This is a genomic window from Vibrio sp. R78045, from assembly GCF_042466085.1.
Lineage (GTDB): Bacteria > Pseudomonadota > Gammaproteobacteria > Enterobacterales > Vibrionaceae > Vibrio > Vibrio cyclitrophicus.
Genome location: NZ_JAXHBS010000018.1, coordinates 1,268,774 through 1,326,444, shown reverse-complemented (window position 1 = coordinate 1,326,444; position 57,671 = coordinate 1,268,774). Strand labels below are relative to the sequence as shown.

Here is a 57,671-nt window from a genome sequence, read left to right as displayed (position 1 = left end):
TAACTTCGGTAATCTAACGGCTGGCCTATTGGCTAAAGCTCTTGGTTTGCCAGTGAAGCGCTTCATTGCAGCGACCAATGAAAATGATACGGTTCCTCGCTACCTTGAAACGGGGAAATGGGATCCAAAACCAACGGTTGCGACAACATCAAACGCGATGGACGTTAGCCAACCAAACAACTGGCCTCGTATCGAAGAGCTTTGCCAACTGAAAGGTTGGGGTTTAGATACACTAGGGAAAGGTAAGGTCTCTGACGAGCAGAGCGCTGAGTCAGTGCGCGACTTAAAAGCACAAGGTTACCTTTGTGAACCACATGGTGCGATTGCTTACCGCCTACTGGAAGAGCAACTGCAAGAAAACGAAACTGGCTTGTTCCTGTGTACTGCGCACCCTGCGAAGTTCAAAGAAGTGGTTGATGATATTTTAGGTACAGATATTGAGTTACCTGGTCCACTGGCTAAGCACGCGGCGATGGAATTGTTGTCTGAAGATCTAGACAATGATTTTGAAGCTCTGAAAACGGTACTACGCCGAGTTCAACCGTAACGTACATATGTATTGTTGAACAAATAAAAACGGCGCTCAATGAGCGCCGTTTTTATATTCTAATTCAAGCTCTAAAAAATTATAGAGACTCAGTGAACGTACGTGCGATAACGTCACGTTGCTGTTCAGTAGTTAGAGAGTTGAAACGTACAGCGTAACCCGATACACGGATAGTTAGTTGTGGGTAGTTCTCTGGGTGAGCAACTGCATCTTCTAACGTTTCACGCTTAAGAACGTTAACGTTTAGGTGTTGGCCACCTTCGATGCGTGGCGCTGCTTCGATTGCAACTTCACGGCTTTCGTACTCGCCTAGGTCTGCAGCTGAGATAACTTGGTCAGCTTCGAAACCTGAAGTAGCAACAACACAACGAGCTTCATTCTTCTCGCTATCTAGTAGCCAGATTGAGTTTAGTAGGTCATCGTTCGCTGCTTTAGTAATTTGGATACCTTGGATCATAACTATCTCCTAGTCCACTGAATGTGGTTTGATTATGGTGTTAACTTTCGATTTTTATTGAGCTGGGTAATATATACCTAATATTAGTAAGGTTAACATTGATTTAAGTCAAAAAACAACCAAAAACCATATTTTTACAAAGGTAATTATATTGAGGTAAATCAATAAAACCTTTGAAAACAAAGTAATTACAAAATATTTTAAAGTATAAAAAATATTTAACAGCTACATGTGTAGTAATTTTACTACATTTGTTGTGTTTTTATTGAACTACAACTGATACGACCCTTTATTTATTAAGCATTCTGAAAGTGTAAAGTGATTTAATGACAAACAATAATTCAGCCTCAAAGCCTCAAACAAATATCAAGTTTATTGGTGCTCATGTGTCTGCAGCGGGCGGTGTTGATCAAGCGCCAATGCGCGCTCGTGAGATTGGCGCCAATGCTTTTGCATTGTTTACTAAGAACCAGAGACAATGGGCGGCAAAGCCGCTAGAAGCCAAAACCATCAGCGCCTTTAAAGCCAACTGCAAAATGTTAGGCTTTACTGCTGAACATATTCTTCCTCATGATTCTTACCTTATTAACTTAGGGGCACCAGAAGAAGAGAAGCTAGAAAAGTCACGTGCGGCTTTTATCGATGAAATGGAGCGTTGTAATCAACTTGGTTTAACGCTTTTGAATTTTCATCCAGGGAGTCATTTAAAGAAGATCTCTGAAACCGCATGCTTGGCCAAGATCGCTGAGTCGATTAATTTGGCTCACCAAGCGGTGCCTGATGTGATTGCGGTGATCGAGAATACGTCTGGGCAAGGCTCTAATCTTGGTTGGAAGTTTGAGCACCTAGCAGAGATCATCGATCAAGTAGACGATAAGTCACGCGTCGGTGTGTGTTTAGATACTTGCCATACCTTTACTGCCGGTTATGACCTAAGAACAAAAGAAGCGTGTGAGCATACTTTTGCTGAGTTCGACCGTATCGTGGGCATGCACTATCTAAGAGCAATGCACATCAATGATTCAAAAGCTGAGTTCGCAAGCCGAGTAGATAGACATCATTCTTTAGGAAAAGGTGAGATTGGCTGGGACTGTTTTGAATATATTGCCTCGGATTCTCGTTTTAATGGTATCCCTCTTATCTTGGAAACCATTGATTCGACAATATGGAATGAGGAAATTCAACAACTTAGAATGTTTCATCACTCAGCAACGGCTATGAGTGAAGAAATGTAATATATAGAGGCGGAAATTAATTTCCTTCTATTTCTAATAATTGGCACCTTTCTTTCATAGTCTTAAAGTGAATATGTAGTTCACGAAGTCTTATAGGAGGTGCTTTTATGTATTCAATAGCCCAAACTCAAACTGTTTCTGTCGCAAGTCGTTTACCGACACCAAACCGTCATGTACATAACCATGGTCATCATCGTACACAGCAGAAAAGTGGTTAATAGAGATAAACACAACTTGAACTGATTATTATGATTCATCAACAAGTGAACCCTACACATCATGTTTATTGATAGCTGTATGAGGTATAACTAGATCCTTATTTAGGATAGTTAGCCGATACAGCTATTTTTTTGTGTAGCGAAAGGTCGGCAACCTCTAGAAACCTTGATGATTGGGAAGTAATACGATGAGCGCACCAAAGACATGGGAATCCATCATTAATGATGAACGTGAGAAAGAGTATTTCCAAAATGTTCTCACTTTTGTCGAACAGCAACGTAATAGTGGGAAAACTGTCTACCCTCCACAAGATCAGGTGTTCAGTGCCTTTGATATGACACCTTTTGAGTCGGTGCGAGTGGTTATCTTAGGTCAAGACCCTTATCACGGTGCCAATCAAGCGCATGGCTTAGCTTTTTCTGTACTGCCAGGTGTAAAAATTCCACCTTCGCTACGTAATATGTACAAAGAGCTTGCACAAGATATAAAGGGTTTTGAGGCTCCTAGTCATGGTTTTCTTGAATCTTGGGCATCGCAAGGGGTGTTAATGTTGAATACAGTCCTAACGGTAGAAGAGGCGAAAGCACACTCACATGCAAAGTGTGGTTGGGAGAGCTTTACTGATGCGATCATCGCTGAGTTGAATCAGCGTTCTGAACCTATCATCTTCTTGCTTTGGGGAGCGCATGCTCAAAAGAAAGGCCAAGTGATTGATGCCAAAAAACATCATGTGTTGGTTGCACCTCACCCATCGCCATTATCTGCACGTCGTGGTTTCTTCGGTTGTCAGCATTTCTCAACAACTAATCAGCTGCTTTCTTCTATTGATCAACAACCTATCGATTGGCGGCTACCAACAGAATTATAGATTGATGGTTTTCTGAGCAGGGTCAAACCATAAATAAGCATCTTCGTATACACTTGTAAATAGTAGGTGTAATGGAGTGCAATACTATGATGATTGAAAGGATAAGACGAGAGCATGGCTATATGGCTCGTTTGCTCGCGATTCTCAATAATAAGTTAGAGTGTCTAAAACAAGAGCGTGAAATAAACTACAGCCTGATCGCTGAGGTGGTTCATTATTTGATGAATCATTCGGAAAAGGTGCATCATCCTAAAGAAGATGTAATTTATCGGTATTACCTTAAGCAATATGGAAGTGACCAAGTGATTGAAGACTTGGAGCTAGAGCATCAATTGCTTTCGGAAAAAACCGCCGACTTTTTGGGGTTAGTCGATATGATCCTCCAAGATGCGGTAGTTCCTCAGCAAGTGTTTATTGAACAGCTTGAAGCTTTTGTAAAGGCGCAGAGAAAGCACATGGAATATGAAGAGAAGCATGTATTGCCAATGATTATTGAGGAATTTACTGTGAAAGATTGGCAAGAGGTTGAATCGCAATGGCTTCAACCTGAAAACGACCCTGTCTTTGGAGAGACGATTGCTGATCAATACCGCCAGCTTGCAGCTCGTGTACGACAAAATGAACAAGAGTGCGTTTAGTCTATCAGTACAGCTAATATGAGTTTTGAAGCACCTCTATGTTGAGGTGTCTTCTGTATTAGTCGCTTGATACTTGTTGACTCTTTATCTTCGGTCATAGGCGTTCAAAACGATGCTTTGAATTGGCGAGTAATCATATTTAGGACGGTACAAATAGAATAAAAAAGCACCTTTATAGGTGCCTTTTAGTTTTTATTCTATTGTCGTGCTGATTAAAGCTTTATATCGTCGAGGCTGAAGTCGAGACCTAGGTTCATCTCTCTCAACTCTTTTTCAAGCTGTCTACGGTCGTTGATTGCTTCGATTTCACGCCATTTACGCTTGAGTGGTTTGGAGCGTGTTTTTTGAGTTGCACGAGGTATTTCTAGTTCTGATATTTCATCAAATTGAAAGCTATCCATAAGCCATATCTCCTTCCGTGGGACTCGTTCTTACGAACCATTAAATATCATATTTAAGTCTACAATAACCTTGATTTATTTCTCATTTGTTTCAAATCCATGAAGCTTTTGTTCTATTTTTTTATGCATGCTCACACATTGTGGTGATTTTTGTGTACAAAAAATGAGCAAACAAACATGAGTAAACGATTAAATTAGTGGTTATTGAATGTTAATTCATTGTGCGAAAGGGATAGCATTCTGATAGTGGTGCATTCAGTTGCACACTGCGCTGCGCGGTATGGGAATCTCATTGTTCTAGAAAAATGCACATATCTTCACTATACCTTGTAAAGCCTAGGCTGACGGTATTTATATAACATGGCGTCCTTGTTTTGTTGGAGGACTGATTTTTGTTGATATTATGTCCCGGTAATGTGACTTTTATTGGGCTTAATTGTTGAGAATTGTGTTAACAAAAGGTGTGTTATTAGTGAAATGTCATTTAAATATAAACTCTATTGCATATTGATTTTTAGGCCGTCTCGCTGCATTATCCGCCCGTCAAAAAATACACTGATACGTAAAATGGATGCATGAAGCGACATTTACAATCTAGATCGCAGCAAATAAATATAAAACTAATGCCGACACAACTATTGACACTGGCATAGGTGATCTAGAGGAAGGCTCGGAAGCAAGATCAGTGCTTAAACTCAATTACGAGGTTCACGTGACAGACTTAATCAATTTGATGAACGATCTCCTTTGGGGATCTATCTTAGTTTACTTACTCGTTGGTGTGGGTATCTACTTCACTGTACGACTAGGCTTCATTCAATTCCGCCATTTCGGCCACATGTTCTCTGTTCTCAGAAACAGCCGTAAAGCAGACAGTGCTGGTATCTCTTCTTTCCAAGCTCTTTGTACTAGTCTTGCTGCTCGTGTCGGTACAGGTAACATGGCAGGTGTTGCTGTAGCACTAACCGCCGGTGGCCCTGGTGCTATCTTCTGGATGTGGCTAATCGCCATGCTAGGTATGGCAACATCATTTGCTGAAAGCACTCTAGCACAGCTATACAAAACGCGTGATAACGACGGTAACTACCGTGGCGGCCCTGCATACTACATGGAGAAAGGCCTAGGTATGCGTTGGATGGGGGTTCTATTCTCTATCTTCCTAATCATCGCATTTGGTCTAGTATTCAACGCGGTTCAAGCAAACGCAATTGCAAGCGCAATGAATACGGCATTCGACTTTGAGCGCGGCTACGTTGGTGTTGGTATCGTAATTATCTCTGCATTCGTTATCTTCGGTGGTATCCGTAAGATCGCTCGTACTGCAGAAATCATTGTTCCAATCATGGCACTGGCTTATTTAGCTATCGCTATCTACGTAATGCTAATGAACATTGAGAAAGTGCCTGAAGTTCTGGCTCTTATCTTCAAGAGTGCTTTTGGTCTGCAAGAAGCAGCCGCGGGTGGCCTAGGTTACGCGATCGCACAAGCAATGATTAACGGCATCAAACGTGGTTTGTTCTCGAACGAAGCGGGTATGGGTTCTGCGCCAAACGCAGCAGCTTCTGCTACGCCTTACCCACCGCATCCAGCATCGCAAGGTTACGTGCAAATGCTAGGCGTATTCATGGACACAATTGTTATCTGTTCAGCAACAGTAGCAATCATCCTAATGTCTGGTGAGTATGTACCACATGGTGAAGTAACGGGTATCGAACTCACGCAACGTGCACTAACGGCACAAGTGGGCGAATGGGGCGGCATCTTTGTAGCGGTAGCGATTTTCTTCTTCGCTTTCACTTCAATCATTGCAAACTACTCGTACGCTGAAACGAACCTTATCTTCCTTGAGCACAACAACAAGAAAGGCCTAGTGCTATTCCGTATCGTTGTTCTAGGTATGGTTATGTTCGGTTCTCTAGCGACATTGCCAACAGTATGGGCACTGGCTGACGTATCGATGGGCCTAATGGCGATTGTAAACTTGGCGGCGATTATCCTGCTATCGGGTATCGTGATTAAGCTAGCGAAAGACTACAACCGTCAACTAGACGCAGGTAAAGTACCAACATTTGATTCGAATGACTTCCCAGAGCTTAAGTCTCAGCTGGAAGACGGTATTTGGGACAACAACAAGAAGTAATCTTGTTGGAGCGATAAACAGCTCATCCTAAAGTGATTAGAAAGGCTAAGGTTTCGACCTTAGCCTTTTTCTTTGCCTGTCATTTGCCTAATTCTGTCTATCAAAGCTCATTCTCCCTATCGAAGTAATAGGAAGAGTCATAAAGACAAGTTGATGTTTTTTCTATACTCTAGCAGCATCCAGTTAGATAACCGATTAGGGTAAAGTTATGTTAGTTGTCGTTTCTCCAGCCAAAACACTTGATTACGAATCACCATTAGCGACTGAACGCTTTAGTCAGCCTGAGTTTGTTGAACACTCTGCTGAGCTGATTGAAGAGTGCCGTAAGCTGACGCCAGTAGATGTTTCTGCACTGATGAAAGTCAGCGATAAAATCGCAGGGTTGAACGTAGCGCGCTTTGAGCAGTGGAGCGAGACTTTTACCCAAGACAACGCACGCCAAGCAATCCTAGCCTTTAAGGGCGATGTCTACACTGGCCTAGACGCTGAGACTTTATCGGATGAAGATTTTGACTACGCACAAAACCACCTGCGCATGCTTTCTGGGTTATATGGTTTGCTTAAGCCGTTAGATTTGATGCAGCCATACCGCCTAGAGATGGGGACACGCTTGGCGAATGCTCGTGGTACTAACTTGTATCAGTTCTGGGGTAACATCATCACAGACAAGCTCAATGAAGCGTTGAATGCTCAGGGTGATAATGTGCTGATCAATCTAGCGTCGAACGAATACTTTAAAGCCGTGAAGCCAAAGAACCTTGACGGCCAAGTGATTACCCCAGTATTTAAAGATTGTAAGAACGGTCAATACAAGGTGATCAGTTTCTACGCGAAGAAAGCGCGCGGCATGATGGCTCGCTACATTATCGAGAACAAAATTGATTCGGTAGAAGCGCTAACTCAATTTGATACGGCGGGTTACTATTTCGTTGAAGAAGAGTCGAATGCGAAAGAGCTTGTTTTCAAGCGTGAAGAGCAAAACTAGCAGCCCTTGGCTAACGAGTTAGTCTCGGCTTTAGCCTGTAATTAAAATTAGAGACGAATTATTTAGCCAGATAACAGGCCAGACAAAGAAAAGCCCCATGCTGCGAACTGCATGGGGCTTTTTTATGGAATCGTTGAAGCAGTTAGATTATTTCTTCTTTGCTGCTTTCTTTTTCTTCGCGATTTTTTTCTTCTTCGCGATTTTTTGTTTCTCTACCGCTTTCTTGTCTTCTTTCTTCGGTTTCTTCTTCTTAGTCACGGCCGCTTTCTTATGTGTTGGACGCATACCTTCGATAAAGCGCTCTTTGATCGGTTCTTCAGTGTAACGAGCTACACGCTCAATCATCAGCTGGTCGTGCGCTTCAATGATAGAAACCGCGTTACCTTTTTTACCAGCACGAGCAGTACGGCCAATACGGTGCAGGTAGACATCAGCAGTACGTGGCATGTCGTAGTTGATTACGTGGCTTACGTCTGGAAGGTCGATACCACGTGCAGCAACGTCAGTCGCGAGAAGTACGTTTACCGAACCGTCACGAAAACGAGCAATCGCATTGTTACGGCGATCTTGAGGCATTTCACCTTGGATCCATGCACATGGGATTTGCGCGCTTTCAAGTTGAGCTCGTAGATCACCTAGGCGATCACGAGTTTTCAAGAAGATGATGCTGCGCTCAGCTTGTTCAGTGATGATATGTTTTAGGATATCAAGTTTGTGTTTAGCTGAATCGGCACGGTGATACCACTGAGTGATCTTCTTACGCTCACGAAGCGATGATTTAGCATCGATCTCCGCTGGGTTTTTAAGTAGATCTTCAGTGAAGCCCTCAATACCTTTACCTTCTAGTGTTGCTGAGAACAGTAAAGTTTGTTTACGCCAGCGACACTCTGCTGACAAACGGTCAACGACAGGACCAAAGCCCATGTCTAGCATGCGGTCTGCTTCATCCAGAACTAACCATTCAATCGCACGACAATCGAAACGCTCACCTTCAATGTATTCCATTAAACGACCAGGTGTTGCGACTACGATATCTTGAGTTGTACTTAAGATATCTGCGTGCTCTTGGTACATCACACCGCCCGTGATCGTGAAGATGTTCAGGCTGGTGTATTTAGCAAGTTCACGTGCTTGTTCGGTGATCTGCATTGCCAGCTCGCGCGTTGGCGTTAGGATAAGCATACGTGCAGGGCCAGATTTCTTACGTGGGAAATCCAGTAGGTATTGCAGTGCTGGCAATACAAATGATGCTGTTTTACCAGTACCTGTTGGCGCAGAAGCCAAAACGTCTCTTCCATCTAACGCTTGTGGGATTGCTTCAGCTTGTATCTGTGTTGGGCGTTCGTAGCCCATTTCGTCAATTGCTTTAAGCAGCTCTTGGTTTAGATCGAGTTCTGCAAAGGTTCTGATCACTGTTGTTTCTCCACAAGCAATAAATGTTTCTGCCTCAAAAAGCAGACGATAAAAAAGAGTAGTCGGACATTATAGAAGCATTAGTGATTAGGATCACATGGTATTTGCTACATCTTGAGATAAAAATCTTTAGTAAGGGCAATAAATGCCTCGCTATAACCATTATTGTTGTGGATCGTGAGCGATTCACACTGCAAATCTTGCTCGCAAGCAGGATCTTTAGATAACTCAAACAAAATTCGGCTAGCGGGTTTTTTATTTGTTGTTTTCACATCAAGGCGTTTTGCTAGATACCAACCACATTGCTGGGCAAGCTTGATGAAACCTTCTCCTTCTGGAGTCGGCAGTATGAAGCTTGCGGTTGCATTTTCTGTGGTAAGTTCGAAACAACGCAGGGCAAGCTGAAGGTGCTCCAAGCTTCCTGTATGTCTGGCCGTTGCTCTTTGGCTTTGCTGCGCCTGTTCACCAGAGTTGAAGTAGGGTGGGTTACAGATAATCGCATCAAATCTTTGTGAAAAATCCGCCGTTAACACACTGCCATGATGAAGAGAGATGCGATCTTGCCACTGCGACTGCTCAATGTTGATTGTCGCCGCATCAATCGCGTGCAGATCAATATCGATCGCAAAGATAGAGGCATCTTCATAGCGTTGTGCCGTCATCAAGGCTAATAAGCCAGTTCCTGTCCCTATGTCGAGTACCGATGATTTCGGTGCAAGGTTAGTCCACGCTCCAAGTAGTACGCCATCGGTGCTAACGGGCATGCCGCTTTGTCCACCGTAAATAGAGAATTTTTTAAAATTGAAGCTTTTGGTTTCTATTGTTTTGTCTTTCATGAATGTTCTGAGTATCGAGAATTTTTAAGTGATTAGCTCTAATGTTAATTAGTTGTATGAATCAATGTTCTGTTTGGAAAGCTATTGTTGTGAATTGTGGTTAGTTTATAATTGCGTCTATTTTTCTGTATCCAGTGGAATCCACTGCTTTTGGTTCTCATATGCAAATTTATATGGTGTTTTTTTGTGGTGACTTGCAGCTAGCCAAGTGTTTCGTCATTATGCGCGACTATTTTATAGATTGATTGGCAGCTTTGAGCTGTAACATTCATGTAAGCACAACATAAACTCATAAATATAATTAAGGATTATCTGTGAAACAGAGTCTAAAACTAACAGATATAATGGCATTGGGCTTTATGCTTTTTGCGTTTTTCTTAGGTGCGGGTAACATCATCTTCCCACCTCTTGCTGGTCAATTAGCTGGTGACCATTTCCTTCCAGCGATGTTTGGTTTCTTGCTGACCGCCGTTGGTCTGCCATTAATCACTATCGTTGCTGTGGCTGTGGCTGGTGGCTCTTGGGGTCATCTAACCAAAGATCTTCCTAAGCGAGCAGCTACCATTATGGCTGTGCTGATCTTTATTATCATTGGTCCTGCATTTGCTGCACCGCGTACCGGTCTTGTTGCTTATGAGATGGCGGTGAAACCGTTCTTCATCGATGCCTCTCAAGCTCACCTTACGTTCTTTTCGATTGCATTTTTTGTTGTAGCGATGTTCTTCTCATGGTCTCAAGGTAAGCTAATCGACGTTATTGGTAAGGTGCTTACACCTGTACTATTCGTTGGTTTAGTTGTATTGGCGATTGCTGTGTTTGTTAACCCTCAAGGCGACATTTTTGCGGCACACGGAGAATATATCACTCAGCCACTAACCAAAGGTTTCCTTGAAGGTTACAACACCATGGATACTTTTGCTTCTTTGATGTTCGGCATGCTGATTGTTGATGCGATTCGCAGCAAAGGAATTACTGATCGCGCGGCAACGACTAAGTATTTAATCAGCGCAGGTTGTATTGCTGCAGCTGGTCTAGCGTTTGTTTACATCTCTTTGTTCTTCTTAGGCGCAACGAGTGCAACAGTAGCTGCAGGTGCTGACAATGGCGGTGCTATCCTAAGCCTTTACGTTCAATCACTATTTGGCCCATCTGGTCAGCTAGTACTTTCAGTGATCGTATTGCTAGCATGTCTAACAACGGCAATCGGCCTTGTTTCAGCATGTTCTGATTATTTCAGCTCGCTAACACCTCTGTCTTACAAGACTTGGGTAATCATCAATGGTGTAGCTTGTGCAACCGTTGCGAACGTTGGCCTTTCTCAGCTGATTTCTCTATCTGTTCCAGTACTGTTTGCACTGTACCCTGTAGCAATCGCATTGGTAGCACTGACGTTCTTGCGCAGCCGCTTCCCTAATCCAAAAGCGGCTTACCGTGTGGTTGTTTTAGTGTCACTGATGTTTGCTCTTATTGATGGCGCTAAAGTTGCGGGTATCGATGTATCTGCACTTAACATGCTTCCGCTATTTGAGTTCGGTATGGGTTGGTTATTGCCAACGACTGCAGCAATCATCTGTATGTTCTTTGTTGGTAAAGCAACAGAGCAAGAGATGGCTGAAGAGACTGTTTAATCTTCCGTTAAGATTAAATCGTTAGCCCGTATTCAATATAAAGTTGAATAGAAAAGGCCTCATTACTTTGCAGTGATGAGGCCTTTTTGTATCTAATCGATCATGTTTTTTCGGCTTAGGGTTAGAAACTCGCGCTTAATTCTTAACGCTTAGCTTTAAGAAAACTGAACTTAAAGCTTTTCGCTGTACTCGACGAGTACTTGTTCAACCCAAGTTGCGATGCGTTCGTCGCTGAGTTCGTACTGTGAATCTTCATCCAGAGCTAAGCCGACGAACTGAGATTTGTCTTCCGTTAACGCTTTAGATGCTTCAAACTCGTAGCTGTCATCGTTTGGCCAGAAGCCGACAAATTCAGCGCCTGCGGTTTTCAGTTCATCATGCAATAGTCCCATCGCATCTAAGAACCATTCACCGTAGCCCTCTTGATCACCTAGACCAAACAGAGCCACAACCTTGCCTTTCATTGGCGTGGTTGCGATGTCTTCCCACAGCTCATTCCAATCTTCTTGAATTTCACCGAAATCCCAAGTAGAAATCCCTAGCAACAAAAGGTCGTAGTCCGCCATCAATGAAAGAGGGGTTTCTTTCACGTTATGGATATCAACTAGGTCTTCACCAATTATGCCGCGAATTTTTTCTGCTGCCATTTCTGTGTAGCAGGTGGTTGAGCCGTAAAATAATCCAATTTTCATAGCAAACGTTCGATTTTAATTTCAGATGGCGAATTCTAACCATAAATCGACTTCGATTGCAGCGATTATCCGCTCAAGTCGTAATTTTTATGGCATTCATATTTGCTCTGGCATACTCTCAAAACAGTTTCCAATATTGTGAGTAACACTATGCAGTCGCCTCAAGGGCAGAGCGCAGACCACGGTCTCGTTGAGCAGTTTTTAGATGCTATGTGGATGGAGCGAGGATTATCTGAAAATACCCTCGTCTCGTATCGTACTGATTTATCCAAGTTATTAGCGTGGATGGAAAAGAACAATTATCGCCTCGACTTCATTAGCCTTTCTGGTTTACAGGATTATCAAGGCTGGTTAGCTGACGCTGATTTTAAGCAGACTTCTCGTGCTCGCATGCTGTCGGCAATTCGTCGCTTATTTCAATATTTACACCGCGAGAAAATTCGAGGAGATGATCCCAGTGCCTTGTTGATCAGCCCTAAGTTGCCGCAACGCTTACCGAAAGATTTGAGCGAAGAACAGGTTGATGCCTTGCTTGAAGCGCCTGATCCGAACGATCCTATTGAGCTTCGTGATAAGGCGATGCTTGAATTACTCTATGCGACGGGTTTACGTGTTACGGAACTGGTCAGCTTAACCATGGAAAACATCAGCTTAAGACAAGGCGTAGTACGTGTTATCGGTAAAGGCGGTAAAGAACGCTTGGTTCCCATGGGCGAAAATGCCGTGGATTGGATAGAGACTTTTATTGAACAAGGTCGCCCACAACTACTCGGCGACAATAGCTCTGATGTGGTTTTTCCGAGCAAGCGTGCCAAGCAAATGACCCGTCAGACGTTTTGGTATCGTATTAAGCACTATTCAGTTGTGGCTGGTATTGATACTGAATTACTGTCACCACACGTATTAAGACACGCTTTTGCCACGCATTTACTGAACTATGGCGCAGATCTCAGGGTCGTACAGATGTTGCTGGGGCATAGTGACTTATCGACAACCCAAATTTATACTCACGTGGCGACCGAGAGGCTGAAGCAAATTCACGCTCAGCATCATCCACGTGCTTAAATCCATTTATTTTTAAGGTGAACTTAATGAGCGTATTACGCCGTCTTCCTCTATTAGCGTTTCCTCTTATGATTACTGCATGTAATGCATCAGAAGCGAAAGTAGAACCAACATCAACAGCCGTAGAAGTTGCTTCAGCTCAAGCTATTGATACCGCTGCGTTAACTAAGCGCTTTGAAAAAATCGGTATTAAAGTCGATAAGATCGTTCCTTCAGATATTGATGGCCTGCTGGAGGTTCAAACGAACAGCGGCATTATCTTTTCTTCTCCAGAAGGTGATCATTTTATCGCGGGTACTCTTTACTCTTTGGACGACAACGGCAAGTTCAGTGATGTGTTGGCTGAGCGTCAAGCGCCGTTGAATGCTGAAAAAGTCGCGGCAATGTCAGATACGGTTATCGAATATAAAGCCGATAATGAAAAGTACTTTGTGACTGTATTTACTGACATTACGTGTGGTTACTGTGTTCGTCTGCATAGCCAAATGCAAGGCTATAACGACTTAGGAATTACTGTTCGCTACATGGCTTACCCGCGCCAAGGCGCAACTGGACAAGTTGCCGACCAAATGGCGGCAATTTGGGCTTCTGACGATCCAAAAGAAGCCATGCACGATGCGAAAGTCAATCGTCAAATGCCAGCTTCTGGTAAAAACCTAGCAGAGCAAAAGCAGATCATCGCTAAGCAATACCAATTAGGCCGTGAGCTTGGTATTAATGGCACTCCAGCTATCGTGCTAGCAAGTGGTGAATTGGTGAGTGGTTACTTACCACCAGCACAACTGCTTCAACGTTTAGAGCAGTAATCTTCATTTCTGTATTACCAACATATTCCCCATGTTTTTGATTTAAGGAGTGGCCTGATTGATATCGGGCCCATTTTTATATGATAGAGATCCAACGCCGTCCTGAGGTCGATACTTCAGTTTTACCTGCTCATTTACCTGACTTGTTAAAGCGCATCTATGTGAGTCGCGGAATCAACAGTGCCGACCAATTAGAGACAGCAGCGAAAGGCCTACACTCTTATCAAAAACTGGGTGGTATCGATGCTGCGGTTGAATTATTGTTCAAAGCCATTCAGCAGCAAAAACGCATTATTATCGTTGGTGATTTTGATGCTGATGGTGCGACCAGTTCTGCTTTGTCGGTATTGGCACTGCGCATGCTGGGTAGTTCGAATGTTGATTATCTGGTACCAAACCGTTTTGAAGATGGCTATGGTTTGAGTCCTGAAGTTGTCGTGCAGGCTATCGAACTTGGCGCTGAGGTCATCATGACGGTCGACAACGGTGTCTCTTCGATTGAAGGGGTTCGTTTTGCTAAAGAGAAAGGATTAGAAGTTTTAGTTACTGACCATCATTTACCGGGTCATGAGTTGCCCATCGTCGATGCGATGGTCAATCCGAACCTTGAAAGCTGCGCTTTTCCATCAAAGGCTTTAGCGGGGGTTGGTGTCGCCTTTTATTTGATGATGGCGCTTTGTGTTCATATGCGTAAGTTGAATTGGTTTGCAGAACGCGGCATGACAGAACCTAAGTTGATGGAACTGATTGACCTTGTGGCTCTGGGCACCGTTGCCGATGTAGTCCCGCTTGATGAAAACAACCGAATTTTGGTACATCAAGGGTTGCAGCGTATTCGTGCAGGTAAAGCTCGTCCGGGTATTCAAGCTTTGATTGAAATTGCCAAGCGAGACGCTAAGCGTTTAGTCGCATCTGATTTTGGCTTTGCACTTGGTCCTCGCATTAATGCGGCCGGCAGACTGGACGATATGTCTTTTGGTGTTGAGTTGCTAATGAGTAACAACATCCATGCTGCACGTCGAATGGCGAGTGAGCTGGATGGTTTGAACCAAACACGTAAAGAGATCGAAGAGGGTATGAAGCAAGAAGCGATGGCTTTTTGTGAGCGCCTTGAGTTTGGTAAAGACGATCTGCCTTCGGGTTTAGCGTTGTTCCAGCGTGATTGGCATCAAGGTGTGATTGGTATCTTGGCTTCGCGCATCAAAGATAAATACCATCGTCCAGTGATTGCTTTCGCTGATGGTGGGGAAGGGAGCATAAAGGGCTCTTGTCGTTCGATTCCGGGTTTACATATGCGTGATGCGTTGGACCGAATCGACACTCAAAACCCAGGTTTGATTCTTAAGTTTGGCGGTCACGCAATGGCGGCAGGCTTAACGATTATGGAAAAGGACTTTGATCGCTTCAGTAAGCTGTTTAACGATGTCGTGAAGAATGAGCTTGGAGAAACAGCACTGAAGGGCATTATCTTGTCTGATGGTGAGTTGTTACCTGAAGAGTTCTCAATGCACACCGCCGAAACGCTTCGTTCAGGTGGTCCGTGGGGACAAGCTTTCCCTGAGCCAATCTTCGATGGTGAATTTAAAGTACTGCATCAAAAGTTGGTGGGTGAAAAACATCTTAAGTTGATGTTGGAGCCGCTCTACAAAGGTCACCCGACCAATGTGATGATTGATGGTATCGCCTTTAATGTGGACCTACGCCGCTGGCCTGATGCTTCGGTGAAAACTGTGCACCTTGCATTTAAGCTCGATATTAACGAGTTTCGTGGCAACCAATCTTTGCAGCTGATGATTGATTACATCGAGGCCAAATAGTTCTTTTTAGACTCAACAATTCTCATCATATAGCGCCAAATTCAACAAGCTTTGTTCAAAAACAGAGCTTGTTCTCTTTCCTTCCCTTACAAATTTTACGTGTTTTTTCTGCCTGTCAATTTTATATCCCATTAAGTTATTGAATCTTGGTTCACCGCTCTAAAAAATTCTGTATCTCCGTCACACTTTTGAGTACAATTCTTCGGTTAAATTCTACTCATAAATGATGAGCTAAAATGTTTGAAATCAATCCTATAAAAAACCGTCTGCAGGATGTGTCTGAGCGCACAAATATCCTGAGGGGGTATCTTTGACTATGACGCTAAGAAAGAGCGTCTAGAAGAAGTAAACGCAGAATTAGAACAACCGGATGTATGGAACGAACCTGAGCGTGCTCAAGCGCTAGGTAAAGAACGTTCTGCATTGGAAGCGGTAGTAGAAACAATCGACCAACTTGACCAAGGCGTTGAGGATGTTGATGGCCTATTAGAGCTTGCGGTTGAAGAAGAAGATCAAGAAACGTTCGATGAGATTGAACCAGAACTCTCCGAGCTTGAAGCTAAGCTAGAGAAGCTGGAATTCCGTCGTATGTTCTCTGGTGATCACGATGCATCAGATTGCTACATCGATTTACAGTCAGGCTCGGGCGGTACAGAAGCTCAAGACTGGACTTCAATGATGTTGCGTATGTACTTACGTTGGGCTGATTCGAAAGGCTTCAAGACTGAAGTTATCGAAGTGTCTGATGGTGATGTTGCTGGCCTTAAAGGTGCAACGGTACGTATCTCTGGTGAGTACGCTTACGGTTGGTTACGTACAGAGACTGGTGTTCACCGTCTAGTTCGTAAGTCACCATTTGATTCAAGTGGTCGTCGTCATACTTCATTTGCCTCTGCGTTTATCTATCCTGAGATTGATGACAACATTACGATCGACATTAATCCTTCTGACTTACGTATTGATGTATACCGTGCCTCTGGCGCTGGTGGTCAGCACGTAAACACCACGGAATCAGCGGTACGTATTACTCACGTTCCGACTAACACCGTGGTTCAGTGTCAGAATGACCGTTCGCAGCATAAGAACAAAGATCAAGCGATGAAGCAGCTACGTGCTAAGCTTTTTGAACTTGAGATTCAAAAACAAAATGCTGAAAAACAAGCGAGCGAAGAAACGAAATCAGACATCGGTTGGGGCAGTCAGATCCGCTCTTACGTACTGGATGATTCTCGTATCAAAGATTTACGCACCGGCATCGAAAACCGTAACACTCAAGCGGTTCTTGACGGTGACTTAGACAAGTTTATTGAAGCTAGCCTGAAATCAGGTCTGTAAGCTTTATCAACTATTAAGCTTTACCAATAATATTGGTAAAAATGCCTATATTTGAAAAAATATAGCTGTCCAAATTATAAAAGCAGGGTACATCTCTAATGACTGATGCTGTTCAAAACGAAAACGCACAAGAAGCTTCTTCACCTGAAGAGAACAAACTAATCGCTGAGCGCCGCAGCAAGCTGGATCACATCCGCCAAAACTGCAAAGCTAACGGTCACCCAAATGACTTCCGTCGTGAGCACCTAGCTGGCGACCTTCAAGCGGAATTCGGTGAGAAGACTAAGGAAGAGCTCGAAGAGCTTAACCACATCGTTGCGATCGCTGGTCGTATTATGGCGAAGCGTGGTCCATTCCTTGCGATTCAAGAAACTTCTGGTCGTATCCAAGCATACGCAGCGAAAGACGTTCAAAAAGTACTAAAAGAGAAGTACCAAGGCCTAGATATCGGTGACATCATCGGTGTTAAAGGTGCGCTTCACAAATCAGGTAAAGGCGACCTTTACGTGAACATGGAAGAGTTTGAATTGCTAACGAAAGCACTTCGTCCTCTGCCAGAGAAGTTCCACGGTCTAACTGACCAAGAGATGCGTTACCGTCAGCGTTACGTTGACCTAATCGTGAACGAAGACTCTCGTAACACATTCATCGTGCGTTCTAAGCTTGTGTCTTCAATCCGTAACTTCATGAGCTCAAAAGGCTACCTAGAAGTTGAAACGCCAATGATGCACGTGATCCCAGGCGGTGCAACAGCACGTCCATTCATCACTCATCACAACGCACTAGACATCGACATGTACCTACGCGTTGCACCTGAGCTTTACCTTAAGCGTCTAGTAGTTGGTGGTTTTGACCGTGTATTCGAGATCAACCGTAACTTCCGTAACGAAGGTCTTTCTCCACGTCACAACCCAGAATTCACAATGATGGAATTCTACCAAGCGTACTCTGACTACAAAGATCTAATGGATCTAACGGAAGAGATGCTAAGCACAGCTGCAATGGACGTTCTTGGTTCTACTTCTATGCCTTACGGTGAGGAAACAGTTGAGTTCGGTGGCACTTACGCTCGCATGAGCATGTTCGATGCAATCAAACACTACACTCCTGAAAATGCAAACATTCAAGCTTTGACTGAAGATGATCTTCAGAACAGAGAATTGATGGTTAAAATTGCAGAAGAAGTAGGTCTGTACGTTGAGAAGTTTTGGACGTGTGGTCAGCTTCTTGAAGAGATCTTTGGTGAAACGGCTGAGCCTCAGCTAATTCAACCAACGTTCATCACTGGCTACCCAGCGGACATCTCTCCTCTAGCACGTCGTAGCGATGACAACCCATTCTTCACAGACCGTTTTGAGTTCTTCATCGGTGGCCGTGAAGTCGCGAACGGTTTCTCTGAGCTTAACGATGCACAAGATCAAGACGAACGTTTCAAAGCGCAAGTTAACGCGAAAGACGCGGGTGATGATGAAGCTATGTACTACGATGCAGACTACATTACAGCACTAGAGCACGGCCTACCGCCAACAGCGGGTCAAGGTATAGGTATCGACCGTCTAGCGATGCTATTTACAAACACGCACACAATTCGTGATGTGATTTTGTTCCCGGCAATGCGCCCACAAGCGTAATTTTCGCTTACGGTTTGTAACAAACGCGTTAATTGAAAAGCCACCTTCGGGTGGCTTTTCTGCTTTTATGACTTTAAAACCTTGCTTGCACCGCACTCTTGATTCGAAAAATCACTATTTCTGACATAGTCTTACTATTGAGACGAAAAATCTAAGATAGTCTCATTATTATACGCCTCGGCGCTGAATACGATCTCGTGGCATTTTGTAGAGTTATCAGCATTAAACTCGTATTAGTCTGATTTAAATAAAAATAGAATAAGGAAGAAGGATGGGAACTCAATTTAAGATGGATTCCTTACCAGGTTCTCTTATCGTGGTTGGTGGTGCGTACGAACCCTGGTTATCAGTGTTAGAACAAGTGGGTTGGCAGTGTACCCAGTGTGCAGATCTACGAAAAGCCGATGCCTTGATTGCTGACATTGGTCCATGTATCGGTATTGTTGATCTTAGCCATGATGAGTTTAGTCTTAACGGTATTGCTAACCTCGTAAGCAATAACAAGCAGGTGCGATGGCTCGCCTTTATTCGTGAATCTCAATTGAGCTCTGATACGATCTGCCAATTTATCGTTAACTTCTGTATCGACTTTTTCACGGCACCAATCCCTGATGCTCAGCTACTGAGTACTATTGGTCACCAGTTGGGTATGCTCAAGCTTGAGCAGAAAGTATGGCCAAACTACGGCATTAACAACAATATGGGCCTATTGGGTGACTCTGTGGCTGTGAAGCGCTTGAGAGACCAAGTAAAGCGCATTGGGCCTACTGATGTCAGTATCTTAATTTACGGAGAGAGTGGGGCAGGTAAAGAGACGATCGCACGTTCTATTCATCAAAACTCTTCGCGAGCACAGAATCCATTTCTAACGGTTAATTGCCGTGCCTTGTCTGAAATGAGAATAGAAGCTGAAGTGTTTGGTATTTCAACACAGCAAACTTCGGCACCGTGTATATTAGAAGAAGCAGACGGCGGAACTATCTTACTCAATGATGTGTTGGCGATGCCCCGTAATCAACAATTGAATCTACTTCGCTTTTTACAAGAAGGCAAAATTGAAACTGCGGCAGGGCCAAAATCTATCGATGTACGTATTCTGGCGGCGAACTCTTCTGATATCGAAAAAGCATTGATTGAAGGTGACTTCAATGAAGAATTGTATCATTACATTAATGTGTTGCGTATTCATGTTCCGAGTCTGAAAGAGCGTGTGAGCGATATTTCTGTGTTAGCGAATCATTTCTTACGTGAGTACTCGAAAGAGTTTAATGCTCAGGCTAAGAGTTTCTCAGAGGATGCTATTCGTTCAATGAATCGCTACCACTGGCCAGGCAACGTTCGTGAGCTGATGAATCAGATAAAGCGTGTTGTTCTGATGTCGGATGCCGTGATCATAGAAGATCACCAACTTGATTTACCAAAACAGAATGATGAACGTCGCAGTTTGAAAAGCATTCGTGAGCGTTCAGAGCGCGATGCATTGTTGATTGTATTGGAATCTTACGGTGGACAGGTCTCGTTGGCTGCTAAGGAGCTCGGAGTATCACGAGCAACGATGTACCGTTTATTGAATAAACACAGCCTTATTTCTGAGGGCGTTATTTAGAATTCTTTGCTAAGTGATTCAATCTGTTAGTGTAAATTTAAGAGCGACGCATCATGCGTGGCTCTTTTTGTTGTTAGTCGCTGTGTTCACATTCGAACAATTGAGAGATGCCCCCTAGGTCACTAAGAGATATGTTCTGTGATTTTATATAATAATAGTGAATATCTTATATATAAATGAATATGCAACTGATATTCCAGGTGAATGCATTGTTTTAAAAATGTGAGCCAATTAGCGGTTGAATAATATACTCACTTGGTTAGACTTTAACCGTGAAAGCAGCGTTTTAACAAAGACTTGTCTGCTTTCACTACCCCATTTCTTTTTGGATTTTTTAGTTAGCTTGGAGGCGCAAATGAAACATTTCGATTTTATACAGCATATTTGCGCTTCGTTTGATCCGTGTTCTGACATGGTGACTGTTATGTCACAAACATCAGCCATGGCCGATCGAAACACCCAAGATAAACCTAACTAATAGATCCGTATCCTTATTTGGCTGCGGAAAAATAGCAGCTAAGTGAGAAACCCTCATACGATCTAACACGCTATTTTTCCTCAGTTTATTCAACAACTGGAGAGTTATTATGCGTCACTCAGTATATTTAAAATTAGCAACAGTCCTTATCCGTGCAGACCTTCGTCGTGAAGAGCGTGAATGGCAACGAAAAGTTCGTCGCAGTTCATATGATCTACCATGGAACAATACTCACTTACTAAGAGATATTGGTCTTGAAGCCGATGGTCGACCTATTGGTTTTTCTGAACCCGAAGTTGTTACGATTGAACGTCGAGTACGTCACCTTCGTCGTGTCTTAAGTGCGCGAATACCGACGTAATCTGCGGGGTTGATAGCACCTTTCAACCCCTAGGATAAATCACAGTGATAGTTATGGCGTCGAAAGTGCAAACTTTTGAATTAGAACTGGCCAAAAAAGAGAAGCACTTGCTTCTCTTTTTTGCTTTTTTAAGTCGTTACCTAGTAAAGGAAAAGAGTTCTACTACTCTTTAAAGAGCAGGGGAGGACGGTTATGCAAAAGCATCAATTAGACATGTGGTTACATGGAGAGCACAAAGACTCTTATCAAACACCCAAAGTGTACGTTATTGGTTGTTCTGATATCTCAGAGTATCTATTGGCGGTGGAGTACAAACACAAGCTAGAACCTGTAAAGCAAGACGGCGAGCCGCTTCACTTTGGATCCTTGGATCAAGTGAAAGAGGAGTTACTCCGGCTCGGCTTTGAAAAGGCTTACCTTCGCTTGCACAACGCGTATGATGAGTTTGGTAATGAACCTAGCCAGAGTTACTGCGATATTGAATTAGCGCTTAAACCTCATTAGAGGGAATTTACAGCGTACTTATAATCAGTATGTTCGACTTTCGTTCTCGACAGTTATGCATAGTGTGCAGTCAGCAGTTTATGGGTGAACTGGGTTCTTAAGTAAAAACCACGAGGTTTGGTTTTTATGGGTTTACCGCTTGCACCGTAAGCTTCCGTTAACACACGACTGTTTGCGGCCTTAGGGCGTAAATGGAGTGCTTCACCGTGCCTTGCTGTTATCTGTTCAACATTGCCTAAAACAATCAACTCCATCAGCTCTTCCCAATCTCTTTTTAGAAGTTCATCTTCTTCTTGGCTTGGCGTCCATAATAAAGGTGAACCAACATGCCTTTCTGCCAACGGGATTTCTCTTTCTCCTTCAACTGGGATCCACAGCACTTTAGACAGTTTATTTCTAACGTGGCTAGTTTCCCATGTTATGCCTTGTACGCCCATCAGTGGCGCAACACAAACAAACGTTGTTTCGAGTGGCTTTCCAGAATAACCAATCGGAATGCTTTTAAGTTCGATGCCCAGCTTTGCAAAATCCTGTTCTGGCTTACTGCCAGCGGGTGCACCTAAATGCCATTCTAACAGCTGCCCAACCCAACCTTTATCACGCTTAAGGTCGCTTGGCATCACCATCTCGGCTTCATCGGAGAGCTCTTTGAAGGTCATCCCTGCAATAGTATACGCTCTGTCTAATAGCTCTTGTTGTGTTTGTGGTTCTGGTTTCATAATAAAAAGCATAATCAAAAAAACGATTTTACCAGAAGTTATCACCATATGACGACTGGTTAAGAAATGATCTCCTTACTTAAAAAGGGATCAAACTCGTGGTTATCCACAGGACATAAAGGTAATTAATTGAAATATTAATTTAGTGTATAAATAAACAGGGGTTTGTGGTGGATAAAATGCTTGCTAAATAGGGGGCAAAATGAATCTTTCAGTTGCTAGTGTGGATAAACACCTGAGTGGTTGATCTTTAACCACGTTCGATTTTTGAAAGATCTTTTGCTTTCTAAATGTTTTTAAAATTATGATTATGATTTTAATTTGTTGATTTTTAATGGTTTAAAATGTTGATAATTGATTTGTTGTTTAAGGTGTTGATGAATCTATGGATTAAAAAAAACGATTGCGGGGAATTCTTCACATAGTTATTCACAGAAAAGGTGAATAAATGTGGTCTATGTCTCACTATTGTGTGGGTAACTAGAATTTGAGCAAAACTTATCCATATTCGTAGTTAATATTCATAAATATAGCGCTTATCACGTCACTAAGTTTGCTCCGATTGGGGATATGTGGAAAAATCAGAGTAATTAAAAATTTAGATAGAGGTTGGCCAGTGATAGATGGCGATGGTTACCGATTAAATGTTGGTATTGTAATCTGTAACAACCATGGTCAGGTCTTCTGGGCTAAACGATACGGGCAACATTCATGGCAATTCCCTCAAGGGGGAATAGATGAAGGTGAAACTCCGGAACAGGCAATGTACCGTGAGTTGTATGAAGAGGTTGGCCTTACTAAAAAGGATGTAAAGATCGTCGCGACAAGTCGTCATTGGTTACGCTATAAGCTACCCAAACGACTGGTTCGGTGGGATTCTAAACCTGTCTGTATTGGACAAAAACAGAAGTGGTTCCTTTTACGCTTAGATTGCGATGAATCGCAGATCAATATGCAGCGTGGAAGTACACCTGAATTTGATGGTTGGCGTTGGGTGAGTTACTGGTACCCTGTTCGACAAGTTGTTTCTTTTAAGCGAGATGTGTACCGTCGAGCGATGAAAGAATTCGCATCTTTGGCAATGCCGTTTAAAGAGCGAAAAACAAAAGGAAAACGCAAATTGCGTAGAGGTTAAGCATGCTCAGTCAACTAAGGGAAATAGTTGAACACGTATCAAGAGTTGAAGATGTGTCGACGGCTCTTGATATTTTAGTTAAAGAGACATGCAGTGCGATGCAGACGGAATGTTGCACCGTGTATTTGGCAAATAATGATATGCAGCGCCTTGAGTTGATGGCAACTCAAGGCCTGATCTTCAAAGGCAATAGTATTCACATTGGTTTTGACGAAGGCCTGGTTGGCCTTGTTAAAAGAAGCGCTGAACCTATCAACCTTGCACAAGCGTCTGCTCACCCTGCTTATAAATTTTTTCCGGAGTTGGGAGAAAAGGTTTATCACTCTTTTCTCGGTACTCCGATTATCCATCGCAAGCAAGTGCTTGGTGTTTTGGTTATTCAACAGAAATCTCCTCGTTTATTCAGTGAAATGGAAGAGTCTTTCCTTGTCACTCTTTCAGCACAACTTGCGGTTATTGTGGCGCATGCCCAAACCCAAGGTCATTGGTTATTAGAACAACAAAAGTTGCCGGCGACGAAAGGTATCGCAGCGTCATCAGGTGTAGCGATTGGTGATTTGTGGTGGGACAACACGCAACCTGAATTAACCGATGTTTATCCGGCTTCGACGCTTAATGTTGAAAGAGAGCATGAGTTGCTGGCGGTTGCTGTCGAAAATGCTCTGAATGACTTTAAGCGCATGCGCAAGCGTTTGGACAGCGAAATAAACAAAGATGCGTTGGCGATCTTTGACCTGTTTACTCACTTACTCAACGATCCCATGTTGCGTAAGGATCTGAAAAGCCAAATTCAGAAGGGCGATAAAGCTGATTGGGCACTAAGACAAGTTGTTGAAAGTTACTCTAATCGCTTTGCTCGTATGTCTGATGTCTATCTTCGCGAGAGAGCACAAGACATTCGAGAGCTCGGACAAAGGCTGCTGTATTTCCTTCATAACTCTGAGCATGAACTCCGCACGTTAGACAAGCCCATTATTCTGGTGGTACGTGAACTAACGGCCTCTGTTTTGGCGTCTATTCCAAAAGAAAAATTGTTGGCGGTCATTTCCTTGGAAGGGGCGGCGAACTCTCACGCAGCGATCTTATCTCGTGCGCTTGGCATTCCTTCGGTGATGGGGGTCAATTTCAATCTTGCCCAAGCTAATGGTAAGCAAGCGATTGTCGATGGGTATAGCGGTGAGATTTTTATTGAGCCGAGTCATAACTTACTTAGTGAATACCAAGGGCTGATTCTAGAAGAAAGTGAACTCTCTTCTATGGTCAACCGAGAATTATATTTACCAGCAAGAACGCAAGATGATCAGCAAATAGAGATCTTGCTCAATGCTGGTTTGAGTGCGGATACTAATATAGCGATTAACCAAGGGGTTGACGGCGTAGGCTTGTATCGAACGGAAATTTCTTTCTTGTTACAGCAGAGATTCCCGTCAGAAGACGAACAGTTCAAGCAGTACCGTTCTGTATTATCGAGCTATCCCGAGAAGCAAGTGGTGATGCGTACGTTGGATATTGGTGGTGATAAGGCATTACCTTATTTCCCGATTGAAGAGGACAATCCGTTTCTTGGCTGGCGTGGTATTCGTTTTACACTCGATCACCCAGATATCTTTATTATTCAACTACGCGCCATGTTGCGTGCGAGCTGTGATAGTCAGAATTTAAGTATCCTATTACCAATGATTTCGGGTGCTCAAGAGCTGGATGATGCGGTTCAGCTTATAGAACAGGCTTACGATGAAGTACACGAGCTTGATAATAGAGTACGCATGCCTCGCATTGGTATCATGATCGAAGTGCCATCAATGCTGTATTTGCTGCCGTTAATCGCAGACAAGGTCGATTTTGTTTCTGTGGGTACCAATGACTTAACCCAATATTTATTGGCGGTTGATCGGAACAATTCCCGCGTATCTGATGTCTATGAATCCATGCACCCTGCGGTGATCATGGCATTAAAACAAATTCATGATACATGTAAGCAATATCAATTACCTGTGTGTATTTGTGGCGAGCTAGCTGGTGATCCTATGGGCGCATTACTGTTGATTGGGCTAGGGTACGAAACGTTAAGTATGAATACCTCAAATGTCGCTAGAACCAAATACTTGATTCGCCAATCTAACCTGAGTGAATTACAGGATTTAGCAAATAAGGCACTTTCAAAACCGTATGGTCGTGACATCTATAGTATGATGCTCAACTATTTCGAAGAGCGTGAATTTACAGGCTTCATTCGAGCAGGTAAAAAATAGGATTTGACGTGTCATATGAACTAATAGGCTTGTTAGCAGGTCTTGGTGCTGTTGTTGGTGTTTTAGCGGGTTTGCTGGGCATTGGCGGTGGCTTGCTGGTGGTGCCTGCCTTATTGTTTTTGCTTCCTAAAGCGGGCATCCCTCAAGAGTTTGCGATGCAGATGGCATTGGCGACTTCGTTATCAACCATTATTGTTACGTCAGGATCGTCTGCGATTAACCACTTAAAGTTGGGTAACGTAGAGATATTTGTCGTTAAATGGTTGATGCCAGGTGTGGTCGTGGGTGGTTTTCTCGGTTCTTTTGTCGCCGACATCATTCCAGCTCAATATCTACCGAAAGTCTTTGGTGTGATTGTATTGGTATTGGCATTACAAATGCTGTTATCGATTCGTTCTACGAGTCAGAAAGCGATGCCAGGCTCTGCAAAAACGATGTTATGTGGTGGCGGTATTGGCTTAGTCTCAAGCTTGGCTGGTATTGGTGGTGGATCTTTATCTGTGCCTTTTCTTAACCATCATGGTGTAGAAATGCGCAAGGCCGTGGGTTCCTCTTCGGTGTGCGGCTTTGTTATTGCTATTTCAGGAATGCTCGGGTTTATTTGGCATGGTTCGTCTGTAGATGATCTTCCAGCGTTTAGTTTGGGCTATGTTTACCTACCAGCTTTGGTCGCAATATCTTGTACTTCAGTTCTAACTACTCGAGTTGGTGCGAAACTGGCGACGCAATTGCCAACTCCCGTGCTAAAGAAATTCTTTGCAATATTTTTAATGTTTATAGCAGCTACAATGCTGCTGTAGTGTCTTTTTTGTCAGCTGCTGAGCTGACCGTTATTCAATTTAGATAGAGAGCCACGTATGTCTCAGGGTTTTATCGAATTCCCAAATATCGATCCTGTTCTTATCGAACTAGGACCAATTTCAGTTCGCTGGTATGGCTTAATGTACCTTGTTGGCTTTATGTTTGCTCTTTGGCTAGCAAATCGCCGAGCTGATCAACCAGACAGTGGTTGGACCCGAGAGCAAGTATCAGATTTGTTATTTGCAGGCTTTCTAGGTGTAGTACTTGGCGGTCGTATTGGCTACGTACTTTTCTATAACTTTGACCTTTTCCTAGCAGACCCTCTTTACCTCTTTAAGGTATGGACGGGTGGTATGTCTTTCCACGGTGGTTTGCTTGGTGTTATCACTGCGATGTTCTGGTATGCGAAAAAGAACGGTCGAACCTTCTTTGGTGTAGCTGACATGATCGCGCCATTGGTTCCATTTGGTTTGGGCATGGGGCGTTTAGGTAACTTCATGAACAGCGAGCTTTGGGGCCGTGTGACTGATGTGCCATGGGCAATCGTATTCCCTAATGGTGGTCCACTTCCTCGTCACCCATCTCAACTTTACGAGATGGCGCTTGAAGGTATTGTGCTGTTCTTCATCTTGAACTGGTTTATCAAAAAGCCGCGTCCTCTTGGTTCTGTGTCAGGGTTATTCCTCTCAGGATATGGTACATTCCGCTTCTTAGTAGAATACGTACGTGAACCTGATGCTCATCTAGGTTTGTTCGGTGGATTTATCTCTATGGGACAAATTTTGTCACTGCCAATGGTTATCATCGGTGTGCTGATGATGGTGTGGGCATACAAGCGTGGTCACTACAAAGATGAATTACCACAACAAACGAAGTAAGGAACTGGTGTGAAACAGTATTTAGACCTCTGTCAGCGTATCGTTGATGACGGTACTTGGATTGAAAATGAACGCACTGGCAAGCGCTGCCTAACTGTGATCAATGCTGACCTTGAATATGATGTTGGTAATAACCAATTCCCACTGGTAACAACGCGTAAAAGCTTTTGGAAAGCGGCAGTTGCTGAACTGCTTGGTTATATCCGTGGTTACGATAATGCTGAAGATTTTCGCAAGCTAGGGACTAAAACCTGGGATGCGAATTCGAACCTGAACGAGGCATGGTTGAATAATCGTTACCGCAAGGGTGAAGACGACATGGGCCGTGTTTACGGCGTTCAAGGACGTGCATGGGCAAAACCTGACGGCGGTAATATCGACCAACTGAAGAAGATTGTTGATGATTTAACTAACGGTATTGATGACCGTGGCGAGATTTTAAACTTCTACAACCCAGGCGAGTTTCACATGGGTTGTTTGCGTCCGTGTATGTACAGCCACCACTTCTCTCTGCTTGGTGACACCCTGTACCTAAATAGTACTCAGCGCTCTTGTGATGTCCCTCTAGGTTTGAATTTCAATATGGTTCAAGTGTATGTGTTCCTCGCTATCATGGCGCAGATCACCGGCAAGAAGGCGGGCGTGGCTTACCACAAGCTTGTTAACGCTCATATCTATGAAGATCAACTTGCACCAATGCGCGATGTTCAGTTGAAGCGTGAGCCGTTAGCTGGCCCTACATTCCATATCAATCCTGAGATTAAGTCTCTAGAAGATTTAGAAACATGGGTAACGATGGATGACTTCTGGGTTGAAGGTTACGAATGCCACGAGGCGATTAAGTACCCATTCTCGGTTTAATGCAATCCGTTTTATTTGATTAAAAGGCTGCCATTGTGCGGCTTTTTTTGTACCTGTAGCTCGGTAACGAGATACGAAGAGCGTGTTTAGATTTGAGTCAGTGATATACGAAATATCAAACGCAGATAATGAGGGGAGTCGCTTTTTTTTTACTCGTTTACTCGAATCACGCATCTGCTTTTGCTTTTCGTCACTCGCTACTCGAATCCCACACCTTCTTTTTCTTCCCTCATCGGCTCCTAAAAAGAAAAAGCCCGCAACCTAGGAAGTTGCGGGCTTTGCTATAAGCGATGTGTCTTTCTAGCGGTTAAGCTATCTAATTCTTTAGCTATCAAGCAGTCAGTGCTAACACAGTACCAGGCAGTACAAGGAATACTGCAACAAGGTAACCAGCGACTACAGACTTATTCTTCACAGCCATATCAGAAATGATGTCAGAAGCTTTCACTGGAAGTTCACGTAGGAACGGAATACCGAAGATGAATACCGTTGCCATGATGTTGAACACCAAGTGTACTAGAGCAATCTGTAGTGCGAATACTGCAAACTCACCAGATACTGCTGTAGCTGCAAGTAGAGCGGTAATACAAGTACCAATGTTTGCACCCAGAGTGAATGGGTAAACGTCACGTACTTTAAGAACACCTGAGCCTACTAGCGGAACCATCAAGCTTGTTGTCGTAGAAGATGACTGAACAAGGATAGTCACGATAGAGCCAGAAGCGATACCGTGGATAGGACCACGACCGATTGCATTCTTTAGAATCTCACGAGCACGACCAACCATCAGGCTCTTCATTAGCTTACCCATTACAGTGATAGCTACGAAGATTGTTGCGATACCAAGAACGATAAGCATGACGCCGCCTACAGTGTCGCCAAACGTTGATAGTGGTTCTTTAATCGCACTGACTACTGGTTTAGTGATTGGCTTGATGAAGTTAAGACCACCCATGCTCATATCACCTGTTGCTAGCATCGGTGATACTAACCAGTGAGAAATTTTCTCTAGAATACCAAATGCCATCTCTAATGGTAGGAAGATAGCGACGGCTAATAAGTTAAAGAAGTCGTGAATGGTCGCACTTGCGAATGCACGTTTGAATTCTTCTTTACAACGAACATGACCAAGACTAACAAGTGTATTGGTTACTGTTGTACCAATGTTTGCACCCATGATCATAGGGATTGCTAGCTCAACAGGTAAACCACCTGCCACAAGGCCAACGATAATTGAAGTAACTGTACTTGATGATTGAATAAGTGCTGTTGCCACTAAGCCGATCATTAAGCCTGCAACTGGGTGTGAAGCAAATTCGAAAAGAACCTTTGCTTGTTCGCCTGTTGCCCATTTGAAGCCTGTACCAACCATTGAAACTGAAAGTAATAGTAGGTAAAGCATGAATGCCAAGTTAGCCCAGCGTAGCCAACGAGTAGTGCTCGAAATCGGCGCTGCTGCAGTAGTAGCTTGGTTCATAATGTTTTCTCCATTGGACCGTTTAAGTCTGTGTTTGGTCTGTTTGTTTAATCTGAGCGTGATGTTAGAGGGGAAATATTTCAGTAATATTACATTTTGGTTTAGGTGAGACTTTTTTGTGATGATTTGCTGTTTAAATATCAAAACTTTAAATGGTGGTTGGTTAAATTGTTGTTTTTAAATGATTTTATTTTGATTTTTGAGAGGTGATATAGATCTTAAAAGTTAGAAAAAAATTGAAAATAATCGCTTAAATATTACATTATGAAATTAGACACTTCGAAAAAATAAGTAGTAATCGATGTATAAGTTAGGTTTTTCCGAGTTTGTTGAGTGAGTGCGTCATATTTGATATAAAGGATATCTTCTCTTTTATTATTACGGCACATCTATGTCGCACCTCAACTACAACCACCTCTATTACTTCTGGATGGTTTGCAAGCAAGGTTCTGTTACTAAAGCTGCAGAAGCCCTATTTCTCACACCTCAAACGGTTACAGGTCAGATTAAAGCGTTAGAAGAGCGCATGGATGGCAAATTAACTAAGCGCAATGGTCGCAGTGTTGAACCTACTGAGCTTGGTCAGCTGGTGTTTAAGTATGCTGATCGTATGTTTGGCTTAAGTTATGAAATGTTGGATATTGTGAATTACAGCCAGCACTCAAATATTCTGTTTGATGTGGGTGTAGCGGATGCGCTGTCAAAAAGGCTCGTGAGCAAGATCTTGATGTCGACGATTCCAGAAGATAACAGTATCCACCTTCGCTGTTTTGAATCGACTCATGAAATGCTTCTTGAACAACTCTCTCAACATAAGCTCGATATGATCTTGTCTGACTGTCCGGTGGATTCTAGTCAAAGCCCTGGCTTGTTTAGTAAGAAGCTGGGTGAGAGTGGTATGACTTTTTTCTGTTCTGGTAATGTAGAAGATGTGAGTTTCCCCGCTGTATTGGAGCAAAGGAAGCTTCTTATCCCCGGAAGTCGAACTTCTATGGGACGAAAGGTACTACAGTGGTTTGATAGGCAGGGTCTAAAGCCCGATATTTTAGGCGAATTTGATGATGCGGCACTGATGAAAGCTTTTGCTCGTTATCATCATGACGCTATTTTTTTAGCACCTACTCTCTATATATCTGAAGTTGAAGAAGACACATCGTTACAGCTGTTGGGTGGCATCGAAGAGTTAAAAGAAGAGTACTACGTCATATTTGCTGAGAGGATGATCCAACATCCAGCAGTAAAAAATGTATGTGACGCAGATTTTAGCAAATTGTTCGAGTGAGGTTGTTTGTTAATGAATTGATATCGATTATCATAACCCTACCATATGCCGGAAATTCTGATAGCCCGTAGTTGGCGTAAAGGTTGTAGGGAGCCAAACTATGAACTTAAAAGAGATGGAGAAGAACTCAGCGCAAGCTGTGATTCTACTTAAAGCCATGGCCAACGAGCGTCGCTTACAAATCTTGTGCCTGTTACATGGTACTGAGCTGTCGGTTGGGGAGTTGTGTGGCAAGTTAGAACTGAGTCAGTCTGCTTTATCTCAGCACCTTGCGTGGTTGAGAAGGGATGGCTTGGTTGATACTCGTAAAGAGGCTCAAACTGTATATTACACATTGAGTAGCGAAGAAGTAAAAGCAATGATTAACCTACTGCACGGTATGTACTGCAAGTAGCTTGTTGTTGGTAGGAGGGTAATCTCTTATCAGGAATAAGGTCGACACAAGGAAGTGTCAATATTTCACGTCGAACGTTAGTACCTATCAGTTATCTTTTATCAATCTACTCTCTTTGATCGATTTGTTAGACGTTTGTTTGTCTACTTATTTGTCTATCGGTCAACGAAACAATTTTTAGTAAGAAAAATATTTTGTAATAAACCAATAGCTGTTAGTAAGAAAAACAACGTTCAGCGAGAAAAATAACAGCGTTACTCAAAATTTAGATATAAAAAAACCGGCCAAGGCCGGTTTTTTTCGTTTTGCGTTGTAATCAAATTTCTATTAAAGAGCTTTGATTGCAGCAGCGAAACGAGACTTATGACGTGCAGCTTTATTCTTATGAATAAGGCCTTTAGTCGCCATACGGTCTAGAAGTGGTGTAACTTCTACAAGAGCAGCAGTTGCAGCTTCTTTATCACCAGCTGCGATAGCTGCGATAGTCTTTTTCATGTAAGTGCGCATCATAGAACGACGGCTAGCATTGTGCTGGCGACGTTTCTCAGCTTGGATAGCGCGCTTCTTAGCAGATTTACTGTTTGCCAAGGGTCTAACTCCCAAAAACTTAGTTCGGTGACAATTTAAGGGCGAGGACTATCCCTCATTAGCGCTTAATTGTCAAATGATTTGTGCAAAAACCAATCGTAGCCAAACAAACTTTGGTATGGAAAGGTCATCGCGGTTAAGATGGCGGGGATTCTAACAGCATTTTTAGACCAATGCTAATAAATATGCTTCTTAGGACAGGATAGTATTTATCCTCGCTTGAAAGTAATCAACCAGTGTCAGAGGTTTCTGTGAGTAAAAGACTATTAAAGTCAGGCCTGATTGTCAGTGCAATGACTTTTGTTTCCCGTGTATTGGGGCTAGTACGTGATGTAGTAGTAGCAAATTTAATGGGAGCAGGAGCGAGTGCCGACGTATTTTTCTTCGCTAATAAAATTCCTAATTTTTTACGTCGACTTTTTGCAGAAGGTGCTTTTTCTCAAGCGTTTGTACCGGTACTAACGGAATATCACGCTGCAGGTGACAAAGATAAGACACGAGATTTAATTGCTAAGGTGTCGGGTACTCTCGGAGTTTTAGTATCTATAGTAACCGTTATTGGGGTATTGGGCTCCGGTGTGATCACTGCGATGTTTGGTGCCGGTTGGTTTATTGACTGGCTGAATGACGGACCTGCAGCCCCAAAATTCGAACTTGCGAGCTTTATGCTTAAGATTACCTTCCCTTATTTATGGTTTATCACCTTTGTTGCTTTATCTGGTGCGATTCTCAATACATTAGGTAAGTTCGCCGTCTCTTCTTTTACACCTGTGTTCTTGAATGTGATGATCATTGGCGCAGCATGGTTTATCTCTCCTAATTTAGATCAACCAGAAATTGGATTGGCTATCGGTGTATTTCTCGGTGGATTAGTCCAATTCCTTTTCCAAATGCCGTTCTTAATAAAAGCAGGTGTGTTGGTTAAGCCTAAGTGGGGTTGGAGAGATCCGGGTGTCGTTAAGATCCGCACACTAATGATCCCTGCGCTTTTTGGTGTATCGGTCAGCCAAATCAACTTACTGTTTGATACCTTCATTGCTAGTTTCCTAGCGACAGGTTCTATCAGTTGGTTGTACTACTCAGATCGATTGCTTGAATTTCCACTAGGGTTATTCGGTATCGCGATTGCGACGGTGATTCTTCCTGCTTTGTCTCGTAAACACGTAGACGCTCAAGGAGAAGGATTTGCGCATACCATGGATTGGGGCGTACGCATGGTTTTACTGCTTGGTATTCCTGCTATGTTGGGTCTGATTGTTTTGGCTAAACCCATGTTAATGGTGCTGTTTATGCGTGGTGAGTTTTCTCCCCACGATGTACAACAGGCGTCGATGTCGCTAGTGGCTTATGCATCAGGTCTGCTTAACTTCATGTTGATTAAAGTATTAGCTCCGGGTTATTACTCTCGCCAAGATACCAAAACACCAGTTAAGTACGGCATTATCGCTATGGTGACTAACATGGTGTTCAACGCGATCTTTGCTTACTTCTATGGTTATGTTGGTTTGGCGATTGCGACGGCCTTGTCTGCCTTTGTGAATATGGCCTTGCTATATCGGGGTTTGCATCTTGCGGGTGTCTATCAATTAACTAAGACAACTTTGTTGTTTAGTGCCAAGTTGCTTGTCTCTGGTGTAGTGATGGTCGCAGCCATTTTATGGCAGTTGGATAATATGCAACAGTGGCTGGATTGGGGCTTCAGTCAGAGAGCACTGACATTAACAGGCTTGATCGGACTTGGTGGCTTTGTTTATATTGTTTCGGTACTGATTTTAGGTATCCGAGTAAAACATTTAAAAGCAGCGACAGATTAATGCTGATTAGTATATAATCCGTCGGTTTCACACAATAAATGATGCAAATTACAGGTTTTAGCTGATCATAATGGAACTGATCCGAGGTATACATAATATTAAAGCGCAGCATCATGGCTGTGTATTAACCATAGGTAACTTCGATGGTGTTCATTTAGGGCATCAAGAAGTTCTGAGTCAGGTTTCTAATCAAGCTGCAGCATTAGGGCTCCCTTCTGTTGTTATGACGTTTGAGCCGCAACCTATGGAGTTGTTTGCTAAAGGTCGAGCGCCAGCGCGTTTAACTCGTTTACGAGATAAATATGTGCAATTGAGTAAGCTAGATATCAGTCGTTTATTGTGTGTTAATTTTAATCAGTATTTTGCTAGTTTATCCGCGGAAGCATTCATTAAGGAGCTTTTGGTTGATAAGCTTGGTGTGAAATTCTTGGTGGTTGGTGACGATTTTTGCTTTGGCAAAGGCCGAACAGGTAATTTCGCTATGCTTAAAGAAGCGGGTGAAAAATATGGTTTTGAGGTGGTGAGCACCCAAAGCTATTGCTTAAACCAATTACGAGTAAGCAGCACTGAGATACGAAATGCGTTAGCGGCCAATGACTTGGCTTCTAGTGCTACTATGCTTGGGCGTGACTACAGTATCAGTGGTCGTGTTTCTCATGGTCGTAAACTAGGGAGAACTATCGGTTTCCCTACCGCTAATATTCCATTAAAACGTTGTGTTTCTCCTGTGTCGGGAGTGTATGTTGTTGAAGCATTAGATATCGACGGTGTTCCTGTCGGTGGTGTTGCTAACATTGGACAACGACCAACAGTTAATGGGGTAAGGCAGCAATTAGAAGTACATTTTTTTGACTTTAAAGCCAATTTATATGGTAAACAGTTAGAAGTGCGACTTTTGCACAAACTGCGCGACGAGATAAAGTTTGAGTCGTTCGACGCATTAAAAAATCAAATAGAATTGGATGCTGAAGCCGCAAGGGTGTGGCTGCTTCAGCTAAAGAATTAGTCGGATGATTCCACCGATTAACATAATGTCTAACTTCGCCCAATATAACGGAATTAAGAATCGATGAGTGATTATAAAGATACCCTGAACTTACCAGAAACAGGGTTCCCAATGCGCGGCAATCTGGCAAATCGTGAACCAGAAATGCTTAAGCGTTGGTACAAAGAAGACCTTTACGGTGAAATCCGTAAGGCAAAGAAAGGCAAAAAATCTTTCGTGCTGCATGACGGCCCTCCATACGCGAACGGCGACATTCACATTGGCCACGCGCTGAACAAGATTCTTAAAGACATTATTATTAAATCTAAGACCCTTTCTGGTTTTGATGCACCGTACATCCCAGGTTGGGACTGTCACGGTCTTCCAATCGAGTTGATGGTTGAGAAGAAGAAAGGTAAGCCTGGTCAGAAGATTTCGGCTGCTGAATTCCGCGAAGAGTGTCGTAAGTACGCTGCGGGCCAAGTTGAAGGTCAGAAAGAGAGCTTCAAACGTCTTGGTATCATGGGCGAGTGGGATAAACCTTACCGTACTATGGATTTCGGCACAGAAGCGAACATCATTCGTTCTCTAGGCAAAATCGCAGACAAAGGTCACCTTCTTAAAGGTTTCAAACCAGTTCACTGGTGTACTGACTGTGGTTCTGCTCTGGCTGAAGCTGAAGTTGAATATAAAGATAAGGTTTCGCCATCTATCGATGTGAAATTTACTGCAGCTGACGAAGCGGCACTTCTAGAGAAATTTACTCTAGCGGAAGGTCACGCGGGTCAAGGCGAAATCTCAATCGTTATCTGGACGACAACACCATGGACTCTGCCAGCAAACCGCGCAGTATGTCTACGTGATGATCTTGAATACGTGCTTATCCAAGTTGAAGCGAATGGCGAACAGCTTGCTCAACGTATCGTTGTTGCTTCTGAATTAGCAAAAGACGTAATGGATCGTGCAGGTATTGAGCACTTCCATAATCTTGGTTTTGCGACTGGTGCTGATCTTGAGCTTTCTCAGTTCAACCACCCGTTCTACGATTTTACTGTTCCTGCCGTTCTTGGTGACCACGTTACTACTGATTCGGGTACTGGTGTCGTTCATACTGCGCCTGGTCATGGTCAAGAGGATTTCGTGGTTGGTAAGAAGTACAACCTAGAAATCGCTAACCCAGTAGGTTCAAACGGCGTTTACCTGCCAGATACTGAGCTATTCGCTGGTCAGCATGTATTCAAAGCGAACGATTCTGTTTTAGAAGTTCTAAAAGAGAAAGGTGCACTATTGCATCACCACGCTTACGAGCATAGCTACCCACACTGCTGGAGACACAAAACGCCAATCATTTTCCGTGCAACACCACAATGGTTCATCTCTATGGATCAAGCAGGCCTACGTGCAAAAGCACTAGAGTCAACAAAGAGTGTTGAATGGATGCCAGAATGGGGTCAAAGCCGTATCGAAGGTATGATCGAAGGTCGCCCTGAGTGGTGTATCTCTCGTCAACGTACTTGGGGCGTGCCAATTGCTCTGTTCGTTCATAAAGAAACATCAGAACTTCACCCAGATAGCCCAGCTCTTATTGAAAAAGTAGCGAAGCTTGTGGAAGAAAAAGGCATTCAAGCTTGGTGGGATGTAGACGCTGCTGAACTGATGGGTGCTGAAGACGCTGACAAGTACGAGAAAGTACTTGATACGCTAGACGTATGGTTCGACTCAGGTGTAACTCACTTCTCTGTTGTGGACTCTCGTGAAGAGTACAACTTCCCAAATGAAGAAAGAACGCACAGTGCTGATCTTTACCTTGAAGGCTCTGACCAACACCGTGGCTGGTTCCAGTCATCTTTGATTTCATCTATCGCGATGAAAGACGAAGCACCATACAAGCAAGTGCTAACGCACGGTTTCGTGGTTGATGGTAACGGTCGTAAGATGTCTAAATCTATCGGTAACGTTGTTGCTCCTAAAGATGTAACGAACAAGCTAGGCGCAGATATTCTACGTCTATGGGTTGCTTCTACGGATTACACTAACGAAGTTGCGGTTTCTGACGAAATCCTTAAGCGTTCTGCTGATGCATACCGTCGTATTCGTAACACGGCTCGTTTCTTCCTAGCGAACTTGAACGGTTTCAATCCTGAAACTGACCTAGTTCCAGCTGAAGAAATGGTTGCACTTGATCGCTGGGCTGTTGGCCGTGCTCAAGCTGCACAAGAAGAGATTGTTAAAGCATACGGTGAGTACAACACTCACGGTGTGACTCAACGTCTAATGCAGTTCTGTTCTATCGAAATGGGTTCTTTCTACCTAGACGTAATCAAAGACCGTCAGTACACAGCAAAACAGGGCAGCCATGCTCAACGTAGCTGTCAAACTGCGCTTTACTACATCGTAGAAGCTTTAGTTCGTTGGATGGCGCCTATCATGTCGTTCACTGCAGATGAAATCTGGAACGAGATGCCAAGCTCTTTACCAACTGGAGAGCAGCGCGACACGTTTGTATTCACTGGCGAGTGGTTCGAAGGCCTATTTGGTCTTGCTGACGACGAAGAGCTAAGCAACGAATTTTGGACTGAAATCCAGTCAGTTCGTGGCGCAGTGAACAAGCTTCTTGAAGATGCTCGTAAAGAGAAAACAATCGGTGGTGCACTGCAGGCTGAAGTTACTCTATACGCTGACGATGCACTAGCGGCTAAAATCAACAAGCTAGAAGATGAGCTACGTTTCGTACTTATCACTTCTGCTGCTGTTGTTAAGCCACTTAGCGATAAGTCTGATACAGCTCAAGCGACAGACGTTGAAGGTCTGTACGTTGAAGTTGCAGCAACTGAAGCTGAGAAGTGTGACCGTTGCTGGCACCACACTCCAGATGTAGGCACAATTGAAGGTCACGAGAAAATTTGTGGTCGTTGTGTGTCGAACATCGACGGTGAAGGCGAAGTGCGTAAGTTCGCATAACGACTCAGAGAAAGACTGAACTTTTTGTAAAAATCATAGCCCCAGTATCAACTGGGGTTATTTTTAATTATAGGAAATGTGTTTAACCAAGCTGACTTCTCGTGTTCATTCTTGAGAATGGATATGAGATGATTTGACTGAGTAGATACTAGGAATAGAAATGAGTGAAGTTTCGTTAAAACAATCTGGTGTGCGTTGGTTATGGTTGGCTCTGCTGGTTTTCGTTGCAGATATCGGCATCAAACTTTTCGTCATGGACAACATGGGTTATGGCTGGGCAAACCGTATTGAGGTGCTGCCATTCTTTAATTTTTTGTATGTTCATAACTACGGCGCGGCATTTAGCTTTCTGAGTGATCAGAGTGGCTGGCAGCGTTGGTTGTTTACTGGTATCGCCTTTGCGGTAACTGGCATGCTGACATACTGGATGAGTAAACTACCTGCGGCAGAGAAGTGGAATAACATTGCTTATGCGATCATCATTGGTGGCGCTGTTGGTAACGTATTTGACCGAGTAGTACACGGCTTTGTTGTCGATTACTTAGATTTCTACTGGGGTACTTACCACTGGCCTGCGTTTAACTTAGCGGATATGGGGATCTGTATCGGTGCAGCGATGATCATCTTAGATGGTTTCCGTAAGAAAGACGAAAGCAAATAGGCGACTCTAATAGTAATGAGTATAAAGTAAATTGCTTTGAACTAGATGGCCTTAAAGTCAGTCTATGACTCACAGATTAGAATAGCCCTAAGCGCTGTCGGTTGATTCCGACGGCGCTTTTTTTTATGCTGCTCTTAATAAGGAAGCAAAACAGAATGCCCCTTCAAATAATAAAGAAATCTAAGGAAAGTAACGTGGCAACAATTAAAAATGATTCAGCAGTAACCTTACATTTTACGATTAAAATGAAAGATGGTTCAGTTGCCGATAGCACCGAAAATATGGGCAAACCTGCGAAGTTCGTTATGGGTGATGGCAGCCTAAGTGAGAACTTTGAACAGTGCCTGATTGGTCTTGAAACGGGGACTGAAAAGTCTATCGAATTGAAGGCGCAAGATGCGTTTGGTATGCCGAATCCTGATCATATTCACTATATGGATCGCGCGAAGTTTGTTGGTGACTCTGAAGTTGAAGTGGGCACTATCATGGCTTTCTCCGGTCCTGACGGTATGGAAATCCCTGGGATTATCACCGAGATCGCGGGTGATTCAGTGACGGTTGATTTTAATCACCCATTAGCAGGTCAAGACGTTACTTTCGATGTCAACATCTTAGCGGTTGAATAATTATCTTTACGGTGGAGTAGCTATCTTAACGGTAGAATAACCATCTTAACGTTAGAGTAGCACCGCCTACAGCTGTGATGTAACCCAGAGCTTCACTGTCTAGACGCTTCACTGTAGAATGCGAACCTCGCTGACGGCGAACTCTATAGAAACAACCTTAGTTCCGCGGTAAATGATGAGCAATGAAATGAAAATAATGTTAGCTAACCCTCGTGGCTTTTGTGCCGGTGTCGATCGTGCGATCAGTATCGTAGAGCGTGCACTTGAAATGTATCAGCCACCGATTTATGTTCGCCATGAAGTGGTACATAACCGCTTTGTTGTTGAGGGGCTCAAGCAGCGTGGTGCTATTTTTGTCGAAGAACTGAGTGAAGTGCCAGACGACAACATCGTGATATTCTCGGCTCACGGTGTTTCTCAAGCGGTTCGTAAAGAAGCGAAAGAGCGTGAGTTAACGGTATTTGATGCGACGTGTCCTTTGGTGACTAAAGTTCATATGGAGGTTGCTCGTGCGAGCCGCAAACATATGGAAGTGGTACTGATTGGTCACGCGGGCCACCCTGAAGTGGAAGGCACCATGGGTCAATACGCTAGCCAAACCGGTGGTATGTACTTGGTTGAAAGGCCAGAAGACGTACAGAACCTAGTAGTGAACGACCCGAGTAACCTGCACTACGTTAGCCAAACAACGCTATCAGTTGATGAAACAGCAGATGTGATTGAAGAGCTACGTCGCGTGTTCCCTGAGATCCAAGGTCCACGTAAGGACGATATCTGCTACGCGACTCAAAACCGTCAAGACGCAATTCGTGAAATGGCAAACGATGTAGACGTTGTAATTGTCGTTGGTTCTAAGAACTCATCGAACTCAACTCGTTTAAAAGAGCTGGCTGAGAAGCTAGGCACGCCAGGTTATCTAACAGACTGCCCTGAAGACATTCAAACTGAATGGGTTGAAGGGAAAAAGAAAATAGGTGTAACAGCCGGAGCCTCTGCTCCTGAAGAGCTAGTAAACCAGATCTTAGATCGGATTCGTGAGTTGGGTGCTACCGAGGTTGAAGAGATTCAAGGTCGCGAAGAGAACATGTTCTTCGAAGTACCCAAAGAGCTACAGATTAAGCAAGTCGACTGATCTCTAGTGATTCGTAAACACTAGCGATTTGCAAATACTATTGATTTGTAAACAGCAGGAAGCCAACGTGATACGTTGGCTTTTTTGATCGTGCTTTGGAACAGGGCGTCGAACTTCTAACGGGTTACTGGAGACCGAGTTGCTCTTTTAACGTCTTGAGATAACGACGACTGACAGGTACTTCAAAGCCGGTCAGGGTAATGATCTCTGCTAATCCATTTTCTAATAATTTGATTTCTTGGATCGATTTTATGTTGATCAAATACTGTCGGTGACAGCGGATCAAGTCGGTTTTTTCTTCGAGGATTTTTAGTGTTAACTGTGAGGTTGCGGTTTGCGATGAGCTACGTACGTGGACACCGCTGATATCGGAATACGCGCACTCGACCGTTTGACTTGCCATTATCACAATACGGTTATGTCCAATACATGGAATCTGCTCTAAATGACAGGGAGCAATCACTGAGATGTTCTGGTCTGGTGCTTTCTGATTTTGTTTTATGACCTTATTTAGGCGACAAACGCTCTTGTTTAATCGACAAGGCTCGACTGGCTTAAGTAGGTAATCAAAAGCGTTATCTTCAAAGGCTTGAATAGCATATTGGTCGTAGGCGGTAACGAATACCACGTAAGGCATTGTGTCTGGGTCAAGCATACTCAGCAGTTCGATCCCGGTAACCTGAGGCATTTGAATATCCAAGTACACCACATCTGGCTTGAGAAGATTAATCTGCTTAAGCCCTTCTATCGCGTTGCTCGCTTGGCCGATGACTTCCACTTCTCCGGTTTCGGTTAGTAGTTCAATCAGTTCTTCGCGAGCAAATAGCTCATCATCGACAACTAATGCCTTTAACATCCTACAATCTTCATCTTGATTTCATCCCTGTTTTATTCACGTTATGCTTTTAAATGTTAGCTTTAAATATGTCTACTCGGAGCTATTCGTCTTCGCAAATATCATTATTTTAATTTAGGTATGATAAAGCTCATTCGAGTAAATTGCTGTGGTTGAGATTCTATTTTTAGCGCTGAATCTTGTCCAAAGAAATTAGTGAGTCGTTTATCAACAATTTCCATTCCTAAACCGACATGGTCTGGTGACGGCTTTTGATAAGTCCCGGCATTATCCTCAACAACCAACTTGAAGCCACCTTTGAAAGCCTCGCTGTAAATCTTAACTTGACCACCTTCGAGCATATTGGAAATCCCATGTTTTATCGCGTTTTCAACTAATGGCTGCAAGGTAAAGCTTGGTAACTGTGACTCATACAGTTGCGGATCGATATCCCATTCCACTTCCAGTCGGTCGGTAAAGCGTGCTTTTTCTATGGTCAGGTAAGCGTTGACGTGTGCAAGTTCATCTTTGAGCTTTACGGTGTTGATGTTCTGCTTTAGGTTACTTCTAAAGAAGTGGGACAGATGCTGAATCAACTCCCGAGCTTTATCTGGGTCGCGACGTGTCACTGCGCTGATGGTGTTAAGCGCATTGAACAAGAAGTGTGGATTCACTTGAGCGTGCAGCAGTTTTATTTCTGCTTGGGTAAGTAGCGTTTGCTGTTGCTGATAGTTACTAAACAGGATTTGGCTCGACAAGAGTTGAGCGATACCTTCACCCATCGACATGTTGATAGTCGAGAATAGTTTTAGTTTTGGCTCATACAGTTTGATGGTGCCGACGACCTCGTTACCCGCGCGCAGTGGGATAATTAGAGCAGAGCCTAATTTACAATCCTGCGACAGTGAGCATTGGTATGGATTCTCTTTGCCATCAAGGTAGATAATGTCGTTCTGTTCCATCGAAGTGAGTGTGCTTTGTGATGAAATCGGCGTATTGGGAATATGGTGTTCATCACCAATGCCGACGAACGCGAGAATTTTTTCTCGGTCGGTAATCGCGACCGCCCCAACATTGGTCTCTTCATAAACGATACGTACGATTTTTTGTGCGTTATCGGAATTAAACCCACCATGCAGAATACCTACCGAACGTTCGGCGATGGTTAATGCGCGACGTGAGAAGGTCGCTGAGTATTTTTCGAAGATGGTTTTACGGTCTTGGATGATACTCATAAACAGCGCAGCACCGACTGAGTTAGCAATGATCATTGGCGCCGCAATATCGGAAACCAGAGCATAGGATTGCTCAAATGGTTTCGCGACAGCAAGCAGAATCAGCATCTGAATAATCTCTGCAAACAGGGTTATCGAGAAAACCACCATCGGATTAAACAACTGGCTGGCTTTGTTTTTTCTGACTAAGTAAACGTGTAATAGGCCACCAATTAAGCCTTCTGCCGTAGTGGAGATAGCACAAGCTAGATCGGTGAATCCACCCAAAGAGTAACGATGGATACCGCCAGTAAAACCGACCGCAAAGCCGACAACCGGACCACCAAACAAGCCACCCATGACCGCTCCCATCGCACGTGTGTTGGCAATGGCATCATTGATCTGCAATCCAAAATAGGTGCCCATAATACAGAACAGAGAAAACAGAACATAACAGCTGACTTTATGGCTTAAGCGTGAAGATATGCTCAACAAAGGCAGAATCAGTGGAGTTTTACTTAGCATGTAAGCAATCACTAAGTAGACACAGGTTTGTTGCAGCAGAGAGAGAATGAGTTCCATATTTTCACCTATTGAGACGCGTGTTAAGTGTAAAGCTCATTGCGTAGTAACGGTAGCTTTGCTTGTGTTTTCGTTGGTTATATTGCTTGGTTATTGCTTCAGAAAGCTGAAGTATCCAAGTTGATGTACTAATGTTGATTGAACTAAGTTGAGATACAGTAAAGCCCATCACGGTGGATGGGCTTTAGTCTTATTTTCCACGAATCAGCGAGTGATTACGGGAGCAAGCGAAGTGTGTTTGGCTTGTTCTTTTGTCTTTCTATGAAGACTTGTCTCTTCTTAAAAGAGCTTTCAAGAACTAGGCGGTTTTAGTCACGCCCTTTGCTTCTTTCTCTTCTTGTTCATCAGCAAGATCGATATCGCCTTTGCCTTTCGAGATTTTGATAACGTAAGCCGCAACACCGAATGCACTCACCACACCGATGATGGTTGAAAGCTGCATTGGTAGACCAAAGCCTAGTTGGCTGTTGTTGAGGATGAATGTGATACATACAGACGTCATGAAGATAGCTGGAACCGTTGTTACCCAGTGCAGTTTGTTGTGACGAAGTAGGTAAGCTGAAGCGGTCCATAACATCATTACTGCCGTTGATTGGTTAGCAAAACCGAAGTAGCGCCAGATGATACCGAAATCTACTTGAGTCAGGATGCCACCAAGAACGAACAATGGTAGAGCCATTAGTAGGCGGTTACGCAGAGTTTTCTGTTCCATGTTGAAGTATTCAGCAAGGATAAGACGGCTTGAACGGAATGCAGTGTCACCCGAAGTGATAGGTAGGATAACCACGCCAAGGAAAGCAAGGATACCGCCGAACACACCCAATAGACCAAATGAAGCGCTGTATACCACGTTACCTGGGCCGCCGTTTGCAATTGCATCAGATAGAGACTCAACTGAACCGAAGAATGACAGAGCAAGTGCACACCAAATTAGAGCGATGATGCCTTCACCAATCATTGCACCGTAGAATACGAAGCGACCGTTCTTCTCGTTTTCCATACAACGCGCCATCAAAGGAGACTGAGTTGCGTGGAAGCCAGAAATAGCACCACAAGCGATAGTGATGAATAGAGCAGGCCAAAGTGGTAGGTCATTCGGGTTCATGTTGGTGAACATGTCTTTCATCTCGAAGCCACCCATGATTTGGTGCTCGTCAGATAAACCAATCGCAGTGATTAGGCCAACAGACATAAAGATAAGCAGTGCACCAAACAGTGGGTAGAAGCGACCAATGATTTTATCGACAGGGACAATCGTTGCGATGATGTAGTAAGCAAAGATGATAACAACCATAGTGCTTGTAGACATTACGAAATCAGTTTGGTCGTTCACTAGGTTAGTGATCATGCCTGCAGGAGCAGAAACGAAAACCACACCAACAAGAAGCAGTAGAACAATGGCAAAGATGTTCATAAAGTGTTTTGCGCCATTGCCTAGGTAACGTCCCGTGATCGTTGGAACCGAAGCGCCACCATTGCGGATAGATAACATACCTGAGAAGTAGTCGTGTACTGCACCTGCGAAGATACAACCTAGCACGATCCAAAGCATTGCAGCTGGGCCGTAAAGGGCACCCATGATAGGGCCGAATATTGGACCTACACCCGCGATGTTAAGCAGTTGAACTAGGTAAACCTTAGGCGTCGACATTGGAACGTAGTCCACGCCATCTTGCTTAGTATGAGCTGGTGTTTGACGCTTTTCATTGATACCGAAAATTTTCTCGATAAAGGCACCGTAAATAAAGTAGCCACCAATGAGTGCTGCAACACAGGTAAGAAACCACATCATAATTTGTTATCCCTGAATGTATTAATTAAGTCAGGGTGTATATTAAAGAAGTCGAAGAGAATAAACTTCCGCTTCTTGAGTGAGTGGTCGAATAGCAAATTTAGTGGTGCTATGACTGATTGAATGGTTTGTTATTGGACGAAAGTGGCGAAGATTAGACAATGAGTGGACATCGACTGGTGTTCAGCGGAGAATCACAAACAAAGCAATGCTTCGTCAGGAAGTGGCTCTGTAAAAATAAAGGATTGAAATGAAAAAAATAATCGCACTATTCACTGTGGCATTTAGCCTTGCAGGATGCAGCGCTAATGTTCAAGATTTAGCCGCTGAAGGCAATTGGCAAGAGATCGGCTACCGTGATGGCATCAAAGGCCACACTCAGCGTTCGTATTCAGATATGACCGCGCTTGGTGCTGTTGATCAAGCCAGTTACACAGAAGGTTACCACCTAGGCGTTACTGAATACTGCAATCCGAACCATGCTTATCAGATTGGTTTATCTGGTCAGGTATATGAAGGTGTGTGTTCTGGTACGGAAGACGCTCAACGTTTCCGTATGGAATGGCAACGCGGCTGGGATGAGTTCTCAAACGACTATTAAGCCCAAGCTAGCAATAGAAAATTAGATATAAAAAGACCGGTACTTTATGTGTGCTGGTCTTTTTATATGTAGCGAGAGTAACTCTCAACAGCATAAGCCGATTATTGATTATTCTCGACGGCTTTTCTCAAGAAGCCATTTTGCTTATCAAGTTGAGCCTTGGCTAACTCTAAATCTAGCCCTGTTAGAATTATCAAAATAGATAACTTCACATCGTAATCAGTCGTTTTAAGTGTCGATACTGCCAGTGCTTTATCACACTCCGTTGCTTGGATAACGATACGAGCAGCGCGGGCAACCAACTTTTCATTGGTCGCTTTTACGTCGACCATCAGATTTTGGTAGCTTTTACCGATACGAATCATGCTGGCAGTCGTTAGCATATTAAGTACTAGCTTTTGTGCCGTACCTGACTTCAGTCGTGTTGATCCCGTTAAGGCTTCTGGGCCAACCACTGGGCTAATTGCGATTTGAGCAATCTCAGCAATTGGAGAACCTGGGTTACAAGACAGCGCAACTGTAACCGCGCCAAGCTGATTGGCATAGTTGAGTGCACCTATTACGTAAGGAGTGCGACCACTGGCTGCTATGCCAACCACAACATCATTTTCTGAAAACTGAATCGCTTTGAGATCTTCAATTCCGAGAGTCAGTGAATCTTCTGCTCCCTCTTTGGCTTTCAAAATTGCTTCTGGTCCGCCTGCAATTAGGCCGATAACCATTTTGTCTGAAACGCCGAAAGTCGGTGGGCATTCTGATGCGTCTAACACACCTAATCGACCACTGGTGCCTGCGCCCATATAAATCAGTCGGCCACCGTTTTGAAAGGCGTAAGCGATCTTATCAACCGCTTTCGCGATCTGTGGCAGTTCCGCCTCGATCGCCAGTGGTACCTGTTTGTCTTGTTGGTTAATCTTTTCAACCACTTCGAGAGAGGTGAGCAGATCAATATCCATAGTGTCAGGGTTTCTCCCCTCCGAAACGAGGTGCGAGAGCGCTGATATGAGAGCGTCGTTACTCATAATGATCCTTAAATGGTGATTCTAAAATGATGGTTCTAGATTTGTTTAGTCAGCACGATATAGAACGCCTAGAGAGGCCGCTCTGCTTGCGCCAGTCACTTCTGGTAAATTGCTTGGCACTTGATGAACATGACGTTGAGCAAGCCACGCAAAGGCCATCGCTTCCATGTAATCAGCATCAACACCTTTACTGGTTGTCGACTCAACCTCCCAACTTGTAAGCAGTCCAGACAGTCTCTTCATCAACAATGGATTTCGTGTACCACCGCCACACACATACACTGCAGCTTGGCTACCCAAGCGATAAGTCTCTACTTCATTGGCTATCGTCAATGCGGTGTATTCACAAAGCGTGCGCTGAACATCTTCTGCTGCAAGATCTTTAAATTCTGTTAATTGTTGCTCTAGCCACGGTAGATTAAACAGTTCTCTGCCAGTGCTTTTCGGTGGCATTTGAGATAGATAAGGTTCATTTAGCAACTGTTCGAGCAAGGCTTGATTAAGTTGGCCTTTAAGCGCGAATCGCGCATCACGGTCAAATTTCTCACCGATGTGTTTATCTGCCCAAGCGTCCATTAACATATTGCCGGGGCCTGTATCATAACCAAAAGTTGGCTGATTCGGGCGCAGCACTGAAATATTCGAGATACCACCAATGTTCAACACCACAACCGAGCTGTCTTTTGGGGGAAAAATCGTATGGTGAAACGCTGGTACTAACGGCGCCCCTTGTCCGCCAAGCGCCATGTCTTTGCGTCGGAAATCTGCGACTGTTTGAATCTGTGTTTTAGCGGCAATGATATTGGCATCACCCAGCTGCATGGTAAATGGCGAATCACCGGTTGGCTGATGGAATACTGTTTGGCCATGGTTACCAATCGCAGTCACGGATGATGCAGGCGTATCTGACTTGTTGAGAAGTTGTAGAACCGCATCAGCAAATAGATGACCAAGCTGGTGGTCGAGTTCGCCAATGGCAATCAAATCGGTTTTCTGACCAATACAGACTTCAAGCAGACGCGCTTTGAGGTCATCAGGCATCGGGAACTCATCATGAGCAAGCAATGTAATGCTATCGTCTTCAATCGAGACTAACGCAGTATCAACACCGTCCATACTCGTCCCCGACATCACACCGATATACAGTTCTTTATGATCCATTCCTAAGCTCTTACCCTGCATTCTTAAAGTCTTCCACAGATTGTTTTAAAAACATTGTAAAGCAAATTTAAAGAGAATAATCTCGGGAAGTTTATGAAATTAGGTTTAATAAGGAATAAATATGGGACCGTTGTGGGTTGATGTTGCAGGCTACGAACTGACAGCTGAAGACAGAGAAATTTTAGAGCATCCAACCGTTGGTGGTCTCATCTTATTTACTCGAAACTACCACGATAGCCAACAGTTGTCGGCGTTAACTAAAGAGATCCGCAAGGTAGCGAAACGTCCTATTTTGATTGGTGTTGACCAAGAAGGTGGTCGAGTTCAACGCTTTCGCGACGGCTTTTCAATTATCCCTGCCGCTCAAGAATTCGCGACTAAGAATAATGGTGAGCAGTTAGCAGAACAAGCTGGTTGGTTGATGGCTGCGGAATTGATTGCCCATGATATCGATCTGAGCTTTGCGCCTGTATTAGATAAAGGTCACGAGTGTAAAGCGATTGGTAGCCGAGCGTTTGGTGAAGATATTGATACCATCGTTCGCCACAGTAGTGCTTTTATTAATGGCATGAAATCGGTTGGCATGGCGACGACAGGGAAGCACTTTCCAGGACACGGCGGCGTGATTGCTGACTCACACCTTGAAACGCCTTATGATCCTAGAAACGACATCTTTGAAACTGATATGGCCATTTTCAAGGCTCAAATTGAAGCTGGAATATTAGATGCGATGATGCCTGCACATGTGGTTTTTTCTCACTATGATGATCAGCCAGCGAGTGGCTCTGAGTATTGGTTGCAGAAAGTATTGAAGCAGCAGCTTGGATTCAAAGGCTTGGTATTCTCTGATGACTTAACAATGGAAGGAGCTGCCATTATGGGGGGGCCGGCAGACAGAGCAAAAGCGGCCTTAAGTGCGGGTTGTGACATGGTGCTGATGTGTAATAAACGAGATGCACAAATAGAGGCTCTGGACAACTTAACGATTCAAGAGGTGCCTTTAGCTAACTCATTGCTTAAAAAACACAGCTTCGATTTATCGACGCTTCACTCGGATAGTCGGTGGAAAGAGGCCTCAGAGCAAATTAAGCGAATTTTAAACGCTGGGTGATAAATAAACACTCTATAAGTTTGAAGAAGGCGATATGAGAAATATCGCCTTTTTTGTATGTATAGGGTGTGGTTTTGGCCGCTATGTATCTTCTAACGAGTTAAATAGTAAGTGTAAATTATAATTTACATCAAATGTTTTTTATTGTTTACACTTGCAATCGTTTTTGTAGCTGTTATTGTGTTTTTAAAGATTGTTAGCCCAAATGGAAATGTTGGGTGTAAAAATAAATATACAGGTTGAGTTATGCAGAAAAGTGAATTAAGCAATGTCAATATCATCGACGAACAGGTACTGATTACTCCTGAAGAGTTAAAAGCAAAACTGCCTTTGAGTGATAATGCTCGTCGTTTCATTCAAGAGTCTCGTCAAACTATCGCAAACATCATTCACAAGAAAGATCATCGCATGCTTGTAGTATGTGGCCCATGCTCTATCCATGATATTGAGGCGGCGAAAGAGTACGCGAAACGTCTAAAAGCCTTATCTGAGCAACTTAGCGATCAACTGTATATTGTTATGCGTGTTTACTTTGAAAAGCCTCGTACTACTGTGGGTTGGAAAGGCTTGATCAATGACCCACATCTAGATGGTACGTTCGATATTGAGCATGGTCTGCATGTTGGTCGTGAGCTTTTAGTTGAGCTAGCTGAGATGGAAATTCCACTAGCGACAGAAGCACTAGACCCAATTAGTCCACAATACCTAGCAGATACCTTCAGCTGGGCTGCGATTGGCGCACGAACTACTGAATCTCAAACTCACCGTGAAATGGCAAGTGGCCTTTCAATGCCAATCGGTTTTAAGAATGGCACTGACGGTAATTTAGGCACTGCAATCAATGCAATGCAGGCGGCTTCTTCGAGCCACCGTTTCATGGGTATCAGCCGCGAAGGTCAAGTTGCGTTATTAACAACGCAAGGTAATCCAAATGGTCACGTAATTTTACGTGGCGGCAAGCAGACTAACTACGATTCAGTGTCAGTACATGAATGTGAGCAAGAGCTTGGTAAGTCTGGATTAGAGGCGGCATTGATGGTTGATTGTAGCCATGCAAACTCTCGTAAAGACTTCCGTCGTCAACCACTGGTGGCTGAAGATGTGATTCATCAAATTCGCGAAGGCAACAAGTCGATTATCGGCTTGATGATTGAGAGCCATATTAACGAAGGAAATCAATCCTCGGATATACCTCTCAATGAGATGAAATACGGTGTTTCTATTACCGACGCGTGTATCAATTGGGATTCAACTGAGGCACTATTGAAGCGTGCACATACGGAATTAGTCCCGTTCTTAGAGAACCGCTTGAAAGGTTAGTCAGAGTTTAAAATTTAAGTGCCTCATCTAATGGGGCATTTTAAGATCTGTTGCTAACAAATCTGCGCCAGGTGGGCTTATAGATTAGTACGGGTTTATAGATTTAGTAAGGAATAAAATGGCCGTTGAACTGAACGAATTACGCGACCAAATCGATGTTGTCGATAAACAAATGTTGGATTTACTGGCTCAACGTCTCGCTCTAGTAGAGAAAGTGGGCGAAGTAAAAAGTGAACATGGTTTACCTATTTATGTACCAGAGCGCGAAGCTGCGATGCTGGCGTCTCGTCGTCAAGAAGCCGAGAAAATAGGGGTTCCACCGCAGTTAATCGAAGATATTTTGCGTCGTACGATGCGTGAGTCTTATGCCAGTGAAAAAGATTCTGGTTTTAAGTGCCTTAACCCAGAGTTACGTTCAGTGGTTATCGTTGGTGGTAATGGTCAACTTGGTGGTCTGTTTGGCCGTATGTTCAAGCTTTCTGGTTACGAAGTGAAAATCCTTGGCAGCCAAGATTGGGATAAAGCCGATGAGATTTTAGATAATGCCGGACTTGTGGTTGTTACGGTTCCAATTCACCTAACTGAAGGTGTGATTGCGAAGCTAGGTAATCTGCCAAGCGATTGTATTCTTTGTGATTTGACGTCGATTAAATCAAAGCCTCTGCAGGCAATGATGAACATGCACCAAGGCCCAGTTGTTGGATTGCACCCAATGTTTGGTCCTGATGTGCCAAGCCTTGCTAAGCAGGTTATTGTTTACAGTGATGGTCGCGACTCTGAAAGCTACCAATGGCTATTGAATCAATTTGGTATTTGGGGTGCGAGCCTTTGCCAGATGGATGCAGCTGAACACGATCACGGTATGACTCTGATTCAAGCACTACGCCATTTCACCTCTTTTGCTTACGGCTTGCACCTAAGTAAAGAGAACCCGAATATTGATCAGCTTCTGAAGCTAAGCTCGCCAATCTACCGACTTGAGATTGCGATGGTTGGCCGTCTGTTTGCTCAAGACCCGAACTTGTATGGTGATATTATTCTTTCTTCGGATGAGAATATTGAGATGATTCGACGTTTCCATAGCTGTTTCGGCGAAGCATTAGAAATCTTAGATGGCAAAGATAAAGCTAAATTTGTTGATAGCTTTAACCAAGTGAGCGATTGGTTTGGTGATTACTCACAACAATTCTTACAAGAGAGCCAAAGTCTGTTAAAACAAGCACATGACTCGATTCATCGTGGCTAATACTGATTTGAAATCATAAAAAAGAGCGACCTGATGGTCGCTCTTTTTTTATCTAATTCAGAACTAAAAGTAGTTGGCCTACTGTAGGCTAAAAGCAATTAGATCATCATAGGCCAAACCAACAGGTCTTAGTCATTAACAAATAGTTAGCCACTAACAACTAATTAGTCGTGATTGGTTTTTTGTTATCTTCACTCGATACAGTGTCTATGGTCGAGCTAATGTAAGGCACGTTCGTTAGGTTGATCTGCAAGCGAACCACATTATCAATCAACTGAACCAGTGGGCCCCACTTAACTTTCTTTTCTTTTTCAAACACGTAGTTGAAGTTCTCTGGTGTCCAATCCATCAAGTATTGAGGGTTCAATGAACGGCCAAGGAAACGTACCTCATAATGCAAGTGTGGTCCGGTAGAGTTACCTGAGTTACCACAATTCGCAATTACGTCGCCTTTACTGACGAATTGACCGCTGCGTACTTTGAATTTCTGAAGGTGTGCGTAAGAGCTCATGAAGCCAAATGAGTGACGCATGGTTAGGAAGTTACCAAACCCTTTGTTACTTGGACGAACGGTTTCAATGACACCATCAGCAGGTGCTAGGATCTCTTCACCTCGCTTACACGTTAAATCGATACCGGTATGGTTATGGCGCTTACCTGAAATAGGGTTTGTGCGACGACCATAAGACGAAGAGATTCGTTGATAAGTCATTGGACTGTCGTTTGGAATCAAACGGAACATTGTCGCTCTTACTGCTGAATCTATCGCAGCAGCATCAATGCGATCTTCTAAAGAGACATCGTCTGTAAGCAGTTCTTCATCGGCAAGGCCAAGCACGGATTCAACATCGAAAACACGCTTACCAAGTAATTGAATCGCACCTTCTTTCTCAGTCAATGTTTGTGACAGCGAGTGGTTTGTTTCTACCTGTTCAGCGTAAAGAAACTCAGTTTGCTCTTTTTCAACAATCAGCGTTTCGATCAACTGCTGTGCATCACCAGCTTGTGATGCCAGCTCTTGCTGACTTTCAAAGTGTATGTAGGTTGCTCCGCCGATCAAGGCTGGAACAGAGAAAAGAGCAGTGGTGCATAAGAGCACGGCTTTTCGGCCAAAGTAAAACGTTTGTTCCCCTTGGCTTGAGGGGATCGTAATGGCAATTTTTTTAGACATGGTTCTGTATTAACTAAATGCTTCTAATAGAAAAAGGATTATGGAGATATTATTCTTTACCCAAATCGGTAAGGTGCTCAATCTCTCTATAAAGCAGTTCATCGTCACCAACGTTAAGTTCTATAAGACGCTTAAGGTGGCTGATACTATCAATATCTAAATGCTCTATGCGTAAACGCATTGAGGTATTGATGGTAGAGACTATCGTTGCTTCTAACTGAATATTGATATCACTGTTTGCGAGCGTAAAGCTGACTTGAACAGGAATATCAAGGCTGAGTTGCTGAAAGTCATCGCACTGAATGAGTAAACCATGAAGAGATAAGTCTTGTACCGAACCGGACACATTTACTGGTCCTTGTAATAATTCAGTTGGCACTTGATAAACAACTCGTGAAAACTGACGTCTTTCAATCATAATTCATCTCTCTATATCGATGCGTAACGTGTAAGCTAGATATATCAAAGGCCGCTATTATTGCGGCCTTTGTTCAAAATGCAAGCGAATTTACTTAGCGATACGCTTGTACTTGATACGGTGCGGTTCTGCTGCCTGTGCGCCCAGAGTTTTCTTCAACCACTCAGTGTACTCAGTATAGTTACCTTCGTAGAAGTTAACTTGACCTTCATCACGGTAGTCTAAGATATGGGTCGCAATACGGTCAAGGAACCAACGGTCATGCGAGATAACCATTGCACAGCCAGGGAACTCAAGCAGTGCTTCTTCAAGTGCACGTAGAGTTTCGACATCAAGGTCATTGGTTGGTTCATCGAGTAACAGTACGTTACCGCCCGCTTTTAGCAGTTTAGCTAGGTGAACACGGTTACGTTCACCACCAGAAAGCTGACCGATGATTTTCTGTTGGTCGTTGCCTTTGAAGTTGAAGCGAGAGCAGTATGCACGTGCAGGGATTTCGAAGTTGTTGATCTTAATGATATCAGCGCCTTCAGAGATCTCTTGGAATACTGTTTTTGTATCGTCCATGCTGTCACGGAACTGATCAACAGAAGCAAGTTTAACCGTTTCGCCAAGTTCAACTGTCCCTGAATCTGGCTGTTCAGCACCACTTAGCATCTTAAACAGTGTTGATTTACCTGCACCGTTGGCACCAACGATACCAACGATAGCGCCTTTAGGCATGCTGAATGATAGATCATCGATAAGAACGCGATCACCAAATGACTTAGTTAGGTTCTTAACTTCAAGTACCTTGTCACCTAAACGCTCACCCGGTGGGATGAACAGTTCGTTGGTTTCGTTACGCTTCTGGTATTGGCCAGTCGTCATTTCTTCAAAACGAGCCATACGAGCTTTAGACTTCGCTTGACGACCTTTAGGGTTTTGACGAACCCATTCAAGTTCTTTCTCAATCGTTTTTTGGCGTGCGCTTTCGCCTGCTTTTTCTTGCTTCAAACGCTCATCTTTCTGCTCTAGCCAAGATGTGTAGTTACCTTCCCATGGGATACCTTCACCACGGTCAAGTTCTAGAATCCAGCCAGCAGCGTTGTCTAGGAAGTAACGGTCGTGGGTAATTGCCACAACAGTACCGCTGTAATCAACAAGGAAGTGCTCAAGCCATGCTACTGATTCTGCATCCAAGTGGTTGGTTGGTTCATCAAGTAGCAGCATGTCTGGTTTTTCAAGAAGTAGACGACATATCGCAACACGACGACGCTCACCACCTGATAGAAATTCGATTTTCGCATCCCATTCAGGAAGACGAAGTGCGTCAGCAGCGCGCTCTAGAGCTGTTTCTAGGTTGTGACCATCTTTTGCTTGGATCAGTGCTTCAAGCTCGCCTTGTTCTTTAGCAAGAGCATCAAAATCTGCATCTGGTTCTGCGTAAGCTGCGTAAACTGCATCGATACGCTTAAGCGCGTCTGCAACATCAGAAACCGCTTCTTCTACGATTTCACGCACGGTTTTTGATTCGTCTAGTACAGGTTCTTGCGGTAGGTAACCGACTTTAAGGCCTTGTTGTGCACGAGCTTCACCATCAATATCAGTATCAATACCAGCCATGATACGTAGTAGGGTAGATTTACCTGAACCATTTAGACCTAAAACACCGATTTTAGCGCCAGGAAAAAAGCTAAGAGAAATGTCTTTAAGAATTTGACGCTTAGGTGGAACAGTTTTGCTCACCCGAGACATGGTATATACGTATTCAGCCATTGCCGATCGATCCTAATTTATTGTTCAAAATTGTCTGCTATTTTATACCAATATCCCCAAAGATGTTACTCCTTGGGTAGAAAAGCCAATCTTGGATAAATTCTTACCAGTTATTGTCACAATAATCAGTAAAGCCTTATTTAATAGGCTTCTGAGGCGAAGTGTTAAATATTAATAATATTTACACTCAAAACCTTTACATTTGATGTGATGTCGGGCGTAAATAGACTTCACGTATTCATACACGCACTAAGGAAAGAGCGAATGTTTTTCCGCATTGGTAATACGAAGGTTGCTGTGGCTGCAGCAGCAATTTTGTCTTCATTTTCACTGGCTCCGACGGTTATGGCTAGCACTGCCTCTGAGCTTGAAATGCAGCGTGATGTTTATGACAGAGCGCAAGAGGTTTTAGACAACCGAGACCTAAAAGCTTACTCGGCGCTACGTAATAAAATTCAAACATACCCTTTAACTCCATACACAGATTATCGCGCCTTTCTTATTGGCTTAGGCGATCGTACACCTGCTGAAGTGGATACTTTTATAGAAGAAAACAAAGCCCTGCCATTTTCGAATCGTATGCGCGCACCTTATCTGGATTCACTAGCCTCTCAAAAGCAGTGGCAAACGATATTGGAATTTCAAACCCAAGAGCCGACTGGCGAAAAATACCAATGTATCTATTACCGAGCTCATTATGAGCAAGGTAATCAAGAAATCGCGTTTAAAGGTGCGAAGCAACTTTGGTTAAGCGGCAGTGGTGTTGATGACGCATGTGACCCGCTTTTTGAAGAGTGGGATAAAGCTGGCTTAAGAACCGATGAGTTGATACTAGAAAGGATGTTGTTGGCGTTTGAAGGCCGTAACGGTAAGTTGATGACTTATCTAATTAAACAATTAGATTATGATGAGGCAATTGCTCAAGCCAAGCAGATGAAGGCGTTGTTCAACAAGCCTGAAGATGTTCTCGCGTTTGCCAAGAAGCACTCTGCGAATGAATTTTACCAAGCTCAAACCGAGTTTGGTTTTGAGAAACTGGCAAGGAAGTCAGCAAGCAGCGCTCAAGAGGTTTTTGATGATGTTGTGAAAGCTCAAAAGTTTTCGAAAGAAAAATCCCAAGAGCTAGCGGACTACCTAACGTTCCGCTTGATCAATACCGACTCTGAAGAGTTGATGGCGTGGCGAGACAAAATGCTCGCGAGCTCATCGAAACAGGTCTTGCTGGAGCGACGTGCTCGCTTAGCTATCCAACATGCAGATTGGACTGGCTTGAAAGAGTGGATAGCGCGCTTAGATGATAAGCATCAGGCTTCTCTTCGCTGGCAGTATTGGCAGGGTCGAGCTGAGATAGCGACGGGGGATAGCGCTCAAGGTAACAAGAGACTATCCGATATTATGGGGCAGCGTAACTTTTACAGTGTAGCGGCAGCTAAGCAGTTAGATGAGCCTATCCAGTACCCAACATCCACGTTGAAATACAATGCTGAAACAGTGAAACCTTTTAACACATCATTGACTCGTATTGGTGAGCTGATTGAACGCGATAAAATTGCGGCAGCGAAGAGTGAGTGGCGTTGGTTATTAGCCAATGCAGACAAAGACCAAAAATCGATGCTTGCGGCTCATGCTGCGACAAAGCGTTGGAATCATCTAACGGTCACGGCCAGTATATCAGCGAAGATGTGGGACAATATTACTTTACGTTTCCCAGTTGCGCACAAGTGGTGGTTCAACTTCTATGCCGAAAAACACGATATTGACCCAATCACTTTGATGTCTTTAGCGAGACAAGAAAGCGCGATGGATTCAGAAGCTCGCTCTCCTGTTGGCGCACGTGGCATCATGCAAATCATGCCGAAGACAGCTCAATACACGGCTAAAAAGCATCAAATTAAGTATCAGGGAAGCGACGACCTTTATAATGTCAGCAAGAATATTGAGATTGGTAGCCACTATTTAGAGGGTTTGCTTGCTCAATATGACAACAACCGTATTTTTGCTTTTGCCGCTTACAACGCAGGGCCTAGCAGAGTAAAACAGTGGCGTTCACGTAGTGATGAAAAGTTAGATGCGTATGCCTTTATTGAAATGATTCCATTCAAAGAGACGCGCGGTTACGTTCAGAATATCTTGATGTTCGAGACGTATTATCGAGATATTCTAGGTGAGAAAGGCGCGTTTTTGGCCCCTAATGAACTAGCCACTAAATATTAGTGGCTCGATGCTTTTTGTTTAAAGCTGAGTAATATAAAAGGCAGTGAGTTCGAACCATTTCCACTTACTGCTTTTTTGCATTGGATCAAAGTTAGTGTTTCGGTATAAAGTGTTAAACGCTTTCAATCGTTAAGCGGCTACTTCAAGCCAAAATTTAAAAGTAAGTGTAGATATATGGCATCACAACCTGAATATGATAATTGGCAACAACTAATGGATTTGGTAAAAACAGCGGCTGAAAAAGATCAGCATGAGCTGTTGTTGACCATGATGATGACATCTGATGAGCGAGATGCTTTGGTTGCTCGAGTGAATATCCTTTGTGAACTCATGAAAGGTGAAATGTCACAGAGACAGGTGAGTCAAATGTTAGGAGTGGGTGTGGCGACTATCACGCGCGGTTCAAACGAACTAAAAGCTAAATCAGAACAAGAGAAAGCTGCTATTTCGGGGTTGCTACTCAAGTAAGCCCTTAAAACAGCACACTTTAAGAATTCGATAAAAACGCTAACCACAAGTTAGCGTTTTTTGTTTCTGACTCACTCACTTTTTATCTATCGAATCTAAATGTTTGATAAAAATGCTTTCAATGAAATCTAGCTAGGGAAGTGTTCTGGGTTAACAAATGGGATCAGCGCTAAGATCAAAGCTTGATGATACACAGAACTTCGAGATAGTTGATTGTGTGTAAGTAAGCCAATTGCGCCGCCCTTTTGTTTTATGTTATCCGTTCCGAAGACTTCATCCATTACGTCTCCTAATTCATTCGCATGCTGGAGTTTATCAAGCACAACAGGTGGTAGCATTAAGCTTGCAGAGCGAGACTCGCCACGTTGACCATTTGCTTCAATTATCATCCAAGCAAAGGTAACGTTGCCTTCAATTCCAGATTCTAACCCAACATGAAAATCTGCATTTGGCAGTTCTTGGATTGCATTGTTAACGCGATTTAGAGCGCCTTGATAAGTCTCATCATTGCTCATCGGTTGATCGGACAC

General features: G+C 43.5%; 51 protein-coding genes (2 of these 51 running past the window's edge). 34 read left to right on the top strand and 17 right to left on the bottom strand.

Features of this window, described 5'->3' with window-relative positions; genetic code table 11:
* Positions 1 to 547, top strand: the end of a protein-coding gene (gene thrC, locus SJY39_RS27740; protein ID WP_010434795.1) for a threonine synthase. The gene continues 737 nt to the left of window position 1, outside the view; 547 of the gene's 1,284 nt are visible here — the last part of the coding sequence; its start codon lies off the left edge, out of view; the stop codon is at positions 545 to 547.
* Between the two features lie 79 nt (positions 548 to 626).
* Here thrC and grcA read toward each other — a convergent pair whose 3' ends face one another.
* On the bottom strand, positions 627 to 1,004 hold the full coding sequence (gene grcA, locus SJY39_RS27735) for an autonomous glycyl radical cofactor GrcA (protein ID WP_009848415.1): 378 nt from the start codon (positions 1,002 to 1,004) through the stop codon (positions 627 to 629).
* 326 nt (positions 1,005 to 1,330) lie between these two features.
* Between grcA and nfo the strand changes: the two genes are divergently transcribed.
* The 3 genes from nfo (at position 1,331) to SJY39_RS27720 (ending at position 3,964) form a co-directional block, all read left to right on the top strand.
* Entirely contained in the window at positions 1,331 to 2,239 is a 909-nt protein-coding gene (gene nfo, locus SJY39_RS27730) for a deoxyribonuclease IV (protein ID WP_016790337.1), read from the top strand.
* A 406-nt stretch (positions 2,240 to 2,645) separates the two neighbouring features.
* Positions 2,646 to 3,326: a uracil-DNA glycosylase gene (ung, locus tag SJY39_RS27725; protein WP_010434799.1), complete on the top strand. Its 681-nt coding sequence runs from the start codon at positions 2,646 to 2,648 to the stop codon at positions 3,324 to 3,326.
* A gap of 86 nt (positions 3,327 to 3,412) precedes the next feature.
* Complete coding sequence (locus tag SJY39_RS27720) at positions 3,413 to 3,964, top strand: hemerythrin domain-containing protein (RefSeq protein WP_010434801.1); 552 nt, start codon at positions 3,413 to 3,415, stop codon at positions 3,962 to 3,964.
* A 212-nt stretch (positions 3,965 to 4,176) separates the two neighbouring features.
* Here the strand turns inward: SJY39_RS27720 and SJY39_RS27715 are convergent, their stop codons facing one another.
* A complete protein-coding gene (locus SJY39_RS27715) occupies positions 4,177 to 4,365 on the bottom strand; it encodes a DUF3545 family protein (RefSeq protein ID WP_010434803.1) in 189 nt (62 codons plus the stop codon).
* 712 nt (positions 4,366 to 5,077) lie between these two features.
* On the opposite strand from SJY39_RS27715, the gene SJY39_RS27710 reads away from it, so the two are divergent.
* A complete protein-coding gene (locus tag SJY39_RS27710; protein WP_010434805.1) occupies positions 5,078 to 6,505 on the top strand; it encodes a sodium:alanine symporter family protein in 1,428 nt (475 codons plus the stop codon).
* 208 nt (positions 6,506 to 6,713) lie between these two features.
* Positions 6,714 to 7,490: a peroxide stress protein YaaA gene (gene yaaA, locus SJY39_RS27705; protein WP_016783951.1), complete on the top strand. Its 777-nt coding sequence runs from the start codon at positions 6,714 to 6,716 to the stop codon at positions 7,488 to 7,490.
* Between the two features lie 147 nt (positions 7,491 to 7,637).
* Here the strand turns inward: yaaA and srmB are convergent, their stop codons facing one another.
* Positions 7,638 to 8,903, bottom strand: coding sequence for an ATP-dependent RNA helicase SrmB (srmB, locus tag SJY39_RS27700; protein ID WP_010434808.1), 1,266 nt, complete (start codon positions 8,901 to 8,903; stop codon positions 7,638 to 7,640).
* Positions 8,904 to 9,010: 107 nt separating this feature from the next.
* A complete protein-coding gene (locus SJY39_RS27695) occupies positions 9,011 to 9,739 on the bottom strand; it encodes a tRNA1(Val) (adenine(37)-N6)-methyltransferase (RefSeq protein WP_016783950.1) in 729 nt (242 codons plus the stop codon).
* 314 nt (positions 9,740 to 10,053) lie between these two features.
* On the opposite strand from SJY39_RS27695, the gene brnQ reads away from it, so the two are divergent.
* Positions 10,054 to 11,367: a branched-chain amino acid transport system II carrier protein gene (brnQ, locus tag SJY39_RS27690; protein WP_010434813.1), complete on the top strand. Its 1,314-nt coding sequence runs from the start codon at positions 10,054 to 10,056 to the stop codon at positions 11,365 to 11,367.
* 170 nt (positions 11,368 to 11,537) lie between these two features.
* Here brnQ and fldB read toward each other — a convergent pair whose 3' ends face one another.
* Positions 11,538 to 12,059: a flavodoxin FldB gene (fldB, locus tag SJY39_RS27685; protein WP_016767735.1), complete on the bottom strand. Its 522-nt coding sequence runs from the start codon at positions 12,057 to 12,059 to the stop codon at positions 11,538 to 11,540.
* Between the two features lie 150 nt (positions 12,060 to 12,209).
* On the opposite strand from fldB, the gene xerD reads away from it, so the two are divergent.
* From xerD to SJY39_RS27645, 8 genes are all read left to right on the top strand, one after another.
* On the top strand, positions 12,210 to 13,124 hold the full coding sequence (gene xerD, locus SJY39_RS27680) for a site-specific tyrosine recombinase XerD (RefSeq protein ID WP_010434816.1): 915 nt from the start codon (positions 12,210 to 12,212) through the stop codon (positions 13,122 to 13,124).
* A gap of 26 nt (positions 13,125 to 13,150) precedes the next feature.
* On the top strand, positions 13,151 to 13,930 hold the full coding sequence (locus SJY39_RS27675; RefSeq protein ID WP_016767734.1) for a thioredoxin fold domain-containing protein: 780 nt from the start codon (positions 13,151 to 13,153) through the stop codon (positions 13,928 to 13,930).
* An 80-nt stretch (positions 13,931 to 14,010) separates the two neighbouring features.
* Positions 14,011 to 15,747, top strand: coding sequence for a single-stranded-DNA-specific exonuclease RecJ (recJ, locus tag SJY39_RS27670; protein WP_010434818.1), 1,737 nt, complete (start codon positions 14,011 to 14,013; stop codon positions 15,745 to 15,747).
* 236 nt (positions 15,748 to 15,983) lie between these two features.
* Positions 15,984 to 17,082 (top strand): peptide chain release factor 2 gene (gene prfB, locus SJY39_RS27665; protein WP_102297304.1). Its coding sequence is split into 2 segments (ribosomal slippage): positions 15,984 to 16,058 and positions 16,060 to 17,082, totalling 1,098 coding nucleotides; the frame shifts between segments, so codons are not numbered across the junction.
* Positions 17,083 to 17,180: 98 nt separating this feature from the next.
* Positions 17,181 to 18,713: a lysine--tRNA ligase gene (lysS, locus tag SJY39_RS27660; RefSeq protein ID WP_010434820.1), complete on the top strand. Its 1,533-nt coding sequence runs from the start codon at positions 17,181 to 17,183 to the stop codon at positions 18,711 to 18,713.
* Between the two features lie 271 nt (positions 18,714 to 18,984).
* Entirely contained in the window at positions 18,985 to 20,319 is a 1,335-nt protein-coding gene (vpsR, locus tag SJY39_RS27655) for a cyclic-di-GMP-binding transcriptional regulator VpsR (protein ID WP_010434821.1), read from the top strand.
* 587 nt (positions 20,320 to 20,906) lie between these two features.
* Entirely contained in the window at positions 20,907 to 21,158 is a 252-nt protein-coding gene (locus SJY39_RS27650) for a hypothetical protein (RefSeq protein WP_004735015.1), read from the top strand.
* Between the two features lie 192 nt (positions 21,159 to 21,350).
* Positions 21,351 to 21,662, top strand: coding sequence for a DUF6482 family protein (locus tag SJY39_RS27645; protein WP_004735016.1), 312 nt, complete (start codon positions 21,351 to 21,353; stop codon positions 21,660 to 21,662).
* A 53-nt stretch (positions 21,663 to 21,715) separates the two neighbouring features.
* On the opposite strand, the gene mutH is transcribed toward SJY39_RS27645, so the two are convergent.
* A complete protein-coding gene (gene mutH, locus SJY39_RS27640) occupies positions 21,716 to 22,381 on the bottom strand; it encodes a DNA mismatch repair endonuclease MutH (RefSeq protein WP_010434822.1) in 666 nt (221 codons plus the stop codon).
* 616 nt (positions 22,382 to 22,997) lie between these two features.
* Between mutH and rppH the strand changes: the two genes are divergently transcribed.
* From rppH to SJY39_RS27615, 5 genes are read left to right on the top strand one after another with little or no spacing between them, the layout of a single operon-like run.
* A complete protein-coding gene (gene rppH / locus SJY39_RS27635) occupies positions 22,998 to 23,516 on the top strand; it encodes an RNA pyrophosphohydrolase (protein ID WP_004735018.1) in 519 nt (172 codons plus the stop codon).
* A gap of 2 nt (positions 23,517 to 23,518) precedes the next feature.
* A complete protein-coding gene (gene ptsP / locus SJY39_RS27630; RefSeq protein WP_010434823.1) occupies positions 23,519 to 25,768 on the top strand; it encodes a phosphoenolpyruvate--protein phosphotransferase in 2,250 nt (749 codons plus the stop codon).
* Between the two features lie 8 nt (positions 25,769 to 25,776).
* A complete protein-coding gene (locus SJY39_RS27625) occupies positions 25,777 to 26,568 on the top strand; it encodes a sulfite exporter TauE/SafE family protein (protein ID WP_010434824.1) in 792 nt (263 codons plus the stop codon).
* A 57-nt stretch (positions 26,569 to 26,625) separates the two neighbouring features.
* Positions 26,626 to 27,447, top strand: coding sequence for a prolipoprotein diacylglyceryl transferase (gene lgt / locus SJY39_RS27620; RefSeq protein WP_016767730.1), 822 nt, complete (start codon positions 26,626 to 26,628; stop codon positions 27,445 to 27,447).
* A gap of 9 nt (positions 27,448 to 27,456) precedes the next feature.
* The gene (locus SJY39_RS27615) at positions 27,457 to 28,308 is read left to right on the top strand and encodes a thymidylate synthase (RefSeq protein WP_016792260.1); all 852 of its coding nucleotides are present in this window, start codon (positions 27,457 to 27,459) and stop codon (positions 28,306 to 28,308) included.
* Positions 28,309 to 28,639: 331 nt separating this feature from the next.
* On the opposite strand, the gene SJY39_RS27610 is transcribed toward SJY39_RS27615, so the two are convergent.
* A complete protein-coding gene (locus tag SJY39_RS27610; RefSeq protein WP_010434827.1) occupies positions 28,640 to 29,785 on the bottom strand; it encodes a Na/Pi symporter in 1,146 nt (381 codons plus the stop codon).
* A 391-nt stretch (positions 29,786 to 30,176) separates the two neighbouring features.
* Between SJY39_RS27610 and nhaR the strand changes: the two genes are divergently transcribed.
* On the top strand, positions 30,177 to 31,067 hold the full coding sequence (gene nhaR / locus SJY39_RS27605) for a transcriptional activator NhaR (protein ID WP_010434828.1): 891 nt from the start codon (positions 30,177 to 30,179) through the stop codon (positions 31,065 to 31,067).
* Between the two features lie 100 nt (positions 31,068 to 31,167).
* Positions 31,168 to 31,461, top strand: a complete 294-nt coding sequence (locus tag SJY39_RS27600) for a metalloregulator ArsR/SmtB family transcription factor (protein WP_010434829.1) — start codon at positions 31,168 to 31,170, stop codon at positions 31,459 to 31,461.
* 327 nt (positions 31,462 to 31,788) lie between these two features.
* On the opposite strand, the gene rpsT is transcribed toward SJY39_RS27600, so the two are convergent.
* Entirely contained in the window at positions 31,789 to 32,049 is a 261-nt protein-coding gene (rpsT, locus tag SJY39_RS27595; protein ID WP_004739529.1) for a 30S ribosomal protein S20, read from the bottom strand.
* Positions 32,050 to 32,300: 251 nt separating this feature from the next.
* Between rpsT and murJ the strand changes: the two genes are divergently transcribed.
* The 6 genes from murJ (at position 32,301) to ispH (ending at position 40,228) form a co-directional block, all read left to right on the top strand.
* A complete protein-coding gene (murJ, locus tag SJY39_RS27590; RefSeq protein WP_010434830.1) occupies positions 32,301 to 33,863 on the top strand; it encodes a murein biosynthesis integral membrane protein MurJ in 1,563 nt (520 codons plus the stop codon).
* A 70-nt stretch (positions 33,864 to 33,933) separates the two neighbouring features.
* Positions 33,934 to 34,869 (top strand): bifunctional riboflavin kinase/FAD synthetase, encoded by a 936-nt coding sequence (gene ribF, locus SJY39_RS27585; protein WP_010434831.1) that lies wholly within the window; start codon positions 33,934 to 33,936, stop codon positions 34,867 to 34,869.
* 63 nt (positions 34,870 to 34,932) lie between these two features.
* The gene (gene ileS, locus SJY39_RS27580; protein WP_016796543.1) at positions 34,933 to 37,809 is read left to right on the top strand and encodes an isoleucine--tRNA ligase; all 2,877 of its coding nucleotides are present in this window, start codon (positions 34,933 to 34,935) and stop codon (positions 37,807 to 37,809) included.
* A gap of 160 nt (positions 37,810 to 37,969) precedes the next feature.
* Positions 37,970 to 38,470: a signal peptidase II gene (lspA, locus tag SJY39_RS27575; RefSeq protein ID WP_010434837.1), complete on the top strand. Its 501-nt coding sequence runs from the start codon at positions 37,970 to 37,972 to the stop codon at positions 38,468 to 38,470.
* A gap of 194 nt (positions 38,471 to 38,664) precedes the next feature.
* Entirely contained in the window at positions 38,665 to 39,096 is a 432-nt protein-coding gene (gene fkpB / locus SJY39_RS27570; RefSeq protein ID WP_016767727.1) for an FKBP-type peptidyl-prolyl cis-trans isomerase, read from the top strand.
* 175 nt (positions 39,097 to 39,271) lie between these two features.
* Positions 39,272 to 40,228 (top strand): 4-hydroxy-3-methylbut-2-enyl diphosphate reductase, encoded by a 957-nt coding sequence (ispH, locus tag SJY39_RS27565; protein WP_029189243.1) that lies wholly within the window; start codon positions 39,272 to 39,274, stop codon positions 40,226 to 40,228.
* Positions 40,229 to 40,352: 124 nt separating this feature from the next.
* On the opposite strand, the gene btsR is transcribed toward ispH, so the two are convergent.
* The 3 genes from btsR to SJY39_RS27550 form a co-directional block, all read right to left on the bottom strand.
* On the bottom strand, positions 40,353 to 41,084 hold the full coding sequence (gene btsR / locus SJY39_RS27560; protein WP_016796542.1) for a two-component system response regulator BtsR: 732 nt from the start codon (positions 41,082 to 41,084) through the stop codon (positions 40,353 to 40,355).
* A 104-nt stretch (positions 41,085 to 41,188) separates the two neighbouring features.
* Positions 41,189 to 42,859, bottom strand: a complete 1,671-nt coding sequence (locus tag SJY39_RS27555; protein ID WP_016786109.1) for a sensor histidine kinase — start codon at positions 42,857 to 42,859, stop codon at positions 41,189 to 41,191.
* 298 nt (positions 42,860 to 43,157) lie between these two features.
* Complete coding sequence (locus SJY39_RS27550; RefSeq protein WP_016783944.1) at positions 43,158 to 44,651, bottom strand: carbon starvation protein A; 1,494 nt, start codon at positions 44,649 to 44,651, stop codon at positions 43,158 to 43,160.
* Between the two features lie 250 nt (positions 44,652 to 44,901).
* Between SJY39_RS27550 and SJY39_RS27545 the strand changes: the two genes are divergently transcribed.
* A complete protein-coding gene (locus tag SJY39_RS27545) occupies positions 44,902 to 45,252 on the top strand; it encodes a DUF2799 domain-containing protein (RefSeq protein WP_010434845.1) in 351 nt (116 codons plus the stop codon).
* Between the two features lie 101 nt (positions 45,253 to 45,353).
* Here the strand turns inward: SJY39_RS27545 and murQ are convergent, their stop codons facing one another.
* Positions 45,354 to 46,274: an N-acetylmuramic acid 6-phosphate etherase gene (murQ, locus tag SJY39_RS27540; protein ID WP_010434846.1), complete on the bottom strand. Its 921-nt coding sequence runs from the start codon at positions 46,272 to 46,274 to the stop codon at positions 45,354 to 45,356.
* A gap of 45 nt (positions 46,275 to 46,319) precedes the next feature.
* Positions 46,320 to 47,435 carry an anhydro-N-acetylmuramic acid kinase gene (locus tag SJY39_RS27535; RefSeq protein WP_016796541.1) on the bottom strand — a complete coding sequence of 372 codons (1,116 nt, stop codon included), beginning with the start codon at positions 47,433 to 47,435 and terminating at the stop codon, positions 46,320 to 46,322.
* Positions 47,436 to 47,556: 121 nt separating this feature from the next.
* Between SJY39_RS27535 and nagZ the strand changes: the two genes are divergently transcribed.
* From nagZ to tyrA, 3 genes are all read left to right on the top strand, one after another.
* A complete protein-coding gene (nagZ, locus tag SJY39_RS27530) occupies positions 47,557 to 48,546 on the top strand; it encodes a beta-N-acetylhexosaminidase (protein ID WP_016783941.1) in 990 nt (329 codons plus the stop codon).
* Between the two features lie 246 nt (positions 48,547 to 48,792).
* Entirely contained in the window at positions 48,793 to 49,866 is a 1,074-nt protein-coding gene (locus tag SJY39_RS27525; RefSeq protein WP_016767721.1) for a 3-deoxy-7-phosphoheptulonate synthase, read from the top strand.
* Between the two features lie 118 nt (positions 49,867 to 49,984).
* Positions 49,985 to 51,112, top strand: coding sequence for a bifunctional chorismate mutase/prephenate dehydrogenase (tyrA, locus tag SJY39_RS27520; RefSeq protein WP_016767720.1), 1,128 nt, complete (start codon positions 49,985 to 49,987; stop codon positions 51,110 to 51,112).
* A gap of 160 nt (positions 51,113 to 51,272) precedes the next feature.
* On the opposite strand, the gene SJY39_RS27515 is transcribed toward tyrA, so the two are convergent.
* From SJY39_RS27515 to ettA, 3 genes are all read right to left on the bottom strand, one after another.
* Positions 51,273 to 52,283, bottom strand: coding sequence for a M23 family metallopeptidase (locus tag SJY39_RS27515; protein ID WP_016786106.1), 1,011 nt, complete (start codon positions 52,281 to 52,283; stop codon positions 51,273 to 51,275).
* Between the two features lie 49 nt (positions 52,284 to 52,332).
* On the bottom strand, positions 52,333 to 52,701 hold the full coding sequence (locus tag SJY39_RS27510) for a PilZ domain-containing protein (RefSeq protein WP_016787577.1): 369 nt from the start codon (positions 52,699 to 52,701) through the stop codon (positions 52,333 to 52,335).
* A gap of 90 nt (positions 52,702 to 52,791) precedes the next feature.
* A complete protein-coding gene (gene ettA, locus SJY39_RS27505) occupies positions 52,792 to 54,459 on the bottom strand; it encodes an energy-dependent translational throttle protein EttA (protein ID WP_009848459.1) in 1,668 nt (555 codons plus the stop codon).
* Between the two features lie 264 nt (positions 54,460 to 54,723).
* On the opposite strand from ettA, the gene sltY reads away from it, so the two are divergent.
* Complete coding sequence (sltY, locus tag SJY39_RS27500; RefSeq protein ID WP_016795683.1) at positions 54,724 to 56,673, top strand: murein transglycosylase; 1,950 nt, start codon at positions 54,724 to 54,726, stop codon at positions 56,671 to 56,673.
* A gap of 174 nt (positions 56,674 to 56,847) precedes the next feature.
* Positions 56,848 to 57,141 (top strand): trp operon repressor, encoded by a 294-nt coding sequence (gene trpR, locus SJY39_RS27495; RefSeq protein WP_010434864.1) that lies wholly within the window; start codon positions 56,848 to 56,850, stop codon positions 57,139 to 57,141.
* A 128-nt stretch (positions 57,142 to 57,269) separates the two neighbouring features.
* Here the strand turns inward: trpR and yjjX are convergent, their stop codons facing one another.
* A protein-coding gene (gene yjjX, locus SJY39_RS27490) for an inosine/xanthosine triphosphatase (RefSeq protein WP_010434866.1) crosses the window boundary here: on the bottom strand, positions 57,270 to 57,671 show its 3' portion. 120 nt of this gene lie beyond the right edge of the window; the window shows 402 of its 522 coding nt (coding positions 121-522); its start codon lies beyond the right edge, outside the window; the stop codon is at positions 57,270 to 57,272.

Coding starts and splice junctions, on each gene's coding strand:
- grcA (WP_009848415.1), bottom strand. CDS start 1,004: ATGATCCAAGGTATCCAAATTACTAAAGCAGCGAACGATGACCTACTA.
- nfo (WP_016790337.1), top strand. CDS start 1,331: ATGACAAACAATAATTCAGCCTCAAAGCCTCAAACAAATATCAAGTTT.
- ung (WP_010434799.1), top strand. CDS start 2,646: ATGAGCGCACCAAAGACATGGGAATCCATCATTAATGATGAACGTGAG.
- SJY39_RS27720 (WP_010434801.1), top strand. CDS start 3,413: ATGATGATTGAAAGGATAAGACGAGAGCATGGCTATATGGCTCGTTTG.
- SJY39_RS27715 (WP_010434803.1), bottom strand. CDS start 4,365: ATGGATAGCTTTCAATTTGATGAAATATCAGAACTAGAAATACCTCGT.
- yaaA (WP_016783951.1), top strand. CDS start 6,714: ATGTTAGTTGTCGTTTCTCCAGCCAAAACACTTGATTACGAATCACCA.
- SJY39_RS27695 (WP_016783950.1), bottom strand. CDS start 9,739: ATGAAAGACAAAACAATAGAAACCAAAAGCTTCAATTTTAAAAAATTC.
- fldB (WP_016767735.1), bottom strand. CDS start 12,059: ATGAAAATTGGATTATTTTACGGCTCAACCACCTGCTACACAGAAATG.
- xerD (WP_010434816.1), top strand. CDS start 12,210: ATGCAGTCGCCTCAAGGGCAGAGCGCAGACCACGGTCTCGTTGAGCAG.
- SJY39_RS27675 (WP_016767734.1), top strand. CDS start 13,151: ATGAGCGTATTACGCCGTCTTCCTCTATTAGCGTTTCCTCTTATGATT.
- recJ (WP_010434818.1), top strand. CDS start 14,011: ATGATAGAGATCCAACGCCGTCCTGAGGTCGATACTTCAGTTTTACCT.
- lysS (WP_010434820.1), top strand. CDS start 17,181: ATGACTGATGCTGTTCAAAACGAAAACGCACAAGAAGCTTCTTCACCT.
- vpsR (WP_010434821.1), top strand. CDS start 18,985: ATGGGAACTCAATTTAAGATGGATTCCTTACCAGGTTCTCTTATCGTG.
- SJY39_RS27650 (WP_004735015.1), top strand. CDS start 20,907: ATGCGTCACTCAGTATATTTAAAATTAGCAACAGTCCTTATCCGTGCA.
- SJY39_RS27645 (WP_004735016.1), top strand. CDS start 21,351: ATGCAAAAGCATCAATTAGACATGTGGTTACATGGAGAGCACAAAGAC.
- mutH (WP_010434822.1), bottom strand. CDS start 22,381: ATGAAACCAGAACCACAAACACAACAAGAGCTATTAGACAGAGCGTAT.
- ptsP (WP_010434823.1), top strand. CDS start 23,519: ATGCTCAGTCAACTAAGGGAAATAGTTGAACACGTATCAAGAGTTGAA.
- lgt (WP_016767730.1), top strand. CDS start 26,626: ATGTCTCAGGGTTTTATCGAATTCCCAAATATCGATCCTGTTCTTATC.
- SJY39_RS27610 (WP_010434827.1), bottom strand. CDS start 29,785: ATGAACCAAGCTACTACTGCAGCAGCGCCGATTTCGAGCACTACTCGT.
- nhaR (WP_010434828.1), top strand. CDS start 30,177: ATGTCGCACCTCAACTACAACCACCTCTATTACTTCTGGATGGTTTGC.
- SJY39_RS27600 (WP_010434829.1), top strand. CDS start 31,168: ATGAACTTAAAAGAGATGGAGAAGAACTCAGCGCAAGCTGTGATTCTA.
- ribF (WP_010434831.1), top strand. CDS start 33,934: ATGGAACTGATCCGAGGTATACATAATATTAAAGCGCAGCATCATGGC.
- ileS (WP_016796543.1), top strand. CDS start 34,933: ATGAGTGATTATAAAGATACCCTGAACTTACCAGAAACAGGGTTCCCA.
- lspA (WP_010434837.1), top strand. CDS start 37,970: ATGAGTGAAGTTTCGTTAAAACAATCTGGTGTGCGTTGGTTATGGTTG.
- ispH (WP_029189243.1), top strand. CDS start 39,272: ATGAGCAATGAAATGAAAATAATGTTAGCTAACCCTCGTGGCTTTTGT.
- btsR (WP_016796542.1), bottom strand. CDS start 41,084: ATGTTAAAGGCATTAGTTGTCGATGATGAGCTATTTGCTCGCGAAGAA.
- SJY39_RS27555 (WP_016786109.1), bottom strand. CDS start 42,859: ATGGAACTCATTCTCTCTCTGCTGCAACAAACCTGTGTCTACTTAGTG.
- SJY39_RS27550 (WP_016783944.1), bottom strand. CDS start 44,651: ATGATGTGGTTTCTTACCTGTGTTGCAGCACTCATTGGTGGCTACTTT.
- SJY39_RS27545 (WP_010434845.1), top strand. CDS start 44,902: ATGAAAAAAATAATCGCACTATTCACTGTGGCATTTAGCCTTGCAGGA.
- murQ (WP_010434846.1), bottom strand. CDS start 46,274: ATGAGTAACGACGCTCTCATATCAGCGCTCTCGCACCTCGTTTCGGAG.
- SJY39_RS27535 (WP_016796541.1), bottom strand. CDS start 47,435: ATGGATCATAAAGAACTGTATATCGGTGTGATGTCGGGGACGAGTATG.
- nagZ (WP_016783941.1), top strand. CDS start 47,557: ATGGGACCGTTGTGGGTTGATGTTGCAGGCTACGAACTGACAGCTGAA.
- SJY39_RS27525 (WP_016767721.1), top strand. CDS start 48,793: ATGCAGAAAAGTGAATTAAGCAATGTCAATATCATCGACGAACAGGTA.
- tyrA (WP_016767720.1), top strand. CDS start 49,985: ATGGCCGTTGAACTGAACGAATTACGCGACCAAATCGATGTTGTCGAT.
- SJY39_RS27515 (WP_016786106.1), bottom strand. CDS start 52,283: ATGTCTAAAAAAATTGCCATTACGATCCCCTCAAGCCAAGGGGAACAA.
- SJY39_RS27510 (WP_016787577.1), bottom strand. CDS start 52,701: ATGATTGAAAGACGTCAGTTTTCACGAGTTGTTTATCAAGTGCCAACT.
- ettA (WP_009848459.1), bottom strand. CDS start 54,459: ATGGCTGAATACGTATATACCATGTCTCGGGTGAGCAAAACTGTTCCA.
- sltY (WP_016795683.1), top strand. CDS start 54,724: ATGTTTTTCCGCATTGGTAATACGAAGGTTGCTGTGGCTGCAGCAGCA.
- trpR (WP_010434864.1), top strand. CDS start 56,848: ATGGCATCACAACCTGAATATGATAATTGGCAACAACTAATGGATTTG.